At 68.3% G+C, this 56,995-nt stretch carries 49 protein-coding genes and 1 tRNA gene (2 of these 50 cut by a window edge); 31 read left to right on the top strand and 19 right to left on the bottom strand.

Annotated elements, in window-relative coordinates; translation table 11 throughout:
* The 3 genes from B0920_RS17535 to B0920_RS17525 form a co-directional block, all read right to left on the bottom strand.
* Positions 1 to 518, bottom strand: partial view of a type I secretion system permease/ATPase gene (locus B0920_RS17535; protein ID WP_078033939.1) — the 5' end (the start) only. The gene continues 1,282 nt to the left of window position 1, outside the view; only the first 518 of its 1,800 coding nucleotides appear in the window; its start codon is at positions 516 to 518; its stop codon lies off the left edge, out of view.
* Positions 519 to 726: 208 nt separating this feature from the next.
* A complete protein-coding gene (locus B0920_RS17530; protein WP_078033938.1) occupies positions 727 to 2,697 on the bottom strand; it encodes a DUF4214 domain-containing protein in 1,971 nt (656 codons plus the stop codon).
* Between the two features lie 487 nt (positions 2,698 to 3,184).
* Positions 3,185 to 4,468 (bottom strand): FecR domain-containing protein, encoded by a 1,284-nt coding sequence (locus B0920_RS17525; RefSeq protein ID WP_229455700.1) that lies wholly within the window; start codon positions 4,466 to 4,468, stop codon positions 3,185 to 3,187.
* A gap of 306 nt (positions 4,469 to 4,774) precedes the next feature.
* Here B0920_RS17525 and B0920_RS17520 point away from each other — a divergent pair, with 306 nt between their 5' ends.
* The 19 genes from B0920_RS17520 (at position 4,775) to B0920_RS17435 (ending at position 28,229) form a co-directional block, all read left to right on the top strand.
* Positions 4,775 to 6,601: a CHASE2 domain-containing protein gene (locus B0920_RS17520; RefSeq protein WP_078033937.1), complete on the top strand. Its 1,827-nt coding sequence runs from the start codon at positions 4,775 to 4,777 to the stop codon at positions 6,599 to 6,601.
* A complete protein-coding gene (locus tag B0920_RS17515; protein ID WP_078033936.1) occupies positions 6,598 to 7,836 on the top strand; it encodes a lipopolysaccharide assembly protein LapB in 1,239 nt (412 codons plus the stop codon). The genes B0920_RS17520 and B0920_RS17515 overlap by 4 nt, the downstream gene beginning before the upstream one ends.
* A 2-nt stretch (positions 7,837 to 7,838) precedes the next feature.
* On the top strand, positions 7,839 to 8,957 hold the full coding sequence (locus B0920_RS17510) for an acyltransferase (RefSeq protein WP_179119210.1): 1,119 nt from the start codon (positions 7,839 to 7,841) through the stop codon (positions 8,955 to 8,957).
* 122 nt (positions 8,958 to 9,079) lie between these two features.
* Positions 9,080 to 9,415, top strand: a complete 336-nt coding sequence (locus B0920_RS17505; RefSeq protein WP_078033934.1) for a VanZ family protein — start codon at positions 9,080 to 9,082, stop codon at positions 9,413 to 9,415.
* Positions 9,408 to 10,202, top strand: a complete 795-nt coding sequence (locus B0920_RS17500) for a Crp/Fnr family transcriptional regulator (RefSeq protein WP_229455699.1) — start codon at positions 9,408 to 9,410, stop codon at positions 10,200 to 10,202. Before B0920_RS17505 ends, B0920_RS17500 begins: the two co-directional genes overlap by 8 nt.
* A gap of 134 nt (positions 10,203 to 10,336) precedes the next feature.
* Positions 10,337 to 11,233: a hypothetical protein gene (locus B0920_RS26025; protein WP_179119209.1), complete on the top strand. Its 897-nt coding sequence runs from the start codon at positions 10,337 to 10,339 to the stop codon at positions 11,231 to 11,233.
* A gap of 97 nt (positions 11,234 to 11,330) precedes the next feature.
* Positions 11,331 to 11,750 (top strand): type II TA system antitoxin MqsA family protein, encoded by a 420-nt coding sequence (locus B0920_RS26020; protein ID WP_179119208.1) that lies wholly within the window; start codon positions 11,331 to 11,333, stop codon positions 11,748 to 11,750.
* 321 nt (positions 11,751 to 12,071) lie between these two features.
* Positions 12,072 to 12,872: an ABC transporter permease gene (locus B0920_RS17490; protein ID WP_078033931.1), complete on the top strand. Its 801-nt coding sequence runs from the start codon at positions 12,072 to 12,074 to the stop codon at positions 12,870 to 12,872.
* On the top strand, positions 12,872 to 14,104 hold the full coding sequence (locus tag B0920_RS17485) for an ABC transporter ATP-binding protein (protein ID WP_078033930.1): 1,233 nt from the start codon (positions 12,872 to 12,874) through the stop codon (positions 14,102 to 14,104). Before B0920_RS17490 ends, B0920_RS17485 begins: the two co-directional genes overlap by 1 nt.
* Positions 14,101 to 15,414 (top strand): FkbM family methyltransferase, encoded by a 1,314-nt coding sequence (locus B0920_RS17480; protein WP_078033929.1) that lies wholly within the window; start codon positions 14,101 to 14,103, stop codon positions 15,412 to 15,414. Before B0920_RS17485 ends, B0920_RS17480 begins: the two co-directional genes overlap by 4 nt.
* The gene (locus B0920_RS17475) at positions 15,415 to 18,321 is read left to right on the top strand and encodes a glycosyltransferase (protein ID WP_078033928.1); all 2,907 of its coding nucleotides are present in this window, start codon (positions 15,415 to 15,417) and stop codon (positions 18,319 to 18,321) included.
* Positions 18,314 to 19,747 (top strand): UbiA family prenyltransferase, encoded by a 1,434-nt coding sequence (locus B0920_RS17470; RefSeq protein ID WP_179119207.1) that lies wholly within the window; start codon positions 18,314 to 18,316, stop codon positions 19,745 to 19,747. The genes B0920_RS17475 and B0920_RS17470 overlap by 8 nt, the downstream gene beginning before the upstream one ends.
* Positions 19,748 to 19,749: 2 nt before the next feature.
* On the top strand, positions 19,750 to 21,672 hold the full coding sequence (locus B0920_RS17465; protein WP_078033926.1) for a hypothetical protein: 1,923 nt from the start codon (positions 19,750 to 19,752) through the stop codon (positions 21,670 to 21,672).
* Entirely contained in the window at positions 21,669 to 22,697 is a 1,029-nt protein-coding gene (locus tag B0920_RS17460; RefSeq protein WP_078033925.1) for a glycosyltransferase family 2 protein, read from the top strand. The genes B0920_RS17465 and B0920_RS17460 overlap by 4 nt, the downstream gene beginning before the upstream one ends.
* Entirely contained in the window at positions 22,690 to 23,070 is a 381-nt protein-coding gene (locus tag B0920_RS17455) for a GtrA family protein (RefSeq protein ID WP_078033924.1), read from the top strand. The genes B0920_RS17460 and B0920_RS17455 overlap by 8 nt, the downstream gene beginning before the upstream one ends.
* The gene (locus B0920_RS17450) at positions 23,067 to 23,909 is read left to right on the top strand and encodes a GNAT family N-acetyltransferase (RefSeq protein ID WP_078033923.1); all 843 of its coding nucleotides are present in this window, start codon (positions 23,067 to 23,069) and stop codon (positions 23,907 to 23,909) included. Before B0920_RS17455 ends, B0920_RS17450 begins: the two co-directional genes overlap by 4 nt.
* Positions 23,899 to 24,699 carry a PIG-L deacetylase family protein gene (locus tag B0920_RS17445; RefSeq protein WP_078033922.1) on the top strand — a complete coding sequence of 267 codons (801 nt, stop codon included), beginning with the start codon at positions 23,899 to 23,901 and terminating at the stop codon, positions 24,697 to 24,699. The genes B0920_RS17450 and B0920_RS17445 overlap by 11 nt, the downstream gene beginning before the upstream one ends.
* A complete protein-coding gene (locus B0920_RS17440; RefSeq protein WP_078033921.1) occupies positions 24,696 to 26,390 on the top strand; it encodes a hypothetical protein in 1,695 nt (564 codons plus the stop codon). The genes B0920_RS17445 and B0920_RS17440 overlap by 4 nt, the downstream gene beginning before the upstream one ends.
* Positions 26,391 to 26,516: 126 nt before the next feature.
* Positions 26,517 to 28,229, top strand: coding sequence for a histidine kinase famiy protein (locus B0920_RS17435; RefSeq protein WP_078034458.1), 1,713 nt, complete (start codon positions 26,517 to 26,519; stop codon positions 28,227 to 28,229).
* A 46-nt stretch (positions 28,230 to 28,275) separates the two neighbouring features.
* Here the strand turns inward: B0920_RS17435 and B0920_RS17430 are convergent, their stop codons facing one another.
* From B0920_RS17430 to B0920_RS17415, 4 genes are all read right to left on the bottom strand, one after another.
* The gene (locus B0920_RS17430; protein WP_078033920.1) at positions 28,276 to 29,733 is read right to left on the bottom strand and encodes a DEAD/DEAH box helicase; all 1,458 of its coding nucleotides are present in this window, start codon (positions 29,731 to 29,733) and stop codon (positions 28,276 to 28,278) included.
* A gap of 307 nt (positions 29,734 to 30,040) precedes the next feature.
* Positions 30,041 to 30,787, bottom strand: coding sequence for an anti-sigma factor (locus B0920_RS17425; protein WP_078033919.1), 747 nt, complete (start codon positions 30,785 to 30,787; stop codon positions 30,041 to 30,043).
* Positions 30,788 to 30,792: 5 nt separating this feature from the next.
* Complete coding sequence (locus B0920_RS17420) at positions 30,793 to 31,398, bottom strand: LON peptidase substrate-binding domain-containing protein (protein WP_229455698.1); 606 nt, start codon at positions 31,396 to 31,398, stop codon at positions 30,793 to 30,795.
* Between the two features lie 93 nt (positions 31,399 to 31,491).
* On the bottom strand, positions 31,492 to 31,947 hold the full coding sequence (locus B0920_RS17415) for a hypothetical protein (protein WP_078033917.1): 456 nt from the start codon (positions 31,945 to 31,947) through the stop codon (positions 31,492 to 31,494).
* A gap of 198 nt (positions 31,948 to 32,145) precedes the next feature.
* Here B0920_RS17415 and B0920_RS17410 point away from each other — a divergent pair, with 198 nt between their 5' ends.
* Positions 32,146 to 34,458, top strand: a complete 2,313-nt coding sequence (locus B0920_RS17410) for a CHASE domain-containing protein (RefSeq protein ID WP_078034457.1) — start codon at positions 32,146 to 32,148, stop codon at positions 34,456 to 34,458.
* Positions 34,459 to 34,491: 33 nt separating this feature from the next.
* Here B0920_RS17410 and B0920_RS17405 read toward each other — a convergent pair whose 3' ends face one another.
* Complete coding sequence (locus tag B0920_RS17405; protein WP_143745819.1) at positions 34,492 to 35,010, bottom strand: nuclear transport factor 2 family protein; 519 nt, start codon at positions 35,008 to 35,010, stop codon at positions 34,492 to 34,494.
* 477 nt (positions 35,011 to 35,487) lie between these two features.
* Between B0920_RS17405 and B0920_RS17400 the strand changes: the two genes are divergently transcribed.
* The 3 genes from B0920_RS17400 to B0920_RS17390 are packed head-to-tail and all read left to right on the top strand — an operon-like array spanning position 35,488 to position 39,858.
* Entirely contained in the window at positions 35,488 to 37,476 is a 1,989-nt protein-coding gene (locus B0920_RS17400) for a TonB-dependent siderophore receptor (RefSeq protein WP_229455696.1), read from the top strand.
* Between the two features lies 1 nt (position 37,477).
* Positions 37,478 to 37,984: a YfiR family protein gene (locus tag B0920_RS17395; RefSeq protein ID WP_078033916.1), complete on the top strand. Its 507-nt coding sequence runs from the start codon at positions 37,478 to 37,480 to the stop codon at positions 37,982 to 37,984.
* Positions 37,981 to 39,858 (top strand): bifunctional diguanylate cyclase/phosphodiesterase, encoded by a 1,878-nt coding sequence (locus B0920_RS17390; RefSeq protein ID WP_078033915.1) that lies wholly within the window; start codon positions 37,981 to 37,983, stop codon positions 39,856 to 39,858. The genes B0920_RS17395 and B0920_RS17390 overlap by 4 nt, the downstream gene beginning before the upstream one ends.
* Here the strand turns inward: B0920_RS17390 and B0920_RS17385 are convergent.
* The gene (locus B0920_RS17385; protein WP_078034456.1) at positions 39,855 to 41,744 is read right to left on the bottom strand and encodes a diguanylate cyclase domain-containing protein; all 1,890 of its coding nucleotides are present in this window, start codon (positions 41,742 to 41,744) and stop codon (positions 39,855 to 39,857) included. The genes B0920_RS17390 and B0920_RS17385 overlap by 4 nt on opposite strands.
* 269 nt (positions 41,745 to 42,013) lie before the next feature.
* Here B0920_RS17385 and B0920_RS17380 point away from each other — a divergent pair, with 269 nt between their 5' ends.
* The 3 genes from B0920_RS17380 to B0920_RS17370 are packed head-to-tail and all read left to right on the top strand — an operon-like array spanning position 42,014 to position 43,818.
* The gene (locus B0920_RS17380; protein WP_078033914.1) at positions 42,014 to 42,406 is read left to right on the top strand and encodes a YbaN family protein; all 393 of its coding nucleotides are present in this window, start codon (positions 42,014 to 42,016) and stop codon (positions 42,404 to 42,406) included.
* A 55-nt stretch (positions 42,407 to 42,461) separates the two neighbouring features.
* Entirely contained in the window at positions 42,462 to 42,920 is a 459-nt protein-coding gene (locus B0920_RS17375) for an Rrf2 family transcriptional regulator (RefSeq protein ID WP_078033913.1), read from the top strand.
* Positions 42,907 to 43,818, top strand: coding sequence for an NAD(P)/FAD-dependent oxidoreductase (locus tag B0920_RS17370; RefSeq protein WP_078033912.1), 912 nt, complete (start codon positions 42,907 to 42,909; stop codon positions 43,816 to 43,818). Before B0920_RS17375 ends, B0920_RS17370 begins: the two co-directional genes overlap by 14 nt.
* A gap of 2 nt (positions 43,819 to 43,820) precedes the next feature.
* Here the strand turns inward: B0920_RS17370 and B0920_RS17365 are convergent, their stop codons facing one another.
* A complete protein-coding gene (locus tag B0920_RS17365; protein ID WP_143745817.1) occupies positions 43,821 to 44,195 on the bottom strand; it encodes a hypothetical protein in 375 nt (124 codons plus the stop codon).
* Between the two features lie 190 nt (positions 44,196 to 44,385).
* Here B0920_RS17365 and B0920_RS17360 point away from each other — a divergent pair, with 190 nt between their 5' ends.
* Both B0920_RS17360 and B0920_RS17355 read left to right on the top strand, forming a co-directional pair.
* On the top strand, positions 44,386 to 45,228 hold the full coding sequence (locus B0920_RS17360) for an isocitrate lyase/phosphoenolpyruvate mutase family protein (RefSeq protein WP_218669389.1): 843 nt from the start codon (positions 44,386 to 44,388) through the stop codon (positions 45,226 to 45,228).
* A gap of 84 nt (positions 45,229 to 45,312) precedes the next feature.
* Positions 45,313 to 46,284 (top strand): ribonuclease Z, encoded by a 972-nt coding sequence (locus B0920_RS17355; protein ID WP_078033909.1) that lies wholly within the window; start codon positions 45,313 to 45,315, stop codon positions 46,282 to 46,284.
* Between the two features lie 15 nt (positions 46,285 to 46,299).
* Here B0920_RS17355 and B0920_RS17350 read toward each other — a convergent pair whose 3' ends face one another.
* Complete coding sequence (locus tag B0920_RS17350; protein ID WP_078033908.1) at positions 46,300 to 47,031, bottom strand: bifunctional 2-polyprenyl-6-hydroxyphenol methylase/3-demethylubiquinol 3-O-methyltransferase UbiG; 732 nt, start codon at positions 47,029 to 47,031, stop codon at positions 46,300 to 46,302.
* Positions 47,032 to 47,480: 449 nt separating this feature from the next.
* Here B0920_RS17350 and B0920_RS17345 point away from each other — a divergent pair, with 449 nt between their 5' ends.
* The gene (locus B0920_RS17345; protein ID WP_078033907.1) at positions 47,481 to 48,650 is read left to right on the top strand and encodes a hypothetical protein; all 1,170 of its coding nucleotides are present in this window, start codon (positions 47,481 to 47,483) and stop codon (positions 48,648 to 48,650) included.
* Positions 48,651 to 48,722: 72 nt separating this feature from the next.
* Here B0920_RS17345 and B0920_RS17340 read toward each other — a convergent pair whose 3' ends face one another.
* From B0920_RS17340 to B0920_RS17325, 3 genes are all read right to left on the bottom strand, one after another.
* Positions 48,723 to 49,469, bottom strand: a complete 747-nt coding sequence (locus B0920_RS17340) for an SDR family oxidoreductase (RefSeq protein ID WP_078033906.1) — start codon at positions 49,467 to 49,469, stop codon at positions 48,723 to 48,725.
* 418 nt (positions 49,470 to 49,887) lie between these two features.
* Positions 49,888 to 50,856, bottom strand: coding sequence for a quinone oxidoreductase (locus B0920_RS17330; RefSeq protein ID WP_078033904.1), 969 nt, complete (start codon positions 50,854 to 50,856; stop codon positions 49,888 to 49,890).
* 458 nt (positions 50,857 to 51,314) lie between these two features.
* A complete protein-coding gene (locus B0920_RS17325) occupies positions 51,315 to 51,647 on the bottom strand; it encodes an Atu4866 domain-containing protein (RefSeq protein WP_218669388.1) in 333 nt (110 codons plus the stop codon).
* Positions 51,648 to 51,886: 239 nt separating this feature from the next.
* Between B0920_RS17325 and B0920_RS17320 the strand changes: the two genes are divergently transcribed.
* Positions 51,887 to 52,306 (top strand): DoxX family protein, encoded by a 420-nt coding sequence (locus B0920_RS17320; protein WP_078033903.1) that lies wholly within the window; start codon positions 51,887 to 51,889, stop codon positions 52,304 to 52,306.
* 229 nt (positions 52,307 to 52,535) lie between these two features.
* Here B0920_RS17320 and B0920_RS17315 read toward each other — a convergent pair whose 3' ends face one another.
* Genes B0920_RS17315 through B0920_RS17305 form a run of 3 tightly spaced genes read right to left on the bottom strand, consistent with a single transcriptional unit; the run spans position 52,536 to position 55,106 of the window.
* Complete coding sequence (locus B0920_RS17315; protein ID WP_078033902.1) at positions 52,536 to 53,150, bottom strand: TadE/TadG family type IV pilus assembly protein; 615 nt, start codon at positions 53,148 to 53,150, stop codon at positions 52,536 to 52,538.
* Entirely contained in the window at positions 53,137 to 53,616 is a 480-nt protein-coding gene (locus B0920_RS17310) for a TadE/TadG family type IV pilus assembly protein (RefSeq protein ID WP_078033901.1), read from the bottom strand. Before B0920_RS17310 ends, B0920_RS17315 begins: the two co-directional genes overlap by 14 nt.
* Positions 53,613 to 55,106 carry a Tad domain-containing protein gene (locus B0920_RS17305; protein WP_078033900.1) on the bottom strand — a complete coding sequence of 498 codons (1,494 nt, stop codon included), beginning with the start codon at positions 55,104 to 55,106 and terminating at the stop codon, positions 53,613 to 53,615. The genes B0920_RS17310 and B0920_RS17305 overlap by 4 nt, the downstream gene beginning before the upstream one ends.
* 249 nt (positions 55,107 to 55,355) lie before the next feature.
* Here B0920_RS17305 and B0920_RS17300 point away from each other — a divergent pair, with 249 nt between their 5' ends.
* On the top strand, positions 55,356 to 56,021 hold the full coding sequence (locus tag B0920_RS17300) for a hypothetical protein (RefSeq protein ID WP_078033899.1): 666 nt from the start codon (positions 55,356 to 55,358) through the stop codon (positions 56,019 to 56,021).
* A gap of 216 nt (positions 56,022 to 56,237) precedes the next feature.
* On the opposite strand, the gene B0920_RS17295 is transcribed toward B0920_RS17300, so the two are convergent.
* Positions 56,238 to 56,316, bottom strand: a tRNA-Ile gene (locus tag B0920_RS17295).
* Positions 56,317 to 56,415: 99 nt separating this feature from the next.
* A protein-coding gene (gene rpoD, locus B0920_RS17290; protein ID WP_078033898.1) for an RNA polymerase sigma factor RpoD crosses the window boundary here: on the bottom strand, positions 56,416 to 56,995 show its 3' portion. Its footprint extends 1,676 nt past the window's final position; only the last 580 of its 2,256 coding nucleotides appear in the window; its start codon lies off the right edge, out of view; it ends in the stop codon at positions 56,416 to 56,418.

Raw genomic sequence — 56,995 nt, 5'->3', positions numbered from 1 at the left:
GCCAGCACCACCAGGATCACGGTGCCGACCAGGGCCAGCACACCCAGGACCGGCTGGAACAGGAAGATCACCAGCAGGTAGATCGGGAACCAGGGCGCGTCGAAGAAGGCGAACAGCGCGCTGCCGGTGAGGAATTGGCGCACGTTGGTGAGGTCGGACAGGGCCTGGCCGGCGTTGGCGCCCGACTGCTTCAGGTTCTGTTCGAAGGCCGCGGTGTAGACGCGCTTGTTCATCTGCATGTCGAAACGGGCGCCGACGCGCACCAGCACGAAGGAGCGGATCAGCTCCAGGCCGGCCAGCAGCAGATAGGCGCCCAGCATCAGGACGGTCAGCATGACGAGGGTGAGTTCGTTGCGGCTGGCCAGGACGCGGTCATAGACCTGCATCATGTACAGCGAGGGCACGAGCGCCAGCAAGTTGGTGATGGCGCTGAAGACTCCGACCGTGATGAAGGTGCGCTTGAAGATCTGAAGCGCCTGTTCGATTTCGTTCTTCGGTTTGAGGAATTTATTTTTCATGTGGATGTGCGGGTGGCGGCAAAGCCAGGGCGTGCCGCGAAACGCCACCGCCCGCCCAATAGACGGACGCGGCTGTGTATTATGACGGAAAACCCGCGAAATTTGTGATGTGCATCACAAATTTTGCACCCAAGCCACAAAAAAAACCCCACAACCGAAGTTGTGGGGTTTCTGACGAGTGGCCGGCAAGCCGGCCACACACTTCACATTAGCCCAGGGTGATGATGCCGTTGTTGAAGGTCAGGTCGTCAGCGTCGACACCGGTCAGGGTGATCTTGATCTCAGCGTCAGCCGAGTTCGAGCCGAATGCGACGGTTTCGATGGTCACGACGGTGTTGCTGCCCGACTGGACAAAGAACACTTCCAGAGCGGCGTTGTCGCCCTTCTTCAGGTCGCCGGTTTCGTTCAGCTTGAAGCCTTCGCCGATGTACAGCACGTCGTCGCCCGAGCGGCCGAAGCTGGTGATGGTCGAGTTCGCGCCGTCCACCACGAAGATGTCAGCAGCCGAGGTGCCGAAGGCGCTAGCGCCCAGCATCTTCGGAGCAGCGTAGTCGTTGGTCTTGAACTCGTCCTGAGCAGCGGTGATTGCGTCGACCAGCGCTTCTTCCTGGTCAGCCAGGGCTTGCGCTTCTTCCAGGGCTTCGATGGCGTCAGCCAGGGCGTCCACGTCTTCCTGAGCTGCTTCGATCGCATCGTTAGCAGCGGTCACAGCGTCAGCCAGATCGGTGTCGTTGGCGCCCAGGAAGGCGGTGATTTCGGCGCGGAAGTCAACAACTGCGTCTTCAGCGGCCACAGCAGCAGCTTCCAGAGCCAGATCGGTCGGAGCAGCGTCAGCAGCGGCGCGAGCGGTCAGGGCTTCGGCGGTCAGGGCGCTCAGCTCGTCCAGGACTTCGTCGTAGGTCGGCGCGTCTTCGTCTTCCGGCTCGGTCTCGTTGAAGGTGAATGCACCAGCCAGGGTGACCGAGTGATCCAGCAGTTCAACTTGCAGCTGAGCGAACTCTGCCGCTTCAGCAGCAGCTGCGGCGTCAGCCTGAGCAGCCAGCAGTGCGTTGGCAGCGGTGATGACAGCGGCCAGACCGCGGTAGTCAGCGGCATCCACGTCGTCAGCCAGGACCAGTTCGCCGTCATCCATCACGGCAACGACGTCGCCGTCAACCACGATTTCGTAGTCGTCGTCACCGAAGGTGCCATTGAACGACTCGACGTTGTAGCCAGCGAAGGTGGTCAGAGCAGCGTTGTGAGCGATGTCGGCGTCGGTTTCTGCTTCTGCGGCTTCTTCCGATGCTTCGGTTGCCGAGGTGAAGGCAGCGATTGCGTCAGCCAGGCCGTCGACTTCTTCCACGGCTTCCTGTGCGTCAGCCAGCTCGTCCTGCGCATCTTCAACGGCGGTTGCGTAGATCTCTTCCTGCTCTGCCAGCAGAGCAGCTTTCACGCCAGCGTTGGTGGTGGTGCCGTACAGCGGGTCAGCGACCAGGGCTTCCACGTCGTCTTCTGCATCTTCCAGGTTCTGAGCGATGTCGTCAGCGTCGACGTCGTCGTCGCCGTCCACGTCGGTGTCGAATTCGTCGTAGAAGTCAGCCAGGGCTTCCTGTGCAGCGCCCAGAGCAGCCAGGCCGCTTTCCAGGGTGAACGGGGTGCCAGCCTTGATCACGGCAGCGACGCTTGCGTCCAGGGTTGCCGGGACGATAGCAGCGGTTGCCTGAGCAGCGGTCTTGATGGTAGCCAGCAGTTCCTTGGCGGCTTCCTGAGCGGCCGGCAGGTTGTAGCCAGCTTTTTCAGCGTCGGTGTTCAGTGCGTTGGTGAACGCGGTAGCGACGGTCACTTTGCTTTCGAAAGCGACTTTGTCGGTGCCCTGCGCGCCCTTGGCGACTTCGGTGACCATGTTCGAAACGGTCATGGTCTTGTCGTTCAGAGCCTTGACCCAGAATGCCAGACCAGCCGAGTCCGGAGCGTGGCCGAACAGGTTTTGGTAGATCTGGGTGACGACACCAGCGGTGGTCACTTGGTTGTATTCGGTGGTGTACTCGTTCGACTTAGCGAATTCGGCCGAGACAACAGCGGTGTTGCCGCCGTTGGCTTCCAGGACGGTTTCCCAGAAGTCCAGGCCTGCCGGGTCTGCAGGACGGTTGAAGTACGCGACGTACAGTTGTTGAATTGCGTTGTGATACGTAGTTGCCATTTAAAGCTCCTGATTAGATCGATTCGATCAATATTTAAGTCGATTTGCAGCGTCACGAAGTGTTCTGCAGCCCCAACGCTCCGCATCATGACAGAAGGAGTTTCGTGAATATGTGACGGTCATCACATGTTCCAAAAATCTTTCTTTCAGACACCCGGATAATTTGGCGGCCCATTATCAGAGAATCATGTTGCGAACGCAAGAGAGGATATGCTAGCCCATTCACATTCACGATTTCCCTCTGAAATGTCGGGATTTTGTAATCGACATTCGCTAGGGCGCGCTTACAAATTGAAACAAATTCGCCCGGAAAATAGCGTTGTACGCATGCCTCGCTCAAGAATAAAGCCGGGATTCACCCGGCCCGCATATCGTGTGCATGCGAGGTTTTTATCTGTATATTATGCATTAATTAGTAAGCCGCCATTCTTCCAAAAGAAAATGCCCCGCTTTTGCGGGGCATTTTTTTGGCGGTCGCCTGGCGAATTCAATTCCGGATAGGCGACCAGGTAGTGCCGCCGTTGATCCAGCGGCGTTCGTCGATCTGGCCGTCGAATATGTACGACGCGCCGCCGCCCTTGTCGTTGGTCAGCAGGCCCTGGACGTTGACGAAGTTGGCCCGGCCGTCGGCGCGGTCGCCATACAGCGTGCCGTCGGCTCCGACCACACCCTGCCCCGCGAAGCTGAAGCTCTCCTTGCGCGTCGACGCGTCGAAGGAAGTCGTGAAGCTGCGGGTGCCGAAGTCGACGTTCAGTTTGGCATTGCTCAGGGTAGCTGCCGTCGCCGACGAGGTCGTGCCGTAATTCGTGATGACATAGGCCTCGCTGTCGGCCAACGCAAAGCCGACGCTGCCGCGCTCGGGCGTTACATAGGCCTGGCCGGCGGTCCGGAAAATCGCGAAGTTGCCGTTGACCGCCACCAGCTGGTGCTTGGCACGCTCCAGGGTCAGGTTGAAGTCCGGCGCCGGCCCGGTCAGGCGCACCCAGCGGCCCCAGAGGATGCCGGCTTGCTTGACGTCGGGAACCGGGACCGCAGGATCCGGCTTGCCCGGCACTGGCTCTTGCTCCGGCTCATCCGGCACCTGGGTCACGGGCTCGGATGGCCCGGGACCCGAGGGCAAAGGCAGGTTGGTGCCAATATTGATCGCCAGCTGCTCGTTCTTGCGGTTCTCGACCGTCAACTCGACCGGCGTCACGGTTCCCTGGCCGGGCGCACCACTCTGCACCACCGGCGCGCCGGCCGGCGTGGTCTGGCCCGGTATCGCGCCCGTATCGTTGAGCAGCACCGGCGCCTGCGCGCCGCGCTGGATCTGCAACATCTTGCCACGCTGCATGGCCGACAGCTCGCGACTAAACGTGCCCTCGCAGGGACCGCTGCCCTCGGGACGGCAGGAGTCGCTGAACCCGGTCACCACCACGCCGCCCGAAATCACGGACACACGCGAGGTGGTCTGGTCGGTAAACACGGTGAAATCGGTGCCGCGTACTCCGATCGCCGCCACTGGCGTATTGAAGCGGAAGTTCTGGCGCGCGCGCTTGACCGCATCGCCCGATTTGCTGCGAGCCACGCCGCTGATCAGTTCCAGTTTGACGCGGGTGTTCTCGGGATTGCGCTCGTCGACGTGGTAGGCGGCGATGCGCGCCGTGGTATTCGGGCGCAGGATGAAGAGGCCGTTGTCCACGGTTTTCACGTACAGGAAGCCGTCGGCGCCAGTCTGCAGGGTGTCGCCTTCCTGCACGGGCGCGCCTTCGACCGCCTTACGGTCGAGCACCTGTGCGTTTCCCGCAACAAAAATCACCTTGCCGGCTTCCCCCGCATATACGGTTGCCGACAGGCCCAAGCTGACAAGAATGATTAATCGACGCAACATACTTCCTCCTTCACGCGGATTATCCCTCTGAGCGCGTGCAACAAAACGTGATAGCTGTCACATTTTACCCAAAACTCATGGGCTTCTTCAGATATAATTTCCCCGCAGAATTGCCGCCAAGGGCTGTAACCAAGGCTATACTTCCCGTTCACCGTTCAGAGACGTTGTAATTCGACCACACCGAGCGTGTCTGTTTCTCTTCCTTTCATGACGATCCGCTCGTTTCGCGTGCCGCACGGCGTCGTGCAGGCATTGATATCGATCCTCGCCTTTCTCCTGTGCGTCTATTCCCAGACAAGCGCCGGCGCCTGGGCTTTCGGTAACGAGCAGTTACGCGACCTGTTCCTGCGCCTGCAGGTGAGCAGCGCGCCCGAGCCGCGCGTGGTGGTGGTCGACATCGACGAATCGAGCACCGCCCGCCTCGGCCCCTGGCCCTGGCCGCGCACCCGCGTGGCCGACCTGGTCGAGACCCTGCTGGCCGACTATGGCGTGCGCGGGGTCGCGCTCGACATCGTCTTCCCCGACGCTGCCGATCCCGAGGGCGACGCCCGCCTGGCGGCCCTGGCCAGCCACGGCCCGGTGGTGCTGGCCCAGGCCTTCGACTTCCAGGCCGGGCGCGCCAGCGCCTTGCGCCAGGGCGTGCTGGCCACGGGGTCGGCGCAGCCCGCCCCCATGCAGCCGGCCGTGCACGCCACCGGCTACATCGCCAACCACGCCGGCCTGGCGCGCGCGCCGCGGGTCGGCAACATCGGCTTCGTGCCCGACCCGGACGGCGTACTGCGCCGCATCCCGCTGTGGACCGAATTCGAAGGCAAGACCTATCCGGCGCTCGCCCTCGCCCTCGTCAACTGCTGCAGCGGCGCGAGGCCGCTCGCCCCGCTCGACCCCAGCCTGCGGGTCGGCTTCGGGCGCGACTGGCCGGCTTATACCGTGGTGACGGCGGCCGAGGTGCTGGGCCGCGAGTACGTGCGCGACGACCTGGCTGGGCGCCTGGTGGTGATCGGCTCGTCCTCGCTGGGCCAGGGCGACCGCGTCGCCACCCCGCTCGGCAACAGCCGTCCCGGCCTCGGGGTGCAGGCGGCCGTGCTCTCCACCCTGCTCGACCAGCAGCAGGGCAAGGCGCCGGCGCGCTGGCCGGGCGCCGCCCTGGCCCTGGCCTTCTCGGCCGCCTGCGTGCTGTTCGCCACCTTCGCCTTCCCGCGCCTGTCGGCCCTCACCAGCGTCGGCCTGCTGGCCCTGGCATCGGTGGCCTGGGTCGGCTTTGCCGGCGTGGCGGCGGCCCACGATCCCGCCTTCTCGACCACCGGGCCGCTGGCGGCCAACCTGTTCCTGCTGGCCTTCGCCGTCCCCTACCAGTGGTGGGTGTCGCAGCACCGCTCGCGCCACCTGCTCGACACCCTGCGCCAGTACGTGGCGCCGGCGGTGGTGCAGGAGCTGCTGCGCAGCGAACTGGCCGACCCGCTCAAGCCGCGCCAGCTCGACATCACCACCCTGATCGCCGACATGGAAGGCTATACCAGCCAGGTCGAGAACCTGTCGATGGAAGAAGCCGCGCGCCTGACCCAGGACTTCCTCGACTGCCTGACCGGCCCGGTGTTCGCCCATAACGGCACCCTCGACAAGTACACCGGCGACGGCCTGGTCGCCTTCTGGGGGGCGCCGCTGCCGATGAGCGACCATGCCGACCGCGCGCTGGACGCGGCGCGCGAGATCGTGACCCGCGTGGCGCGCCTGAGCGCGCTGCGCGAGCGCGAGGGACGTCCGCGCCTGCGGGTGCGGATCGGGATCGAGAGCGGCCCGGCCATGGCGGGCGATTTCGGCACCAGCTTCCGCAGCGTCTACACGGCGGTGGGCGACAGCGTGAACACCGCGTCGCGCCTGGAACAGGCGGCGCGCGACTTCCCGCACGACGCCATCGTCGGCCAGGGCACGGTCACGCGCGCCACCCGCCACGCCTTCGTGCCGCTGGGCGAGCGGGTCCTGCGTGGCAAGGGCAAGCCCTCGACCCTGTACGCCCTGGCGGAGGCGGCATGATGCGGCGTCTCCTTCCCAGCCTGCTGCGCGCCCTGGCGCCGTGCATCCTGGCCTGCGCGGCCGGCCCGGCGCTGGCCCAGAGCGCCGCCGACGAGGCCCAGGTGCTGTACGAGCGCGCGCTGCAGGCCATCGCCGAAGGCCGCAAGGACGACGCCTCGCGCACCCTGATGGGCGTGATCGAGAAGGAAGCCCTGCACGCCGGCGCCTATCTCGAAGTGGCCCTGATCCAGTGCAGCCTGGGCAAGAGCGACGAGGCCGAGCGCCTGTTCGCCATCGTCGAGACCCGCTTCGATCCGCCGCGCCCTATCCTGGAACTGATCGCCGAGGCGCGCGACACCGGCTGCGACACCTGGCAGCCGGTGAAGTCGACCTCGTTCAGCCTGACGCGCGGGGTGGACAACAACGTCAACCAGGGCGCGCGCAACCCGACCTACATCATCGAACGCGAGGGCGGCCAGGTGGTGCTGCCGCTGCAGGCCGAGTTCCTGCCCCAGCGCGACCACTACACCGCCTTCAACCTCGACCACACGCGCGAGCTCACGCCCAACGGCGTCAGCGGATTCCTGCAGCTGACAGGGCGCCGCAACGATTCGCTGCACCGCTACGACAGCGCCTCGCTGTACGCCGGCGTTGACAGCCCCTACCGCTGGGGCGCCTGGCCGGTGCGCGCCTCGGCGATCCTGGGAGCGACGGTCCTGGACGGCAGGCTGTACCAGCGCCAGCTGCAACTGCAGACGCGCGTCGGCGTGCCGCTGCCGCTGCCGGCCGGGATGGCGCTGAACGTCTCCGGCGCGGTCTCGCGCAGCCAGTACATCGCGCTGACCAATTTCGACTCCACCCTGATGGAGATGACCAGCCTGCTGAGCTACCGCGGCGACAGCCTGTACGCCAGCATGAGCCACGCCTGGATGAGCGACCGCGCGGTGCGCGAGCGCCCGGGGGGCGACCGCCACGGCTACGCCACCACCCTGCTGGCGCGCCGTCCGCTGTGGCGCTTCAGCGCCGAAGTCTCCTTCAGCTACCAGAGCTGGAAGAGCGCCGAGGCCTACGTGCCGGGCCTGATCGAGGCGGTGCGCGACCAGAACACGCGCGTGGTGCGCGCCGCCCTGTCCTATCCGGTCAAGCGCAACCAGTCGCTGCGCCTGGAGGCGCGCGCGGTGCGCAACAGCGAGAACATCTCGATCTTCCAGTACGATAACCGCCAGATCCAGCTCAGCTGGCAGTGGCAACGATGACCATGACGCATCCTTCTTCTTCCCGCACCCTGGGCGAGGCGCTCGGCACCCGCGAGAACGGCTTCAACCTGGTGCGCCTGGTCTGCGCCGCGCTGGTGGTGGTTTATCACGCCTACCCGTTCAGCCGCGCCAATCCCGGGCGCGATCCGGTCACCACCTTGCTGCAGCCGGTGGCCGACCTCGGGGCGCTGGCGGTCGGCGTGTTCTTCCTGATCAGCGGCATGTTCGTCGGCCAGAGCTGGCTGCGCGATCCGCAGCTGGGACGCTTCGCGCTGCGCCGCGTGGCGCGCATCATTCCGGGCCTGTTCGTCTGCCTGCTGCTGACCACGGCGGTGGCGGTGGGCTGGTTCTCGACCGCGGGCTGGGCCGGGCTGCTGGACGCCGCGCCCTGGCGCTACATCTTCGGCAACACGGTCCTGCACGGCCTGCAGTACAACATCCCGCCCGAGGAGCTGCGCATCGCCGGCGTGCTGGGCGGACGCGACCTGAACGGCCCGCTCTGGACCCTGTACTGGGAAGGCCGCATGTACGTGATGCTGGCCCTGGTCGGCATGATGGCGGTGCTGCCGATGCGCCAGTGGCTGGGCGGGGCCGCCCTGTTCCTGCTGCTGGCCGCCAACCTGTTCCCGGAAGTGGCCGCCGGCTACGTCTGGGAAGTGCGCCTGTGGTCGCTGTTCCTGGCCGGCGTGGTGCTGCAGGCCTGGCTGCCGCAAGCCGTGTTCGGGCTGCGCCCCTTCCTCTGCGCCTGCGTCCTGGTGGCCCTGTGCTGGACCCGCTGGGCGGCGCTTGGCGCGAGCGGCTTCACCTGGTTCGGCGTCGTGCTGGCCCTGGCCGCCCTCGCCCTGTGGGTGGGCAGCGCGCGCCTGCCCGCGCTGAGCCACCTGCAGCGCCACGATTACTCGTATGGCGTGTATATCTACCACTGGCCGGTGCTGCTGATACTCAGCGAGCTGATGCCGGGCGCCGGCCCGCTGCGCCTGCTGGCGGCCGGGCTGGCCGTGACGGGCCTGCTGGCGATCGCCAGCTGGCATCTGGTCGAGGCGCCTGCGCTGGAGGCCGTCCGGCGCCGCCTGCAAGCGCGCCATGCGCCGGTCCAGCCCGCCGCCGCGCGGCGCGCGTGAATGCCGACGCGGCAGATGGCGCGGCAAAAATGCCGCATTTCGCAACGAATACGCACGTAGCCGGGCTCGAGCATATACAATCATGCCGGTATGAGTTCGCTTAACTGGATGGTCTGGATCTGATGGGGTGGAACGCGCTGCTGCTGGCGCTGGTGGCCACGGCGATGACGGCGGGCTGCCTGGTCCCGAATCGCTGGCTCCCGCCCTTGCCAAACGACAAATTCATGCACTTCGCCGGCTTCGCCGTGCTGACCGCGCTGGCGCTGCCGCTGGCTGGCGAGCATGGAGGCAAGGCGTGGTGGCTGGCCGGCCTGCTGGCGGGCGGCTGGCTCATCGAGTGCCTGCAGGCCCTGGTGCCCGACCGCCGCTTCTGCTGGCGGGACCTGGCCGCCAATGCCGCCGGCATCGCCTTCACCGCCGTCCTGTTCCATCTGTACGCTTCCTTTTCCTATGCCTGAAGCACGAAACCTGAAACTCGCCGCCACCTCCCCGAGCGGGGACGACCAACTGGACGCCGGGGGCATGAGCATCCCGGTCGACACGCGCCCCGGCCCGGGTCGTCCGCAAGCGCAGATCCACCTGCGCAAGATTCCCCTGCTCGCCGAGCTGAGCGAAGAGGAAATGGCGCTGGTCAAGCAGGAGGTGCGGATCCGCCAGTACGCCAAGCGCGAGATCGTGCTGCAGAAAGGCGGGCATGGCGACGGCCTGCTGTTCCTGCTGTCCGGCCAACTGCAGGTGATCGACGTGACCGAGGACGGACGTGCGATCGGACTGCGGATGCTGGCGCCCGGCGACTTCTTCGGCGAGATCGCCCTGATCAACAATTCGACGCGCTCGGCCTCGGTGGTGGCGCTGAGCTCGGTGGTGGTGGCCTTCCTGCCGGCCAACACCGCGCTGCACCTGTTCTCGCATTCGCCCTCGGTGGCCAAGCAGATGCTGCGCCACCTGGCGCAGAAGATCCAGCGCGACTCCGAATTCCGCGCCCTGCTCAGCATTAACAACACGGCCAAGCGCATCTATACCTATCTGGCGCTGATGCAGAAGAAGGGCCAGACCCAACCGGGCGAGCCGGCGGTAGTGGAAGACCTGCCGACCCACCAGGACATCGCCAACATGATCAACACCAGCCGCGAGACCGTCACCCGGGCCCTGGCCGCGCTGGCCCAGCAGGGCATCGTCCAGAAGGACGCCCACCGCCTCATCATCGTCAAGCCGGACGCGCTGCAGAAGCTGGTGCAGGGCTGAGCTCGGTAAAACTACCCTTAGTCACAAATTTTCATTTACCTCTCGCGAATTGTGTATTATTCAATTGCCAATTAGGCAATTAATTACACTAGGGAGGTACTGTGCGGACAAGAATCCACCAAGCTGCGGGCCTGTTGACAGCCCTGTCTCTCTGCGGCTGCGTCACTGTCGAGGTTTTTGACCAGGAGAAGCCGGCGAATACGGCCTCGCCAAACGGGCAACTGACGGGCATTCCTTTCTTTGAAAAGGAACTCGTCAACTACCACGAAACGAAACGCGCAGTCACCGATTGGCAGATCCAGGTCACGGTGTTCGAGGAGGGCAACGAGAAACCGCTCCTCGTCCTGCCAAGCCGCGGTCCGGCCTTGTTCGTCTGCGTTCCACCTGCCGAAGTACGCAGGGCTGCGAACCAGATCGTCGAGAACGCGGGGTGGAGTTCGCCCGACGAAGCGAGAACCGCAGTGGAACGTCAGCTCGCTGAACTAGGCAAGCATTCGATGCCGGACAACCCGCATTGCGAAGAAGTGCTGAGCAACCAGACCAAGCATGAGGTTCGTCCCGGGAGAAAGCTGTATGTGCGCAACGTCGCACCGCTGTTCGGCTCGGCCAGCGCCGACTTCGGCTTTGCTGCGGACGGTACGCTGACCAGCGCGTCCAGTTCGGCACAACCCATCGCGGAAGGGTCGAACGTCTCGAACCTGATTCCCATGAAAGAATTTTTTACGAAGCAGTGGGCTTTGTCCTCACCAGGCGCCAAAGCCTTGAACGGAGGGACGCCACCACCCGTCACCAGGCGCTACGAGGTCGCGGTCGCGGTGCAACCCGTGATTACCGTGTACACCCTGCGCAGGAACATTCCCGCTACGGGGTCATGGAGCTTCGATCCTATCCCGCGCGCCGATGCCACGAAGGCCGGGCCGTCCGCGGAACTGGTATCGGTCGAGCGCTTGTCGGACGGCGGCGGCAAGGCGAATCCGAAGGCCTACCAGATCCAGGGCGCCATCGTTCCACCGGACGCCGGACAGAAGTAGGCCGGGACACGCACGGCTCGGCGCACGCGCGAGTCGTGCCCGGGTTTTTCGCATGCGCTGGCATAATCGGCGCACGCGAAAACCGGGAGAGAGAACCATGAAGTGCCCCCATTGCGACGACGGCCACCTGGTCTACGACATCCGCAGCATCCCCTATACCTACAAGGGCAAGACCACCCTGATCCATGACGTGGTGGGGGATTACTGCAAGTCGTGCAAGGAGATCATCCATATCCGCGAGCATGGGCACGAGTTCCACGAGCACGTGCGCGGCTTTCGCGACAAGGTCGATGCCGATGCGCGGCTGCGGGCACGGCTGCGCAAGATCCGCACCGGGCTGGGGCTGAGCCGGAGCGAAGCCGGCAGCCTGCTGGGCGGCGGGGCGCAGGCCTTCGCGGGCTATGAAAGCGGGGAGGCGGAGGTGCCGGAGGCGCTCGTTAACCTGTTGCTGCTGCTGGAGCGGCGGCCGGAGCTGATCGCGGACGTGCGGGAGTTGGGGGCCGATACCAAGCGGTAGGGGTTTGCGAAGAACTTGGGTCCCCGCCTTCGCGGGGACGACGTTCAGAGGGACGTAGCCGAAGTCGGACAATCGCTATACCGAGCTCTGTAAACAACGTCGTCCCCGGCCTCGGCGGCCCCCTTGGCGGGGACCCAAGTTTGCCAGCATTCCACCAGCGCACATCTCTCCCCGCCCCGACAAAACGTTACAATTGAACAAAGTGTTGCCATATCGGTAGAGTATAATTTCCGGCTCACCGGTTCCCGACACTATGACAACGTTCCCGACGCGACGCCTCGCGCCGCATTTCTGCGCGGCAAAACCCGCTTCGTCCACATCATGATTTCGCCCCTGATGCTGCGAGGCCTGTGGGCCTACCGCGGTTTCGTGCTGGGCAGCGTCAAACGCGAATTCCAGTCGAAATACGCCAACGCCATGCTCGGCGCGGTCTGGTCCGTGCTCAGCCCCCTCGCCATGATCCTCGTGTACACGGTGATCTTCGCCGAGGTCATGCGCGCGCGCCTGCCGGGCAGCGATTCCAGCCTCGCCTATTCCATCTACCTCTGCGCCGGCATCCTGACCTGGGGCCTGTTCGCCGAGATCGTGGCGCGTGGCCAGAACATGTTCGTCGAGCAGGCCAACCTGCTCAAGAAGATCAGCTTCCCGCGCATCTGCCTGCCGGTGATCGCGGTGCTCAGCGCCCTGGTCAACTTCGGCATCATCTTCGGCCTGTTCACCCTGTTCCTGATCGCCTCCGGCAACTTCCCCGGCCTGGTCTTCCTGGCCATCGTGCCGGTGCTGCTGGTGCAGGTGCTGCTGGCGATCGGCCTCGGCATGGTGGTGGGCGTGCTCAACGTCTTCTTCCGCGACGTCGGCCAGTTCGTGACCATCGCCATGCAGTTCTGGTTCTGGCTCACGCCCATCGTCTACCCGGCCTCGATCCTGCCGGCCCAGGCCCGTCCGCTGATGGAAAACAATCCGATGGCGGCCCTGGTGCAGGCCTACCAGGCCATCCTGGTCAAGGGCGAACTGCCCGACTGGCGCAGCCTGCTGCCTGCGACCGTGATCGCGCTGCTGCTGTGCGTGCTCGGCCTGCGCCTGTTCCGCAAACGCTCCGGCGAAATGGTGGACGAACTCTGATGGGCGCGATTTCCGTACAAGGCCTGGGCAAGGCCTATAAGCTCTACCCGACGCGCTGGTCGCGCCTGGCCGAATGGATGCTGCCCTTCCTCGGCCAGCGCCACAGCCTAAAGTGGGTGCTGCGCGACATCAGCTTCCAGGTGGCCCCCGGCGAAGCCGTGGGCTTGATCGGCATCAACGGCGCGGGCAAGAGCACCCTGCTCAAGCTGATCACCGGCACCACCCAGCCCACCACCGGTCAGGTCTGGATGGAGGGCCGGGTTGCCGCCCTGCTCGAACTGGGCATGGGTTTCCACCCCGATTTCACCGGCCGCCAGAACGCCTACATGGCCGGCCAGCTGCTGGGCATGACGGTGGACGAGATCACCGCCCTGATGCCGGAGATCGAAGCCTTCGCCGAGATCGGCGACTACATGGACCAGCCGGTGCGCGTGTACTCGAGTGGCATGCAGATGCGGGTCGCGTTCTCGGTCGCCACCGCGCGCCGCCCCGACATCCTGATCGTCGACGAGGCCCTGTCGGTGGGCGACGCCTACTTCCAGCACAAGAGCTTCGAGCGCATCCGCCAGTTCCGCAAGGCCGGCACCACCCTGCTGCTGGTTTCGCACGACAAGCAGGCGATCCAGTCGGTGTGCGACCGCGCCATCCTGCTCGACGGCGGGCGCCTGGCCATGGAAGGCAAGCCGGAAGCGATCATGGACTACTACAACGCCCTGATCGCCGAGCGCGAGAACGAGAAAGGCGCCACCGTGCGCCAGGCCGAAGCCGAAGGCGGCAAGACCCAGACCGTGTCCGGCACCGGCGAAGCCAGCGTGGCCGACATCGCCCTGCTCGACGCCGACGGCAACCGGGTCGAGGTGGTCGACGTCGGCAGCCCGGTCACGCTCGAGGTGCGGGTCGATGTCAAGGCTCCGATCCCGCGCATGGTGCTGGGCTACATGATCAAGGACCGCCTGGGCCAGCCGATGTACGGCACCAACACCCACCTCAAGGACCTGCCGCTCGAGAACGTCGCGCCCGGCGAGCAGGTCGTGTACCGCTTCGCCTTCCCGATGAACCTGGGGCCGGGCAGCTACTCGGTCGCCACCGCCATCGTCAGCACCGACACCCACCTCGTGAACAACTACGAATGGCGCGACCTGGCGCTGGTGTTCACCGTGATGAACATGCGCCGCCCCCACTTCGAAGGCTCGGCCTGGCTCGACCCGGCCGTCCACATCCAACGCACATGAATTTCATCTCCTACGCCCAGAACTTCGAGGACGTGCTGCTGTGGCGCGCCCTCGGCCACGTCGGGAACGGCTTCTACATCGACGTCGGCGCCAACGACCCGGTCGAGCATTCGGTCACCAAGGCCTTCTACGACGCCGGCTGGCGCGGCATCAGCATCGAGCCGTTGCCCGCCTTCCACCAGGCCTTCCTGGAGCAGCGCCCGCGCGACGTCAACCTGGCGATCGCCGCCGGCGCCGAGGACGGCGAACTGACCCTGTACGACGTGCCGGCCGTGCGCGGCTGGGCCTCGCCCGATGCCGCGGTGGCCGAGCTGCACCGCAGCGAAGGCCATACGGTGGCCGAGCTCAAGGTGCCGGTGCGCACCCTGAACACGGTCTGCGAAGAACACGTGCAGGGCGAAATCCACTTCCTCAAGATCGACGTCGAAGGCTTCGAGGGCGAAGTGCTGCGCGGGCTGGACCTGCGCCGCTGGCGCCCCTGGATCCTGGTCATCGAAGCGACCCTGCCGAACAGCCGCGAGACCGTGCACGAGCGCTGGGAGCACCTGGTCACGCCGCATGGCTACCGCTTCGCCTGGTTCGACGGCCTGAACCGCTACTACGTGGCCGAGGAGCACCCGGAACTGCTGGCCAGCCTGCAGGTGCAGCCGAACGTGTTCGACGCCTTCATCTCGCACCACCTGGACAAGGCCTGGAGCGGCCTGCGCGAGCAGGGCGAGGCCTTGGCCGCGCTCGACCAGCGCGCGCGCGCCACCATCGCCGCCGAGCAGCAACGGGCCGCCCGCGCCGAGCGCCTGGCCCAGGACACCGCCGACGAGCTCGAGGCGACCCGCGCCCGCCTGGAAGACGAGCTCCGTCAGCGCGAAGAGCAGATCGCCGCGCTCGACGAGCGCCTGCTGGCCACCCAGGAGAGCGCGCGCCAGCTGTCGGACTGGGCGCGCGGCATCGAACAGCAACTGCTGGCGACCCTGTCCAGCAGCTCGTGGAAGATCACCGCCCCGCTGCGCCTGGCCGGAGGCGCGCTGCACGCCCTGCGCCGCCCGCACCTGGCGCGCCGCGTGGTCAACCGCCTGACCGCCAACGAGCGCCTGCGCCGCCTGCTGATCCCGGTGCTGCGCCGCTATCCAGCGCTGGGCCAGCGCGTCAGCAGCAAGCTGGCCGCCATCAAGCTCGACGTGCCGCAGCAGGCGCCGGCCGGCGTCGAAGTGCCCGAGCACCTGAAGGGCTTGCCGGTCTCGGTGCGCCGGGTGCTGGCCGATCTCGAACGCGCGCGCGGCGCCGGCGCCGCAGAACAACAGGCAGGACAATAAATGCGCATCGTCATCGACTTTCTGAACGACCCGCAGCCGGCCGCGGCCCGCCTCGCGCTGGCGCGCGGCCTGCTGGGCCTGGCCCGCGAGGCCGGGGCCGAGATCTGGCTGGCCACGCCGGCCCATGAACCGGGCGCCACCGACCGCCTGCGCCTGGCCTTCGACGGCCTGGTGGCGCGCGAACGCGTGCGCCCCTTCCTGCTGCCGCGCCAGGACGCACTGCGCGCACCCGTGCACGCGCGCGCCCTCGCCGGCATGGCGCCGGACGTGGTGCTGGCGCCGCCCGGCGCGAGCCACGACGGCGCCGCCTTCCTGACCGTTGCGCTGGACGGGGCCGATCCGGCCGCCCTGTGGGTGCGGGTCCAGGCCACCGCCGCCGAGAAGACTCCGGCCGCCCGCGAGAGCGCGCGCAAACCGCGCCTGGCCTACGTCTCGCCGCTGCCGCCCGAGAAATCCGGCATCGCCGACTACAGCGCCGAGCTGGTCCCCGAGCTGGCCGCCTTCTACGACATCGAACTGGTGGTCGAGCAGGACGACATCACGGACGCCCGCATCAGCCGCTTCCCGCGCCGCGACGCCCAATGGCTGCGCGAGCACGCCCACGAGATGGACCGGGTGCTCTACCACGTCGGCAATTCGCCGGCCCACCGCCACATGTTCGAGCTGATCCGCGAAGTGCCGGGCGTGGTGGTGCTGCACGACTTCTATCTCGCCAACGTGATCGATTACCTCGACCACCAGCGCTACCTGCCGCAGGGCTTCCTGCGCAACCTCTACGAGTCGCACGGCTACACCGGCCTGCAGCGCCTCGCCGCCGAGGGCCGCAACGCCAGCGTCTGGGCCATGCCGCTCAACCGCGGCGTGCTCGAGCACGCGACCGGCATCATCGTCCACTCCGACTACCCGCGCCGCCTGGCCGAGGAGTGGTACGGTCCGGGCGCGGCCGACGCCTGGCAAACCATTCCCCTCCTGCGCGGCAAGCCGGAGGGTGCCGCCTCGCCCCAGGCCCGCGCCGCCGCGCGCGCGCGCCTCAAGTTCGGCGCCGACGACTTCGTGGTGTGCAGCTTCGGCCTGCTCGGGCCGACCAAGCTGAACGAAGAGCTGCTGGACGCCTTCCTGGCCTCGCCCCTGGCCCAGGACCCGCGCTGCAGCCTGGTGTTCGTGGGCGAGAACGAAGGCGGCCAGTACGGCGCCGCCATGACGCGCAAGATCAAGGCCAGCGGCTGCGCCGAGCGGATCCGCATCACCGGCTTCGTGGACGCCGCCACCTACGCCGACTACCTGGCCGGCTGCGACAGCGCCGTGCAGCTGCGCGGCGCCTCGCGCGGCGAGACCTCGGCCGCGGTGCTCGACTGCCTGCTGTACGGCGTGCCGACCATCGTCAACGCCCACGGTTCCAGCGCCTCGATCGACGACAGCCTGCTGCTCAAGCTGCCCGACCGCTTCGCCAGCGGCGAACTGGCCGAGGCCCTCGGCCGCCTGCGCGGCGACAGCGTGCTGCGCGAAGGCCTGGCCCAGCGCGCCCTGGCCCACATGGAAAGCGAGCACGCCCCGGCGCGCGCCGGCCGCCTGTGCCGCGAGGCCATCGAGCACTTCTACATGCGCGGCCCCCAGGCCGGCTATCCGGAGCTGGTGCGCGCCGTCGCGCCGCGCTGCGCTCCCGACGAGCTGCCGGCGCTGGCCGAGGCGATCGCCTTCAACCGCGCCCCCGCCCTGCCCCAGCGCCAGCTGCTGGTGGACGTTTCCGCCCTGGTCCAGACTGACCTCAAGACCGGCATCCAGCGCGTGGTGCGCAGCGTCCTGCTGTCGCTGATCGCCCATCCACCGCAAGGCTTCCGGGTCGAGCCGGTGTTCGGCACCGGCGGCAACCGCCCCTTCCACTACGCGCGCGGCTTCGGCCTGAAGACCGTGGGCGTGAGCGGCCTGGACCTGGAAGACGCCCCGGTCGAAATGCGCCCGGGCGACCTGTTCTTCGGCCTCGACCTGTTCCTGAGCGGGATCCACCAGAACGAGCAGATGCTGCTCGCGCTGCGCGACCGCGGCGTGCAGGTCCACTTCTGCATGTACGACCTGCTGCCTGTGCTGCGCCCCGACGTCTTCCCCTTCGGGACCGAGGAAGGCTTTGCCGACTTCCTGCGCACCGTGCACCGCGTGGCCGACGGCGTGGTCTGCATCTCGCGCGCGGTGGCCGACGAGTTCGCGGCCTGGGTCGCGCGCCAGGGCTTGCAGCGCACGGTGCCGCTGCAGCTGGGCTGGTTCCACCTGGGCGCCGACATCGACGCCAGCGCGCCCAGCAAGGGCTTGCCGCCGGACGCCCCGGCGGTCCTGGCCGCCCTCGGCGAGCGTCCCAGCTTCCTGATGGTGGGCACGGTGGAGCCGCGCAAGGGCCATGCCCAGGCGCTGGCGGCCTTCGAGCTGCTGTGGGAGCGCGGGGTGGACGTCAACCTGGTGGTGGTCGGCAAGCAGGGCTGGATGGTCGAGAAGACTGCCGAGCGCATGGCGAACCATCCGGAGAAGGGCAAGCGCCTGTTCTGGCTGGCCGGCATCTCGGACGAGATGCTGCTCAAGCTCTACGGCAGCGCCTCGGCCCTGCTGGCCCCCTCCGAAGGCGAAGGCTTCGGCCTGCCGCTGATCGAGGCGGCCCAGCACGGCATTCCGATCCTGGCGCGCAGCCTGCCCGTGTTCCGCGAGGTGGCGGGCGAGCACGCCACCTATTTCGACGGCCTGGCGCCCCAGGACCTGGCGGCGGCGGTCACCGACTGGCTGGACCTGCACCGCGCCGGCAAGGCGCCGGGCTCGGCCGGCATGCCCTGGCTGACCTGGAACGACAGCGCGCGCCAGGTGGTCGACGCACTGGTGCGCGGCCGCTGGTACAAGACGCTGCATGAAGGAGAACGCGATGCGTGAACGACAAGCCATGGCCGGCGGCGCGCTGCGCCCGCTGGTCGTCGACCTGGACGGCACCCTGATCCATTCCGATCTGCTGTGGGAATCGATCGTGCTGTTCCTGAAGAAGAACATCCTGCGCGCCTGGATCCTGCCGTTCTGGCTGTTCCTGGGCAAGGCCGGCTTCAAGGAGCGCATCGCGCGCGAAGTCGAGCTCGACCCGGCCGCCCTGCCCTACGACAAGCACGTGCTGGCCCTGATCGAGGCCGAGAAGGCGTCGGGCCGCACGGTGGTGCTGGCCACCGGCTCGCAGCGCCGCTTCGCCGAGGCCATCGTCGCCCACCTGGGGCTGTTCGACCAGGTGCTGGCCACCGAGGACAAGGTCAACCTGACCTCGCACAACAAGGCGCGCGAACTGTGCGCCCTGTTCGGCGAGCGCGGCTACGACTACATCGGCAATTCGCGCGCCGACCTTGCCGTCTGGCTGAGCTGCGAGAACCCGATGTCGGTCACCCGCAAGCCCTTCCGCCTGGCCGACGGCCGCGAGACCAGCCATTCGGGCAGCGTGCGCGGCGGCGCGGCCAAGGCCCTGCTCAAGGCCATGCGCCCGCGCCAGTGGCTGAAAAACATGCTGGTCTTCCTGCCCATGCTGGCCGGCCACGCCTTCGACCTGTTCACCCTGCAGGCCTCGCTGGTGGCCTTTGTGGCCTTCTCGCTGTGCGCTTCCAGCGCCTACCTGCTGAACGACGCCCTGGACGCCCAGGACGACCGCGTGCACCCGACCAAGCACAAGCGCCCGATCGCTTCCGGCGCCCTGCCCCTGCCGCTGGCGCTGATGAGCAGCCCGCTGCTGGCCTTCGCCGCCATCGCCCTGTGCGCCTGGTACAACCCGCTGCTGCTGGTGGTGGTCGCGGTGTACTTCGTCTCCACCGTGGCCTATTCGGTCTACCTCAAGCGCCTGCTGATGGTGGACATCGTCACCCTGGCCCTGCTGTACAGCCTGCGCGTGCTGGGCGGCAGCGCCGCGACCGGGATCGCGCCCTCGTTCTGGCTGCTGGCCTTCTCCTTCTTCATCTTCCTCAGCCTGGCCCTGCTCAAGCGCCACAGCGAGCTGTTCAACCTGCACCGCCAGGGCAAGGAAAAGACCCGCGGACGCGGCTACACCACGGCCGACAAGACCCCGATCGGCATCATGGGCATCAATACCGCCTTCGTCTCGGTGCTGATCTTCATGCTCTACTTTAATTCGGAGAACGTGCTGAACCTCTACCGCACTCCCGAATGGCTGGCCGGCATCCTGCCGCTGCTGGTGTTCTGGCTGGGCCGCCTGTGGGTGCTGTCCTTCCGCGGCCAGGTCAACGAAGACCCGGTGCTCTACGTCAGCAAGGACAAGGTCAGCCTGCTCGTCATCGCGCTCTGCCTGGGCCTGGGCGCCCTGGCCGCCTGAGCATGCGGGCCGCCCACCACGCCGCGCCGCACTGGCGCTTCCCCCTGTTGCTGGCGCTGGCGCTGGTGCTGCTGGCCGCGCTCGCCCCCACCGCCTACCGCGGCGACGCGGTCGAGTACACGGTGGACACGGTGGCCATCGCCAGCCATGCCAGCCCGGACGTGCGGCTGGAGGACATCGCGCGCACCCGCCCGCTGCTCGAGGGCGCCTTCAAGGAGCCCTTCGACCAGCTCGAACGCGGCATGCGGGCGGGCGAGCGGGACCTGTACGCGGCCTTCGCGCGCGGCCGCGGCGACAAGGTCTATCCGGTCCACTTCTTCGGCTACCCGCTGATGGCGGCCCTGCCCTTCAAGCTGCTCGACACGCTCGGCCTGCCGCCCTTCCGCGCCTTCGTGGTGGTCAACCTGGCCGCCGTCTTCGTGCTCGGCCTGGCGCTGCGCCGCTTCTTCGGCGACGAGCGCCGCGCCTGGGGCGGCCTGGCCCTGTTCATGCTGTGCGGCGGCGTCCTGTATTTCCGCTGGAGCAGCCCGGAATGCGTGAGCGCGGCCCTGCTGCTGGCCGGCCTGCTGCGCTACACCAGCGGCGCGCCGGTCTCGGGCGCGCTGCTAGCCGGCGTGTCCAGCCTGCAGAACCCGACCATCGTGTTCTTCTTCGGCTTCGCGCCCCTGATCAAGCTGGCCATGGACTACCGGCCCGGCCAGACCCTGGCGGCGGCCCTGCGCGCCCAGCTCGGGCGCCGCAGCCTGCTCGGCCTGGCGCTGGGGGTGGCCGTGTTCGCGCTGCCGGTGCTGTTCAACCTCTACCAGTACGGGGTGCCGAACCTGATCGCCCGGCGCTTCTCCGATCCGAACCTGGTCGGCTCCGAACGCTTGCTCTCCTTCTTCTTCGACCTCAACCAGGGCATGCTGATCGGCCTGCCCGGTTTGCTGGCCGCCCTGCTGCTGGCCGGGCGCGCGCTCGGCGCCCACGGCCTGCGCGTGCTGGCGGCCTGCGCCCTGTTCACCCTGGCGCTGGCGCTGCCGGCGCTGTCGATCCTGAACTGGAACTCGGACGCGGCCGGCATGATGCGCTACGTGTTCTGGGCCTCGATGCCGCTGGTGTTCGCCCTGCTCGAGCTGCTGCGCCGCCATCCTGGCGTCAAGCGCCTGGCGGTCGGGGTGGCCGTGGTACAGCTGCTGGCCACCGCGCACGCGGCCAGCTATCCCTATGTGAACTTCAGCCCGCTGGCGCGCCAGTTGCTGGCCCACGTCCCCGGCATCTACCATCCCGAGCCTGAGATCTTCGCCGAACGGGCCGGCGTGCACGACAACTACCTGCGCGCCGACCAGGTCTACGCCTGGCGCGCCGGCGGCCAGGTGGTGAAGGCCCTGGTCCACGAAGGCAACCCGGCAGCCCAGGAAAGCCTGTGCGGCGGCGGCGCCACCCTCGCTCCCGGCCTTGCGTCCACGCCCGCCACGCGCGGCTGGCGCTACGTCGACGGCCCGATCCGCTGCCAGGCAGGCGCGCTGGCGCAGCGCCGCTTCGGTCCGGAGGACGTGGGGGCCGGCAAGCTCGAACTGCTGGCCGGCTGGAGCGATCCGGAATTCAACGGCCCGGGCTGGGACGGCATCTGGTCCACGGGCGCGCGCTCGCGCCTGCGCCTGCAGGTCGGGGGCCTGGCGCCGGGCGCGATCGTGATCCGCGGCCGCTACCTGGACGCGCCCGGCCGCACCCGGGTGTTCGCCAATGGCGCCGACCTCGGCTGGCACGCACTCGACCGCGCCACGGCCCTGCCCCTGCCGCAAGGGCCGGTCGCACCCGGCCAGCCGCTGGTCATCGAGTTCGAGCATGAGCGCACCCGCTCGCCCAGCCCGGGCGATCCGCGCCAGCTCGCCTTTTTCCTGCAAGACATCAGCGTTCGCGCAGCAGCGCCCAGCACACCATGAATAGCACCGAACACTTCCACCAGCCCGCGCTGCGGCGCGCCTCCGATCTTCCCCCCGCGGTCGCGGTGGTGATCCCGAGCTACCGGGTCACCCGCCACATCCTCGAGGTCATCGAAGGCATCGGTCCCGAGGTCACCCGGATCTACGTGGTCGACGACAAATGCCCGGACGGCAGCGGCGCCTTCGTGCGCGCCCACTGCGCCGACCCGCGGGTGCGGGTGCTGGAACACGCCGAGAACCAGGGCGTGGGCGGCGCGGTCATGACCGGCTACCGGGCGGCGATCGCCGACGGGGCCGAGGTCATCGTCAAGATCGACGGCGACGGCCAGATGGACGCCTCCCTGCTGCCGGCCTTCATCGCGCCGATCCTGGCCGGCCAGGCCGACTACACCAAGGGCAACCGCTTCTTCGACCTGGAACGGATCCGCGCCATGCCGCCCATGCGCCTGTTCGGCAATGCCGCGCTGTCGCTGATGACCAAGCTCTCTTCCGGCTACTGGAACCTGTTCGATCCGACCAACGGCTATACCGCCATCCATGCGGACGCCGCGCGCTACCTGCCCTTCGACAAGATCAGCCGGCGCTACTTCTTCGAGACCGACATGCTGTTCCGCCTGAATACCCTGGGCGCGGTGGTGGCCGACGTGCCGATGCACGCCAAGTATGGCGACGAGGTCAGCAACCTCAAGATCTCGAAGGTGGTCACCGAGTTCGCGCTCAAGCACGTGCGCAATTTCGGCAAGCGCCTGTTCTACAACTACTACCTGCGCAACATGTCGCTGGCCTCCCTGGAGCTGCCGCTGGGCCTGCTGCTAACCGGCTTCGGCGCCCTCTACGGCCTGCACCACTGGATCGAAGGGGCCCGCGCCGGCGTCGCCACCCCGGCCGGCACGGTCATGCTGGCGGCGCTGCCGGTGATCATGGGCGTGCAACTGATCCTGGCCTTCCTCGCCTACGACATCGCGATGGTGCCGACCCGGCCCCTGCACAAGAAACTGCTGCCGCAGTTGCACCCGCATGGCTGATTCCCGTCCCGACTGGCAGCGCTTCGCGGTGTTCGTGGCCGGCGGCGGCCTGTCCGCCCTGGTCGACATCGGCCTGATGCAACTGCTGCTGGGCGCCGGCGCGCACTACGGCGCGGCGGCCAGCGCCGGCTTCGGCGCCGGCCTGATGGTGAACTACCTGTTCCACAGCAAGCTCACCTTCGGCGCGCGCTCCAACGTCCAGGTGGTCGCGCGCTACCTGTGCGTGACCGGCTTGAACTACCTGCTGACCCTCGCCTGCGTCGCGGCCGGCGCCGCCCTGCTGGCCAGCCCCCTGGCCGGCAAGCTGGTGTCGCTGCCCCTGGTTGCCGTCAATGGCTATTTGCTGAGCAAACACTGGATCTTCAAACCATGAATTTTCTCCCTGTCCAGCACGACCCCGCCACCCTCGCCCGCTACGGCGAACTGTTCGCCGCCTGCTTCCCCGGCGTGCACAAGTTCACGCCCGCTTACCTGGACTGGCTTTACCTCGCCAACCCGGACGGCAAGGCGGTCGGCTACGACGCCTGGGACGGCGAGCGCCTGGCGGCCCACTACGTGTGTGTGCCGGCCCGGGTCTGGGTCGAGGGCCGCGAGTCGCTGGTGCTGCTCTCGCTGAACACCGCCACCCATCCCGACTACCAGGGCAAGGGCTTGTTCACCAAGCTCGCGGCCATGACCTACGAGGCCGGGGCCGCGGCCGGCTTCGCCGGCGTCTACGGCGTCGCCAATGCCAACAGCACCCCGGGCTTCATCCGCAAGCTGGGCTTCCAGCTGGTGCGGCCGCTGGAAGCGCGCGTCGGCCTGGGCGGCCTGCGCCACCGCGCGCCGCCCGCGCCGCACACCCTGTCCTTCGGCCGCAGCTGGAACGCCGAGGCGCTGGCCTGGCGCTGCGCCAACCCGCACAACCCGGTCTGGCGCCGCCCCGGAGGACGCTTCTACGCGGCGGCCGCGGGCCTGCGCCTGCCGGCCTACGCCGAGCTGCCCGACGACCCGGCGCCGGCCGGCGTGGAAGCCGGCCCCGGCCTGTCGCCGCTGCGCCTGTTCATCGGCCTCGCGCCGGACGCCGCCAGCCGCTACTGGAACTACGCCAGCATCCCGATGTCGCTGCGTCCCTCGCCGCTCAACCTGATCTGGCGCGCCTTCGGCGAGGGTCCGTCCCGGCTGGACGCGGCGCGCATCCAGTTCAGCTTCCTCGACTTCGATGCCTACTGAACGCTGCGCGGTCTTCCTGTTCGCGCACCAGGACGACGAGTTCGGCGTGCTGCAGCGCATCCGCAACTACCGGCGGCGCGGCCTGCGCGTGGCCTGCGCTTACCTGACCGACGGCCAGACCGCACAGGCCAGCGCCGCCGTGCGCAATGCCGAATCGCTGGCGGTGCTGGCCGGGCTCGGGGTCGGTCCGGCCGACGTCGCCTTCGCCGGCCAGGCCTGCGGGATCGGCGACGCCCGCCTGCCGCTGCACCTGGACGCCGCCGCCGCCTGGCTGCGGGCCTGGCTGGACGGGCTCGGCGAGATCGAAGCGCTCTACCTGCCGGCCTGGGAGGGCGGGCACCACGACCACGACGCCCTGCATGCGCTCGGCGTGCGCATCGCCGCCGCGCGCGGCCTGCTGGGACGGGCGCGCCAGTTCCCGCTCTACCAGGCGGCGGGCCTGCCCGGCCCCCTGTTCCGGGTCCTCGCGCCCCTGCCCGAAAACGGCCCGGCAGAGGCCCTGCGCCTGCCCTGGGGCGACCGCCTGCGCAACCTGCGCTGCTGCCTGTCCTATCCTTCGCAGCGCGTCACCTGGCTGGGCCTTTTCCCCTTCGTCCTGCTGCACACCCTGGCCAGGGGCGTCGAGCGCGTGCAGGCGGTCGACCCGGCCCGCCTCGCCGAGCGCCCCCACGCCGGCCCGCTGTACTACGAAAAACGCCAGTTCTTCACCTGGGAGCGCCTGCGCGCACTGCTCGATTCCTGGCACGCCGCGTGGCCAGCCTCCCCTGCCGACAAGGAAAGCCGCCCGTGAACATCGCTCCCGCCGCCGGTCCGCGCCGGCATGCTCCCCTGATCGCCTTCCTGGCCGTGCTGGCCGGCGTGGTCCTGTTCCTCTACCAGCGCAACCACGGCCTGATGCCCTCGGTGTTCGCCGACGAGTGGTACTACAGCCGCATGTCGCGCCTGGCGCCGCACGCCGAAGCCCTGGTGCCCTCCTACCTCTACATCTGGCTGTTCGGGGCCAGCAAGGCCTGCGGCGCCGGCTTCCTCGAATGCGTCCGCGCCGGCAACCTGCTGTTCCTGGCGGGCGCCACGCCCTTCGTCTACCTGACCGCGCGGCGCTACGCCTCCGCCCCCTGGGCCGGCGCCCTGGCCCTGTTCTCCCTGCTGTCGCCGCTGAACCTGTACAGCGCCTACTTCATGCCGGAGACCACCTATTACTTCGGCTTCTGCGTGCTGAGCTGGGTCGCGCTGACCCGCGGCGGCTGGCACTGGGCGGCCCAGGGCGCCCTGGCGGGCCTCGTGGTCGGCCTGATGAGCCTGGTAAAGGTGCATGCGCTCTTCCTGCTGCCCGGGGTCTGCCTGTTCCTGGCCTACTGCGCCTTCCAGCGCGGCGGACGCTGGCTGCTGCCCGCCGCCGGCGCCATGCTGGTGACGGCGGGCGCCGCCCTGGGCGCCAAGTTCGGCCTCGGCTACCTGCTGGTGGATCAGGCCGGCCTGTCGCTGTGGGGCCCGTTCTACGGCCGCGCCGCCACCACCGCCACCACCTCGATGCTGGACCAGGTCCTGCCGGCGCTGACCAGCGCCAAGGGCCACCTGATCGTGCTCGCCCTGCTGTTCGCGCTGCCGCTGGCCGTGCTGGGCCACCTGCTGTGCACCCGCGTGCTGCGCCGCGCCGACGATCCGCTCGGCCAGCTGGCCCTGTACACCCTGCTGACCCTGGGCGCGGCGGCCGCCGTGACCATCATGTACACCGCCTCGCTGGCGATGTTCGGCGTGGAAGAGCTGATGCGCCTGCACCTGCGCTACTACAGCTTCGGCTTCCCGCTGCTGTGGACCGTGGCCGCCGCCGCGGCCGCCGCCGACCAGCGCGCGCCGGTGCTGCGCTGGATCCTGGCGCTCGGCCTGTGCGCGGTCCTGCACCAGCTCTGGACCGACCTGCCGCTGTACCGCCTGCTGATGGTCGACGGCCCCGACATCGCCGGCATCGACCTGGCCCACCCGGGCACCATGGCCCTGGTCGTGCTGCAGGCCGCCCTGCTGCTGGGCTGGGCCGCCGGCGTGCGCGCTGCCCCGCTGCTGTTCGTGTTCGTCGCCCTGCCCGCCTCGCTGGCCGCCGGCCAGTCGAGCATCGGGCTCGAGCTGGCCAAGATGCGCACCCCGGCCCCGGGCGACCTGGCCGGCCCGGCGGTACGCCAGCACGTGCCCGCGGCCGAGCTGCCCAAGCTCACCATTGCCGGCGACAATCCCCAGGTGCTGATGCGCGCCCAGTTCGCGATCGACCACCCGGATACCCAGATCCTGCAACTGCCGCCGGGCGGCGCGCCCCTGACGCGGGAACAGTTGCCGAAAGACCTGTCGTGGATGCTGATGCTGGGGCCGAACCATTTGCCGCCCGAGCTCGAGCTGGTGACCAACGGCCCGGGCTACCGCCTGGTCCGGCTGGCGGCGCCGGGCGGCGCCAGCGCCGTGGCAGCCGCTCCGGCCCGCTCTCCGCACTGAACGGCCGCGCCCGCCCCGCCTTTGTGTGTGCCCGCGTACGGAGCGCGGGACGCGGAACCGGTATAGTCCGCCCAAAGACAGGAGCACATGGCCCGCGACGCCATGTTCCAAGGCGGAGATCAGTCGATGGTGATAGGACCGGAAAAGGACGAAGCGCTCGACAAGGAGCTCGACGTGCAGGGCGGCGGCCAGAGCGTGGGCGTGCCGGCCGACGGCGATATCGAGGGCAATGCCGTCCATCCCCTCGGCAATCCCGGCATCAAGCACTGGCAGGCCAGCTACATCGACCACGGCGGCCTCGACGAGCGCGGCAACATCTTCTTCGCCGCGGTCGAGATGACCCGCATGCCGATGGTGGTCACCGATCCGCGCCAGCACGACAACCCGATCGTGTTCGCCAACAATGCCTTCACCGACCTGACCGGCTACCAGAACGAGGAGATCGTCGGCCGCAACTGCCGCTTCCTGCAAGGACCGGACACCGATCCCGCCACCGTGCGCGAAGTCCGCAAGGCGATCCAGGAAGAGCGCGCGGTCGCGGTCGACATCCTGAACTACAAGGCCGACGGCACGCCCTTCTGGAACGCCCTCTTCATCGGGCCGATCTTCGACCAGGAAGGCAGGCTGATGCACTTCTTCGCCTCGCAGATGGACATCACCGAGCGGCGCAGCACGATGGAGTCCTACCTGCAGGCCCAGAAGATGGAAGCCATCGGCCAGCTCTCGGCCGGCATGGCCCACGACTTCAACAACCTGCTGCAGGTTATCAACGGCAACCTCGAGGTGGCCGGGCTGGCCGCCGGCGGCAACGCGAAGGTGCTGGAACCGATCCGGCGCGCCCAGCGCGCCACCATGCAGGCCGGGAAGCTGACCCAGCAACTGCTCACCTTCGCGCGCAAGCAGCGCCTGGAGCCGCGCCGGGTGAGCCTGAACGCGCTGGTGGTCGAGTTCTCGGACATGCTGGTGCGCACCCTGGGCGACAAGCTCGAGCTGCGCCTGGACCTGCGCCCCGGCCTGCCGCTGTGCACGGTCGACCCGACCTATCTCGAGATGGCGCTGCTGAACGTGGTGATGAACGCGCGCGACGCCATGCCGGGCGGCGGCCGGGTCACGGTCGGCACCGCCGTGCTCTCGCCCGAGCGGCGCCAGCTGCTCAAGCTGCCCGGGGGCGAGCCCGAGGGCGGGTACGTGTGCATCTGCGTGCTGGACGAAGGCGAAGGCATGAGCGAAGAGGTGCGCCGGCGCGCCACCGAGCCCTTCTTCACCACCAAGGGGCCGGGCACCGGCCTGGGCCTGGCGATGGTGCACGGCTTCGTGCAGCAGTCGCGCGGCAAGCTCGACATCGAGAGCGAGCCGGGCCGGGGCACCCAGGTGCGCATGGTGTTCCCGGTGAGCGAGCAGGTCGCCGCCAGCAACGACATGGACGGCGGCGACCAGGCGCGCGAGGCGGATGCCAACGAAGGCAGCCGCATCCTGGTGGTCGAGGACAACGAGGACGTGCGCGAGCTGGCCGAGACCATGCTGCAGATGGAGGGCTACCGGGTGCTGTCGGCGCCGAGCGGCGAGCGGGCCCTCGACCTGCTGCAAGGCGGGGCGGAGGTGGACCTGCTGTTCACCGACGTGATCATGCCGGGCGGGATGAACGGGCTGCAGCTGATCGAGAAGGCGCGGGTGCTGAGGCCCGCGTTGCCGGTGCTGGTGACCACCGGCTACATGGACGAACTGCCGGGACGCGGCGGGCGGGCCGGGAAGGATGAAGGGCTGGACGTGCTGGCCAAGCCCTACCAGCACCAGGAGCTGCTGGAGCGGATCCGGGCGGCGCTCAAGCGCGCCGCCTGATCGCGCCGCCGGCGCCGGCCGGCGCCAGCGGCATCCCTACAGGGTTTTACTGCTTGGGCACGCCGCCCAGCAGGAAGGCCAGCTTCTGCTTGGCCGGCTTGGACTGGGCCACCGGCGCCTGGGCGGCGTCCTTGCGCGGCGCGGCCGCGGGCTCGTAGGGCTTGAGGAACCACGGATCCACCTTCTCGCGGCGCGGCGCCGGACCGGCGCCGGAACGCGGCGGGCGCGCCCCGCCCGGCACGGCGCCCGGCGTGTACTCGTCGCCGCGGCGGCCGCGGCGCTCGCTGCCGTAGGCGTCGCGCGCACGCGCGGTGGGCGCCACGAAGCCTTCCAGCGCGCCCTTCGGCACCGACTGCTTGATCAGCTTCTCGATGTCGCTCAGCAGGCGCTCGTCCTTGTCCGAATACACCGAGATCGCGTCGCCGGAAGCGCCAGCGCGGCCGGTGCGGCCGATGCGGTGTACGTAGTCCTCGGCGTTGTAGGGCAGGTCGAAGTTGATCACGCAAGGCAGGTCGGAGATGTCGAGGCCGCGCGCGGCGACGTCGGTCGCCACCAGCACCTCGACCTCGCCCTTCTTGAAGGCGTCCAGGGCGGCCATGCGCTCCTGCTGGGTCTTGTCGCCATGGATGGCCGAGGCCTTGATGCCCTTCTGCTCCAGGTGGCGCGACAGGCGCGAGGCGCCGATCTTGGTGTTCGAGAACACGATCACCTGCTTGAGCTCGCGCTGGCGGATGATGTGCTCGACCACGTCGCGCTTGTGCTCTTCCTCGACCTTGTAGACCACCTGGGTGACCTTGTCGGCGGTGGCGTTGCTGCGCGCCACCTCGATCGTCACCGGCTCGGTCAGGAAGGTGTTGGCCAGCTTCTTGATCTCGGGCGAGAAGGTGGCCGAGAACATCAGGTTCTGGCGCTTCTTGGGCAGCAGGTTGATGATGCGCTGCAGGTCGGGCAGGAAGCCCATGTCGAGCATGCGGTCGGCTTCGTCCATCACCAGCATCTGCACCTGGGCCAGGCTGATGTTCTTCTGCTCGACGTGGTCGAGCAGGCGGCCCGGGGTGGCGATCACGACCTCGACGCCGCGGCGCAGGATCTCGGTCTGCGGCTTCATGTCCATGCCGCCGAACACCACGGTCGAACGCAGCGGGGTGTGCCTGGCGTAGGCGGCGACGTTGTCGGCCACCTGCACCGCCAGCTCGCGGGTCGGGGTCAGCACCAGGGCGCGCACCGGATGGCGCGCCGGGGACATGCTGCTGTTAGCGTGCGGCATCAGGAGCTGGAGGATGGGCAGGGAGAAGCCGGCGGTCTTGCCGGTGCCGGTCTGGGCCGCGCCCATGACGTCGCGCCCCTTGAGCACGACGGGAATCGCCTGGGCCTGGATCGGGGTCGGGTGCACATAGCCCTGGTCCGAGAGCGCGCGCAGGATCTCCGGCGCCAGGCCGAAGTCGGCGAAGCGCACGCTCGGCGCCGCGCCCGCGGTATCGGTATTGTTCGGTGTATCAGACATAGTTATTGGGCATTCATTGTTTAGGCTCTACGGCCCGGCTGGCGACAGCCGCGCGCGATGCAAAGCTCCGGGTGGGGAAACGGCGGCGGCCGGGCAAGCTTCCCTGGCAGCCCGCCGCTGGCGCAGGTCCGGGCGTTGCCGGCCGTTGGGGCCGCAAACGCTGCCGGTACGCGGACGTAGAGGCACTTTTAGCGGGTGACACGATACCTGAAATCGGCACCCCTGTATATGCTGTCCTGTTTTCTGAACAGTTTGTTAACGGAAATGGATTTGCCGGACAGCGCGGCGCCCGAGGCAGCTTATGCACTCAGGGTTTCCAGCCGCGCTGCTGGGCGGCGCGTTCGGCCACCGGATCGAGGGTGGCGCCGGCGCTGCGCTCCTCGATGGCGTCGAGCACGGCCTGGGGCAGCACGCTGCCGTCGAGGTAGGCGGCGCCCGGCTGGCCCTGGGCCAGCACCGGAATGGTCCAGCGTCCGCGGCTGCGGCAGGCCAGGCCGGCGGTGGTGTCGAGCACGAAGCTGCGGCAATAGGCGCCGTCCTTGGCCACGAAGGTGACGCCGATGCGCACCCCGCCGTCGGCCGGCCCGGGACTGGCCAGCTGTTCGCTCAGGGCCGTCAGGAGCTTGCCGCGCGCCACCAGGGCGCCGTCGCGCTCGACCAGGGTGACCATGCCGGGGTCGCTGCCCAGGCTGCGCCAGCCGAGGGCGCCGGCCAGCGCGCCCACGGCCAGGGCGCCGGCCAGCGCCGCCCAGTGGCGCGCGCCCCAACGCAGGTCCGGCTGCGGCCGCGGGGGCGGCGGGCCGGCCCGGCCCGGACGCAGGGCGTCGAGGTGGACCACCTTGGCGCCGCCCGGGGGCGGCTGGCGCTGGGGCTGGCTGGAGCCGTCGTGGCCGTTGGCCGAGACGCTCACCATGCGGCTGCGGCGCGCGCGGTGCTGGGCGATGCGCGCGGCCAGCACGGGGTCGGCCCGCATCGCCCGTTCGACCGCCGCGCGCGCCGGTTCGGCGAGTTCACCGTTGATGTAGGCGGTCAGGAGGTCGTCCGAGAATTTCATGCCGGCTAGGAAGTGATCAGGCCGTGTTCGTCGAGCACGTCGTGCAGCAGCTCGAGGCGGATCACGGGGTTGTCGAGCATGAGCATCCGGTGCTTCTGCTGGTTCGGCAAAGGCAGCAGTTCGCACCAGCGGTTCGCCACCCAGCCGCAGTCCTCGAGGCGGAACGGCGGCTGCACCGGCCAGCGGTGCTGGGGCACGTCGTGCAGCGAGGCCAGCACCCGGTCGAGGGCGTCGGCCGCGCCCTGCAGCTCGGAGGGCACGCGCACGCTCTGGTCGTCCTCGACCAGCTCGGCCTCGGCCATCCACAGGCCGTTCAGGCGCTGCTCGGCGGTGACGATGTTGAAGCGGGAGCCGCCGCGGCACAGCACCTGCAGCAGGCCCGGCGTGGTGGCGGTGGTTTCGGTCACCGAAGCGATGGTGCCGGCGGCGACGAAGCGCTCCTGTTCCGCTCCCGGCTGGCGCACCTCGTGGCCCGAGGTCAGCAGCACCACCCCGAACGGCGTCTCCTCGAGCAGGCAGCGGCTGATCATGTCGAGGTAGCGCACCTCGAACACCTGCAGCGGCAGCACCCCGTCCGGAAACAGCACCGTACTGAGCGGGAACAGTGGCATGGAAATCGTCGACATGGCTCCCATGATGACAGAATCGCAGCCGAAACGGGAGCACGATTGCAGGGATTCCGCAAGCCTCCGCCAAGAGGCGGATCAGGGTTCCGGCGGCTTCAAGGGCAGGTAGCGCAGGGCCTGGACCAGGGCGCCCAGGCGCCAGCGCAGCCGCTCCCAGCCGGGCCCGGGCGCGGCCACCACCGAGAGCACCACCCGGCCGCCCTCCACCGCCGGGCAGGCATAGACGAACTCGCCCTCGTCCTCGAGCGCGAGCCGGAATTCGCCGCCCGGGGCGACGTCGACCGGACCGAAGACCAGGGGCGCCGTGTCGCGGTTGCGCAGCAGCAGCACGTCCTGCACGCCGAGGGTCAGGCGGATCGCGGCCGGCAGCCTCAGCCCGCCCGGGTGCAGGTGGGCGCCGCGCGGCACCTCGAACACCAGGGCGTGGCTGCCGCCCCCCAGCGGGGCCAGCGCGCCCCAGGCCAGGGCCAGCAGCAGGCCGGCGCCGAGCAGGGACAGCGGCCAGTGGCGGCGCAGCGCCGGCGCCAGGCTCATGCCGGCCTCCGCGCCTTAGGTGTATCGGTTCTGTCTCGATTTAAACGTTGCATATGAGAAAAATTACGCCATAATGAATCCTTGCCCGATGCGTCAAGAACGTGCGCCCGGCCGGGACAAGGATGCGTATGCTACCCAAACTTGCGCGTTTCCGAAAAATTCATCCGCCACGGGTGCCGCCCGTGCGTGCACGACGACATGCTGCTTACCGAACCCGATGAAGCGCCGCGCGCATTGCGCGGCCGGCTGCCCTTGCCGGGCTCCGGCCACGCGCCCCTGCTCCTGGCGATGATCGTGTTCCTGGTCACCCTGGTGGCCACCTACAGCGCCTGGGACAGCGCGCGCCGCAGCGCCGCCGAACAGTTGCGCGAGAGCTTCGACTACCGCACCCGCGACATGGCCTACAGCATCGCGCGCCGCCTGGCCGTGTACGAACAGGTGCTGCGCGGCGCGCGCGGCTACCTGCGCGGCTCGGTCGAGGTGAGCCGCGCCGAGTTCGCCGAGTACTACCGGGTGCTGAGCCTGGACCAGGCCTTCCCCGGCCTGGAGGCGATCGGGATCGCCAGCTTCCTTCCTCCCGGCCGGGTCAAGGCCCACGAGGCGCAGGTGCGCGCCGAAGGCTTTCCCGACTACCGGGTGCGGCCCGACGAGCCGCGCCAGACCTGGACCGCGATCTCCCACATCGAACCCTTCGCCGGGCGCAACCTGCGCGCCTTCGGCTACGACATGTACAGCGAACCGGTACGGCGCGCCGCGATGGAAGCCGCGCGCGACAGCGGGCGCGCCGCCATGAGCGGCAAGGTGGTGCTGGTGCAGGAAGGCAGCGAAGGCACCCAGTCCGGCTTCCTGATGTACCTGCCGGTCTACCGCGCCAGCCTGCCCGCGGCCAGCGTGCAAGAGCGGCGCGCGGCCCTGGCGGGCTGGGTCTACGCGCCCTTCCGCATGAACGACCTGATGCGCGGCGTGGGCGGCATCGCCGCCGGCCAGCTCGACGTCGAGATCTACGACGGCGCGCAGCGCACTCCCGAAGCCCTGCTGTACCGCTCACCCGGGCAACTGGCCTCCCCCGCCCGCTTCGAGACCGTGACGCCGCTGCAGATCGCCGGCCGCACCTGGACCGTGGGGATGCGGCCGGGCGCGGCGCTTGAGGCCAGCCTGGACACCACCCGCCCGCTGCTGATCGCCGTCACCGGCATCGGCCTCGGTTTCCTGCTGGCGCTGGTGGTCTGGCTGCTGGCCACCGAGCGCCGCCGCGCCCTGCAGCTGGCCCAGGCCATGACGCGCGAGCTGCGCGTCTCGCACGACCGCGCGGCGGCCGAGCGCGAACGCATCCGCGTGATCCTGGAAAACGCCTACGACGGCTTCGTGGCGGTCGACACGGCCGGCCGCATCACCGACTGGAACGCCAAGGCCACGCGCATCTTCGGCCTGGAGGCGGACGAGGCGGTGGGCCGTCCCGTGGAACACCTGCTGCCGGAGGATAAGCGCAACAAGTTCCGCCAGGGCTTCGCGACGTTCAAGGACACCGGCTTCTGCCCGCTGATCGGGGCGCCGGTCGAGACCGAGGTGCAGCATGCGAGCGGCCGCCGCGTGCCGGTCGAGCTGGCGGTCGCGATGCTGCCGACCGATGCCGGCTCGGGCGCGACCATGTTCGTGCGCGACATTACCGCGCGGCGCGAGGCCGAGGCGCGCGAAGAGCAACGCCAGCAGGGCCTGGACGAGGCCCGCCGGGCGCTGGCGCGCGCGCAGAAGCTGGAGGCGGTGGGCAAGCTGACCGGCGGCGTGGCCCACGACTTCAACAACATCCTGCACATCATCAGCGCCAACGTGCAGCTGATGCTTCGCGCCGACGGCCCGATCAACCGCAAGCGCCTGCACAGCATCCTCGACGCGGTCGAACGCGGCTCGAAGCTGGCCGGCCAGCTGCTGGCCTTCGCGCGCCGCCAGCCGCTGCACCCGACCGTGGTCGACATCGGCCAGCTGCTCGAGCGCATGGATTCGCTGCTGCTGCGCGCCGCCGGCGACAGCGTCACGGTGGAACGCAGCGCGCCGCCGCAACTGTGGCCGACCCTGGTGGATCCGAACCAGCTCGAGAACGTCCTGCTCAACCTGGTGATCAACGCGCGCGACGCGATGGAGGGCGCGGGCACGGTGCGCCTGGCGCTGGAGAACGTGACGGTGGACCCATCCGGCCTGGCGGGCGACCCCGAGCTGGCGCCGGGCGACTACGTGGCGATGGCGGTGCAGGACAGCGGCCACGGCATGCCGCCGGAAGTGATGGAGCGCGCCTTCGAACCCTTCTTCACCACCAAGCCCGAGGGCAAGGGCACCGGGCTGGGGCTGTCGATGGCGCACGGCTTCGTGCGCCAGAGCGGTGGGCATATCCGGCTGGCGAGCGCCCCGGGAAAGGGGACGACCGTGACCATCTACCTGCCGCGCTACGTGGCGCCGCCGGCGCGCCTGGAGGCGCAGCCGACGGACTCCGACGCGGACGCGGGCGCGCAGGCCTAGGAGCCAGCGCGGCAGGACCTCCGTCCGCCGCTCCTAGGCCCCGGGCGCGGGCACCCGCCGCAGCACCTCGTCATACGCCGGCAGGTCGAGCCAGGCCGACACCTCCACCGCCTTGCCCCCGCGCAGCCGGAAGATCCACACGTAGCTGTTGGCATACGGCTGCCCATCCCCGGCCACGCCACGCCCGTCCCACTGCGCCACCACGGTCTCGCCTTCCGCCCACATCCGCCAGCTGACCGGCCTGACCGGTTCGGCCATGCGCTGGGCGAAGGGCCGCACCGCCCGCTCGAGGAAGTCGCGCTTGCCGCGATACACCCCGGCCGAGGGCCCGCTGCCCTTGATGGTCCAGACCACGTCGTCGGCCAGCACCTCGTCGAAGAAGCCCTTGCCGCCGGCCGCCCACTGCGCGAAGGCGCGCTCCAGGAAGCGGCGCTTGTCTTCCTGCGCCTGGCCCTGGGCCAGGCCGGCGAGCGGCGCCAGCGCGGCGCCGGCCAGCATGCCGAGGGCGGCGCGGCGGCCCAGGCCGCGGTGCTCGTCCTTGTCACGGTTCATGTCGTCCCCTCCGGTTGATGAAGAACATGACGGAGATTGTCGCGCGCAGGGATGCCATGGGCCAGCCCCGATCCTGCGGATTGCTTGCCCGATCCTCCAATCCTCCTCCGTTCTCCCACGCCGCAGCGGCCTCTCACCCGCGCCTGGCAGGATGCCCACCGCCGCGTTGATCCCTTCGGCGCCGCGCTTGCCGGCCTCGACAGCGCGCCGCAAGAGGCCGCCGCTGTGCATGCCGTTCGCGCGCATGCTTCGCCCCCAGGCCGGCGGCTTCAGGCTGCGCGCGGAAATCACCCCTCCAAAAGTGTTGTTTTCCGCTAACACCGAAGCAGGAAAGCATTTTTGGTAGTTTCCCTCTGGTATTATCAAATGACACCAAGAAATGTCACAGATTTTCCCCAAGATGGGGCGGCTGTGGGTCAAAACCGTGCTCGTCACTGAAGTATGCGCTCACTGCTCAATCATTCTCGCACCAACCGGGTGCGCCACACTGTCAAACCCCTGCTGGCCCTTGCACTCCTGTGGAGCGCCGCGCCGGCCCGTGCCACCACGCCTGACCTGGCCCAGGTTCCGCTGGAAGCCCTGATGGGCATGAAGATGGTCAAGGCCGCGTCGAAGTTCGAGCAGCTGATCAGCGAAGCACCGGCCGCGGCCGTGGTCCTGAGCTCGAACGACATCCGCGCCCACGGCTGGCGCACCCTGGCCGACGCCCTGGCCAGCCTGCCCGGCCTGTTCGCCACCGAGGATCGCAATTACAGCTACCTCGGCGCGCGCGGCTTCCTGCGACCGGGCGACTACAACAGCCGTTTCCTCCTGATGATCGACGGCGTGCGCACCAACGACGCCGTCTATGACCAGGCCATGATCGGCAACGAGGGCATGGTCGACATGGACCTGGTGCAGCGCATCGAGTTCATTCCGGGCGCCGGCTCGGCGGTGTACGGCTCCAGCGCCCTGTTCGGCGTGATCAACGTGGTGACCCGCGACGGCAATGCGCTGGCGGGCACGCGGGTGGCGCTCGGGGCCGGCAGCGCCGGCGAACGGCGCGTCCGCGCCAGCTACGGCTGGCATGGCCAGCACGGCGGCGACCTGCTGATGTCGGCCAGCGTGCTCACCCGCGACGGCGAGAGCCTGTACTACCCCGAGTTCGACACCCCGGAGCAGAACCACGGCCGGGTGGCGGGGCGCGACGGCGAGCAGGCGCGCCAGTTCCTGTTCAAGGCCAGCTACGGCGGCTGGACCGTGTCGGCCAACCACGTGCACCGCACCAAGATGCTGCCCACCGCCTCCTACGAAACGGCCTTCGGCGCGCCGAACCGGACCATGGATGCGCACGGCGTGCTCCAGCTGGGCTATGCGCGCAACCTGGCGCAGGGCGTGAACCTTGCCGCCCAGGGGCTGTGGGGGCGTGCGGATTACCTCGGCCACTACTACTACGCCACCGGTCCCGAAGGCGAGGTCGCCCCCAACGTCGACGGTGGCAAGGGCCGCTGGGCCGGCCTGAACCTGCACGCCACCATCACCCGCTTCGCGGGCCACAAGATCGTGCTGGGCGCGGATTTCCAGCACGACACCCGGCGCGACCAGTTCAATTTCGACAGCGCGCCCTACGCGGTCCTGATGGACACGCGCCACCCGGCGAACCGGCGCGGCCTGTTCGTCGAGGACGAGATGCGCCTGGGCGAACAGGTGCTGCTCAACGCCAGCCTGCGGCGCGACCGCCACGGCACCGGCGCGCGCAGCACCAGCCCGCGCGTGGCCCTGCTCTACCGCTTCTCGCCCGGCAACACGGCCAAGCTGATCTACGGCCGCGCCTTCCGCGTGCCCAACGCCTACGAGATGTACTACGAGGTGATCTCAGAAGACGGCGGCCAGCTGGCCAATACGGCGCTGGCGCCCGAGCGCATCAGCACCCTGGAGGCGGTGCTCGAGCACGCCTTCGGCGCCAGCGGCCACGCGCGCCTGTCGCTGTTCTCCTACCGCATGCGCGACCTGATCTCGCAGGAGGCGGACGCCGACAGCGGCATGCTGGTGTTCCGCAACATCGACCGCGCCAGCGCGCGCGGACTCGAAGCCTCGCTGGAACAGGTGTACGCCAGCACCGCGCGCCTGCGCGCCAGCTACACCTGGCAGCGCGCCGAGGACGGCCACGGCCAGCTGCTGGGCGCCTCGCCGCGCCACATGGCCAAGTTCAACGGCGTGCTGCCTCTGGCGCCGCTGCGCGCGCGCCTGGGCGCCGAACTGCACTGCCTGTCCTCGCGCCTGACCGAGCGCAGCCGGGTGGGCGGCTACTGCGTGAGCAACCTGACGCTGTCGAGTTCGCGGCTGATGCCGGGCGCCGACCTGTCCCTGAGCGTCTACAACCTGGCAGACCGCCGCTACGCCGATCCGGCCGGCCCGGCCTTCGTGCAGGAAGCGCTGGCGCGCCAGGGCCGCAGCGTATTCGCCAAGCTGGCGTTCGGGTTCTGAGATGCGCGCCGGGCTCGCACGCGTCCTGGGCGGCAGCGCCGTGTTCGGCACGCTGCTGCTGGCGGCGCCTGCGCCGGCCCAGGTGCGCGACGTCGAGATGAAGGCGGCCTATATCTACAATTTCGTCCAGTTCACCAGCTGGCCCTCCGAGCGCGAACGCGAACGCGAACGCGAGACGCTGGCCGTGTGCGCAGAGCGCGCCAGCGTGCTGTGGCCGGCACTGCACGCCTACAACGGTCGCCAGGTGGGCGGCCGCGCCTGGCGATTGCTCGACAGCGCCACCCACCCGAAGGGCGCCGGCTGCGACCTGCTGGTGCTGGGCCGAACGGCCGAAGCCCAGGCCGCCCCAGGCCTGCTGGTGGTGCGCGACGGCGCCGGCGCCGGCGCCGCGATCAACCTGGTCGACGACGACGAGCAGCTGCGTTTCGACGTCGACACCCGCGAGGCGGCGCGCGCCGGCCTGCGCCTGAGCTCCAAGCTGCTGCGCCTTGCAAGGAACGTGTTATGAATCCCTCCGCACTTCCCCCGATGCCGGGACGCCAGCCGCGCATGGCGCGCATGCTGGGCGCGGGCCAGTTGCTCGCCGCCGTGGCCGGCCTGTTCGTGGCCGGCGGCATCCTGCTGGGCTACCAGTTCGTCACCTTGCGCCAGGGCCTGCAGGCCGACCTCGAGATCCACGCCAGGGTGCTGGGCGAGAACGTCGCGGCCTCGCTGATGTTCGGCGACCGGGACGCGGCCAACGACGTCCTGCATGCCTTCCTGGCCGACCCGGCCCTGGTCGAGGCGGTGGTGTTCGACACGCGGGGAAGGGAATTCGCGGCCTTCCGGCGCGACGCCGGCGCGCCCGGCGCCCTGGCCCGCCTGGCGCCGCGCTGGTTCGGCAGGGCCGGCTTCGAGGGCCCGGTGGTCTACCGTGGCCGCACGCTCGGGCGCATGCGGCTGCACGCCCATACCGACGAAATCGGCACCGCGCTGCGCAACTACGCCCTGCTGTTCGCGCTGGCCTCGGCCGGGGCGCTCACCGCCAGCGCCCTGCTGTCGCGCCGCAGCCGCGCGCGGGTGGCGCAAGCCGAGGCCGAACTGGCCTACCTCGCCTACACCGACCCGGTGACCGGGCTGCCCAACCGGCGCGGCGGGCAGGAGGAACTGGACGCCGCGCTGGCGCAGGCGAGCGCGGGCGGCGAACGGGTCGGCCTGGTGCTGATCGACCTCGACAACTTCAAGATGATCAACGACAGCGCCGGCCACGCGGCCGGCGACCGGCTGCTGCACGAGGTCGGCGCGCGCCTGCGCGCGGTGGCGCGCGACAGCGACCTGGTGGGACGTTTCGGCGGCGACGAATTCCTGGTGATCGCGCGCCCGCTGGCGTCCGGCGAGCAGTTGGCGGAACTGGCCACGCGCCTGATGGAGGCGCTGCGCCGCCCGGTGCAGCTGGACGGGCTGGAAGCCACGGTGACGGCCAGCGCCGGCACCTGCGTCTACCCGGACGACGCCGCCAGTTCGGGCGAATTGATGCGCAACGCGGACGCCGCGCTGTACCACGCCAAGGGCGGCGGACGCAACCGGGTCGGCGAATTCCGGCCGGCCATGATGCACGCCACCCAGCGCCGCGCCCAGCTCGAGCGCGACCTGCGGCGCGCCCTCGAGACCGAAGGCCTGGCGGTGTTCTACCAGCCGCAGTTCGACTGCGCCAGCGAGCGCCTGGTCGGAGTCGAGGCGCTGCTGCGCTGGATGCATCCGGAGCACGGCTTCGTCGGCCCCGACGAATTCATCCCGATCGCCGAGGAGTGCGGGCTGATCGTCGAGATCGGCCAGTGGGTGCTGGAGCGCGCCTGCCTGGACGCCATGGCGCTCGGACGCCGCAGCGGCGCGCCGCTGCACGTGGCGGTGAACGTCTCGGCGCGCCAGTTCCGCGAGAAGGACTTCGTGCGCAACGTCGAACAGATCCTGGCGCGCACCGGCCTGCCGCCGGGACGGCTGGAGCTCGAGCTCACCGAGAGCATGCTGATGCAGGACCGCGCCGCCGCCATCGACTTCATGCACGCGGTGCGCGCGCTCGGGGTGCGGCTGTCGATCGACGATTTCGGCACCGGCTATTCCTCGCTGTCCTACCTGCAGTCCTTCCCGATCAACCAGCTCAAGATCGACCGCAGTTTCGTGCGGCCGCTGCCCGACGGCGGGCAGATGCTGGCGAGCGCGGTGATCGGCCTGGCGCACGACTTCGGGCTGACCGTGGTGGCCGAAGGGGTGGAGGAACGCGCGCAGCTCGACTGGCTGCAGCGGGCCGGCTGCGATTACGCGCAGGGCTATCTGCTGGGCAGGCCGGTGCCCTTGTCGGCCCTGCAGGCGCAACTGCTCGAGAACTGCCCGGCCAACTCCTAGTCGACCTTGGTCCGGTAGCTGCCCGACACCCGGTTGCGCCCGTGCGCCTTGGCGTCGTACATCGCCAGGTCCGCGCAGCGCATCAGGGCCTCGCCATCGCCGCCGCAGTCCGGATACAGCGCGTAGCCGAGGCTGCCGGAAATGTGCAGCACCCTTTCCCCATCCTCGAAAGGCTCGTTCAGGCGCGCCAGGATGTTGGTCGCCACCAGGCCGGCGTCTTCCGGCGCCTCGCAGCGCGGCAGCAGCACCACGAACTCGTCCCCGCCGACCCGCGCCAGGGTGTCGGACTCGCGCAGCGCCGCGCGCACGCGCTGGGCCACCATGCGCAGCAGGCGGTCGCCCACGGCGTGGCCATAGGTGTCGTTCACCGGCTTGAACTTGTCGAGGTCGAAGTACACCACGCCGACCTTGTGGCCGTCGCGGTCGGCCGCCAGGATCGCCTGGCGCAGGCGGTCGCCGAACAGCACCCGGTTGGGCAGGCCGGTGAGCGCGTCGTGGTGGGCCATGCGGAACATGCGCGCCTCTTCGAGCTTGCGCGCGTCGATGTTGGAGAAGGTGCCGACCATGCGCAGCGGCTCGCCGTCCTCGCCGCGCTCGGTCACGGTGCCGCGCGCGTCGATCCAGCTCCAGTCGCCGTTGCGCAGGCGGATCCGGTGCTCGGCCGCGTAATCGTGGGCGCGGCCCTCGAAATGCTCGCGCAGGGCCTTGCGCACCCCGGGCAGGTCGTCCGGATGGACGATTTCTTCCAGCGCCTTGCCGTACCAGGAGATCACCGAGCGCTCGGCGTCCAGGATCAGCTGGGCGCGCGGCGACAGCGTGGCCAGGCCGGTGCGCAGGTCGCAGTCCCAGACCCCGTCGCCGGCCGCGTTCAGCGCCAGCTTCCAGCGCGCCTCAGCCGCCGCCAGAGCCTTGTGGGCGCGCCGCTGGCGGTCGGCGGCGCCGATCGCGGCCCAGCCCAGCACGGCCAGCACCAGCGACACCAGGGCCCCGGTCCAGTCGAGCAGGGAGCGCTGCTGTCCGCTGCGCGCCTCGGCGTCGCCCACCGACTCGGCCACCGCCAGCGTCAGCCCGTATTCCGGCAGGCGGCGCCAGGCATGGTCGCGCTCGATGCCGTCCAGGCGGCCGGGAATGCGGAAGTGGCCGCTGTAGGGCGCGCCCGGTTCGTTGTAGGGCATGGCGTGCAGCACCCGCCCCATGTCGTGGTTGCCGCCCATGCGCGTGCTGCGGCCGATCAGGGCGCCGTCCTCGTGCACCAGGCTGATCGCGGCATGCGGGCCGAGGTCGATGTCGTCGTAGAAACGCAGGAAGTAGTTCGGCGCCACCGAAGCCACGATCACGCCGCGCAGCACCCCTTTGGCGTCGCGCACCGGACGGGTGAACAGCACGGTCCACTTGCCGGTGATGCGGCAGCGCGTCGGACGGCTGACGATCAGGCGGTCGCCTTCGCTCGCCAGGTGGGCGGCGATCGGTTCCAGGTCGCCCATCTTGAGGTGCCTGGGCGCCGGGCCGGCATTGGTATAGATCAGGCGGCCCTCGGCGTCGACCACGCTGATGTGCATCGGCACCCGGCTGTCCAGGTGGCGCGCGTGGTCGGCCACGGTGGCGGCGAAACCGTCCGGGTCGCGCAGCCAGGTGCCGCGCAGCTGGACCAGGGAGAGGTCGAGGATGCCGATCGTGGCGCGCACTTCCTCGGCGAAGGCGCGCGCCAGGTTGGCGCGGTTGGCGCTGGCGGCGGCGTTGGAGAGTTCGGCGATGCGCCCCTGCTCGACCGCCACCAGGCCCCATACCACCGGCAGCACCAGCGCCAGGTAGATGGCGAGATGGCGCAGCACGCGGCCGCGCAGAAAGCTGCGCAGCAAGGGTCGGGAAGACAGGGAGGCAAGCATGGCCATGGATCAGGCGCGCCTGGCGGGGCCAGGTCCAAGTCGAATCAGCGGGCGGAGGCAGCCGGGCGTTCTTTGCGTGGTCCGCTACTGTCGAGTCAACGCGCCCGTCGTGGAGCTGTCATTATACTGAACTTGCCAACAAGAATTTAATGTTGCAATGCATAATTGTCAGATGCGGCGTCCACGCAACAGCGGAAGCTTGGTCAACAGCGGGACAGGGATGGGAGAAATGTTCCTTTCCCCGGCGTCCGGAATGCTAGAGTAAAAGCATGCGACTGTTCTTCAATATCGCCGGCGCGGCGGCCCTGCTGCTCGGGATCCTCGGCATCTTCCTGCCCTTGCTGCCGACCACGCCCTTCCTGCTGCTGGCCTCGGCCTGCTTCGCGCGCGGTTCGACGCGCCTGCACGGCTGGCTGCTGTCGCACCGCGTGTTCGGCGAATACCTGCGCAACTTCGAAGCCGGGCGCGGCATCCCGCTGAAGGCCAAGGTCGTGGCCACCGTCATGCTCTGGGCCTCGCTGCTGGGCGCGCTGGGCAAGCTCGAGCACCCGGCCCTGCAGGGCCTGGTCCTGCTGACCGGGATCTGCGTCAGCACCTATCTGTGGCGCTACCTGCCCACCCTGCGCACCCGCGCGCCCGACCAGGCGCCACCCCTGCCCTGAGGATTTTTCGGCCGCGAGCGCGCTATCGCGCCGGTTTTGTAATATTATTAGTTACATGAAACGCGACAGCAAACTCTCTTCGGTGCTGCACGTGCTGCTGCACCTGGCGCAGGGCCAGCGCCCCCTGACCTCGGACGAGATGGCGGGCTACCTCGGCACCAACCCGGTGCTGGTGCGGCGCGTGCTGGCCGGCCTGCGCGAGCGCGGCTACATCAGCTCGGAACGCGGCCACGGCGGCGGCTGGACCCTGACCTGCGACCTGGCCAAGGTGACCCTGGGCGACGTCTACGAGGCGGTGGGTTCCCCTCCCTTCTTCGCCATGGGCAACCGCAACGAACAGAGCGCATGCCTGGTCGAGCAGGTGGTCAATGCCTCGCTGGCCGAGGCCTTCGAGGACGCCGAGGCGCTGCTGGTGCGCCGGCTCGGCAGCGTCACCCTGGCCGACCTGTCGCGCGACTTCAACCGGCTCTACGAGCAGCACCCGCACAGGAGGTCCGCGCATGAACACACCTGACTTCGAGGTCATCGTCGTCGGCGGCAGCTACGCCGGCCTGTCCGCCGCCCTGCAGCTGGCGCGCGCCCGCCGCCAGGTGCTGGTGGTCGACGCCGGCCTGCGCCGCAACCGCTATGCCGAGCACTCGCACGGCTTCCTCGGCCGCGACGGCGCGCCGGCGGCCGCGATCGCGGCCGAGGGCCGGCGCGAACTCGGCGCCTATCCCACGGTGCGCTGGCACGAGGGCAGCGCGCTCGAGGCGCGCGCCGAGGGCGAGGGTTTCGTGGTGACGCTCGACGACGGCCGGGCGCCTCGGGCGCGGCGCCTGGTGCTGGCCACCGGCGTCACGGACGAGCTGCCGGCGCTCGAGGGCCTGGCCGAGCGCTGGGGCAAGAGCGTGTTCCACTGCCCCTATTGCCACGGCTACGAGCTGAACGGCGGGGAGATCGGCGTGCTGGCGCGCGACGCCCTCTCCTACCACCAGGCCATGCTGCTGCCGGACTGGGGACGGGTGAGCCTGTTCACCAACGGCGCCTGGGACCCGGACGCGGCCCAGCGCGCCGACCTGCAGGCGCGCGGCGTGCGCATCGAGACCACCCCGGTGCTGCGCATCGAGGAGCGTGCCACGGTGGCGCTCGCCGACGGCAGGCATATCCGCCTGGACGGCCTGTTCACCTTCGGCAAGGTGCGCATGAGCAGCCCGCTCGCCGGCCAGCTAGGATGCGCCTTCACCGACACCCCGCTGGGCGGCGTGCTGCGGGTCGACGATGGCAAGCAGACCTCGGTGCCCGGCGTGTTCGCCGCGGGCGACGCCACCCGCGGCATGGGCAACGTCGCCATGGCCGTGGCCGACGGCGCGATGGCCGGCGTGGGCGCGCACCGCTCGCTGGTGTTCGCGGGCGCCAGCGCGCCGCACTGAGCTCAGCAGCCGGGCGCCAGGCGCCCGTCTTCGTCGGCCGGGTAGTGGACCACGATGCGGCCGTTCCGACCCCGGTATTCGACGGTCACCGCGCCGCCGGGCGAGGCAAGCCGGTCGGGCGCGACCTGCTCCAGCGGAACCAGCTTCGATTTGCCGAAATCGGCCCACAGGCGGTCGTCCTGCTCGACCAGGTCGAGGCGGCGCCCGTTGGAGAGCCGGTAGACGCCCTCGAGCTCCTCGATCAGTTGCGGACTGGTCGCCGTGGCGGCCTTAGCCGGCGCGGCCGGCATGGCGGCGCGCTGCGGGCAAGTCGCGGCGCCCGCCAACAAGGGGCATGACAGTGCCGCCAGGGCGGCGATGCTGGCCAAGCTAGGCATATGTCCTCCTTCATGCTCACGGGCCTGGCCGTCCCGATGGCGGCCTACCCGTTTCTTGTGACAGCGGCGGGCGGGCCGAGTGCGCGGCAATATCAGGCTGCGAATTTCACATTGAGCATGCTCAAACCGACGCGCAATCGTCTTCCGTCCAGCCGTCTCCTTGGTCCGGGCTCAGCCGTGGCATCATGTCATGACAACAATCGAGGAGATCGCGATGTCCGCCTGTTTCGACCAACAATTCCAGGCCCTGCACGAGAACGGCCTGCTGCTGCTCGCCAACTGCTGGGATCCCGGCAGCGCCCGGGTCGCGGCGCTGGCCGGCGCGCCGGCCCTGGCCACCAGCAGCGCCGCCGTGGCCTGGTCCCTGGGCTACCCGGACGGCGGCAAACTGCCGCCCCACCTGCTGGTCGACACCGCCGCGCGCATCTGCGCGCGCAACCACCTGCCGCTGACGGTGGACATCGAAGACGGCTACAGCGAGGACCCTGCCGAAGCCGCCCGCCTGGCCGACGAGCTGATGGTGGCGGGCGTGGTCGGGGTCAACATCGAAGACGGCGGCGCGCCGGCCGACTTGCTGTGCGAGAAGATCGTGGCGCTGCGCAAGGCGGCGCGCGAGCGCAGCGTGGCGCTGTTCATCAACGCCCGCTGCGACGTCTACCTGCGCGGCCTGGCGCCGGAAGGCGAGCGGGTGGCCGAGGTGCTGGCGCGCGCCGCCCGCTACCGCGACGCCGGCGCCAGCGGCCTGTTCGTGCCCGGCCTGACGAATCCGGACGAGATCGCCGCCGTCGCGCGCGGCGCCGGGATGCCGCTCAACCTGATGGCCCTGCCCGGGCTGCCGCCGCTGGAGGAATTGCGCGCGCTCGGCGTGCGCCGCCTGAGCGCCGGTTCGGCCCTGGCCGAGGGCGTGTTCGGCCTGCTGAAGGCTGGCGCCGCCCACTTCATGGCCACCGGCCGGCTCGACGCGCCGGCGGGGGGTGCGGCGGGCTATGGCGAGATCAACGGCTGGATGCAAGACCCCGACGACGCCGACTGACGCGGCCGGCGCGGCTCCATGCAGGCCGCCGCGCGGGCCACGCTTCCGCGATAATCGCCCTCATCCCCTCGACCAAGGACGGCGATGGAACTTTTGTTTCTTGGCACCTCTTCCGGCACACCGACCCGGCGCCGCAACATGACGGCGCTGGCGATCCGCGCGCGCGGCGCGCGCCACTGGGCGCTGGTGGACTGCGCGGAAGGCACCCAGCACCGGCTGCTGCGCGCCCCGCTGTCGCTGATGCACCTGCGGGCCGTCTTCATCACCCACCTGCACGGTGATCACTGCTATGGCCTGCCGGGCCTGCTGGCCAGCGCGGGCATGCTCAACCGCACCGAACCGCTGTTGCTGATCGGCCCGGCGCCGCTGCGCACGATGATCGGATGCATCATGGAAACCAGCCAGCTGCGCCTGCCTTATCCGCTCGGTTTCCTGCTGCCCGAGGAGGCCGGCCTGGCCGAGATCCTGCCCGAGTTCTCGGTGACCGCCACGCCCCTGTCGCACCGCCTGCCTTCCTGGGCCTACAGCTTCACCGAGGCCAGGATCGAGCGCAAGCTCGACACCGCCAGGCTGAAGGCCGACGCCATTCCGTCCTCGCCCCTGTGGCGCGAGCTCCAGCAGGGCCGCGACGTGGTCCTGCCCGACGGCCGCCCGCTCCTGGCCGAAGACTACCTGCAGCCGCCGCGCCGCCGCCGCCGCGTGGTGGTCGCGGGCGACAACGACAGCCCGGAGCTGCTGGCCGACGCCGCGCTGGAAGCCGACGTGCTGGTGCACGAAGCGACCTATACCGAAGCGATATTGCAGAAGGTGGGGCCGGGGCCGCAGCACAGCTCGGCGCTGCGGGTCGCGCGCTTCGCGGCCAGCGCGCGGGTGCGCAACCTGGTGCTGACCCACTTCAGCCCGCGTTACCAAGAAGGTCCTGGGGCCGAGCCCTTGTCGGATATCGCGGACGAAGCGCGCTCGGCCTATGCCGGCCCCCTGTTCCTGGCGAGCGACTACGACCATTACCTGCTCGACCGCGAGGGAGGACTGGCGCTTGCCGCGCCGCCGGCCTGAGCCGGCTTGCCGGCCTTATTTTTGCAGCACGACGATGCCGGCCTGGTGCTTGGAGAACAGCACCGTCGCCAGGCCGGCCAAGGTGCGCATGCCGGGAATGCGCAGCAGCTTGCCGACCAGGTTGCCGGCCTGCTTGCGGTAGAGCGCGATGTAGAGGTAATAGGCGTGCGGGTGCACGCTGAACTTCCGAAAACCCACCTTCTTGCCGGCGCGGATGATCTTGGCCGGATGCATGTCGCGCTCGGTGGTGCCGAACTCCGCCATGACGGCGGCCGAACGGCGCTCGTGGCCCAGGCCCGGTTCGGAGGTGATGCAGATGCCGCCGGGTTTCAGCGCGCGCCAGGCGCTTTGCAGGGCTCCCACTTCGTCCACCGCGTGGTGCAGGCAGTCGAAGAACACGACCACGTCGAATTCCTCCTTGAACGCGAGCGACTCGTAATCGCCGACCACGAAATCGAGATTGGCCAGGCCTTCCTTGCGCTTGAGCTCGCGGCCCGCATCGATCGCTTCCGCCACCAGGTCGGTGCCGACCACATCGTAGCCGCGCTTGGCAAACAGCACGCTGGTCCAGCCGGTGCCGCAGCCCATGTCGAGCAGGCGTCCGCCTTCCGGCATCAGGCCGAGCATGGCCCCGAGTTCCATCAGGTAGAGACCGCAATGCGCGTCGGACCAGGGCTTGTGGGTGGCGTGCTGCATGCCCGCCTCGCCGATCTTCTTGAAATAGTCGTACTCGCCTTGGGTTGCCATGGGTCTCGTATGTGGAGGGGGAAAGCCGCGATTTTAGCTGATCGAATCGCAACCTCCTGGAAACGATTCAGGACCCGCTTTTTTCGCTCCAGTAAGGACGGCTGCCGGTACTGATCGAATCGGCCTGTGACGCCGGTTTGGCCCCGCGCCCCATTGTGCGAGGCCAAACCCACGCCAGCTCGACGGCGTACCTTGATGGCTGCCGCGTCCGGGACGCAGGCAAGGTCGGCGTTGCCGCGCCAGGAAATCGATCCGAACGCAAGGGCTGGCGTACCGATGGGCCGGCGCTCTGGACACCGCAACCGAACGCAGGAAGGTCTACGGCAACGGCGGCCGGGACCTCGGACGTCCTCGCGTTCGCAGCAACGCGCCGTGCGAGCGCGCCCCTGACCGGCGCGATCCGACGGGCCTGCTGCGCAGGCCCGCCGCCATCAACCTCTGGAGGATGTATGCAAGCGAAACAAGGTGTTTCCCTGTTCCTGCTGGCCTTCGGGCTGGGCCTGGGCTGGTGCCAGTCCGTTTCGGCCGCCCATCCGGAATACCGCGTGACGGTGGTGGGGCCGCCCGGCAGCCAGCCGGCCGACATCAATTACGCTGGCGTAGTGGTTGGCAACTTCCCGACCGGCATCAACAGCAGCCGGGCCTTCATCAACCGGGGCAAGGGCATGGTGATCCTCAATTCCCTGTGCAGCCGGTCGTGCAATGTGCGGGCCATCAACGACAAGGGCGTGGTGCTCGGTAACTGGGCTTCGGCCAGTGGCCAGAACCGCGGCTTCCTCTACTACCACGGCAAGCAGCGCGACATCGGCACCATCCTCGGCCGGCGCTCTTCATTCAGCGACATCAACAATGCCGGCTACATCGTGGGGTCGGCGGAAGCGCCGGATTTCTCGAACCGCGGCTACCTGCGCGCGCCGGACGGCAAGTTGAAGGACATCGGCACGCTGCCGACCGAGAGCCCGTCCGCCACGCCCAGGGCCCTCAACAACCGCAACCAGATCACCGGGGCCTCGGGACCGCTGCTGTTTCCGGATCCGCCCTTCCGCGCCTTCCTCTGGACCAAGGGCCTGATGCGCGACCTGGGGGACTTCGGCTTCACGCCCAATGAAGGACTGGCGATCAACGATCGCGGCCAGGTGACCGGCAGCGCCGCCCTCCCCTTCGGCTTTCGCAACCAGACCGCCTTCCTGTACAGCAAAGGACGGCTGATCAAGATCGATACACGGCCGGACAACGTAGACCAGTTCGTGTCGGGAGAAGGGATCAACATCCACGGGCATGTGGTGGGAAGCAGCGACCACCTGGGCGGCTACATTTATCGCGGCAGGAAGATGGAGGCGCTGAATGCGCTGATCGATCCGAAGTCGGGCTGGGATGTGCGCTTCCCGCGTGCGATCAACGACAAGGGGCAGATCGCGGCGGCGGCTTACCGCGGCGGGCAGTCGTATGCGGTGCGCCTGGACCTGATCCGTCCGCATTTCCTGAGCGCGCCGCGGGACGAGGCCGACGAATCGGCGCCGCTGGTGACCGAGCCGCAGTCGCCGGAAGCGGCGGCGGAGGAGGAGAAAGCCGAGGCGCGTGCCCAGGCGCTGGAGACGGTCATACCGGTGCTGCAGTAAATCCGGCAGCGACGCGCGCCGCTTGAGGTCGGGCGCGCGTCCTGCCGCTTGCCGGCTGACCGGCTGGCGGACTTACCAGGCCTGGTTGGTCGGCATGATGAACAGCTCGGCGATGTCCACGTGCTGCGGCGCCTGCAGTGCGTAGACCACGGCGTCGCCGATGTCCTCGGACTTCAGGAAGGTCATCTGGTCCTTCAGGCCTTCCATCTGGGCGCGATAGCCCTGGTCCGACACGTGCTCGAACAGTTCGCTTTCCACCGCGCCCGGCTGCAGGCTGGTGACGCGGATGTTATGGGGCGCGCCCACTTCCATGCGCAGGGTGTCGGTGAAGGCAGCCACCGCATGCTTGGTCGCGCAGTACACGCCCAGGCCCTGGACGGTCTTGCGGCCGGCGATCGAGGAGGTGGTGATGATGTGGCCGGATTTCTTTGCCGTCAGGATCGGCAGGGCCGCCGCGACGGTGTTCAGCACACCCTTGATGTTCACGTCGACCATCTGGTTCCATTCATCGGTTTTGAGGCTGACGATGTCCGAGGCCGGCATCAGGCCCGCGTTGGCGAACACGATGTCGAGCGTGCCGTAGCGGTCGACCAGCGCCGCCACCCCGGCGTGCACCGCGCCCGGATTGGTGACGTCCATCTCGATCGCGAAGGCCTCGCCGCCGCCGGCGCGGATTTCCTCCGTCAGGGCGTCCAGCCGGTCGAGCCGGCGCGCGGCCACACCGACCTTGACGCCTGCCTGGGCCAGTTTCTTTGCGGTGGCGGCGCCGATGCCGCTCGAGGCGCCCGTCACGAGCGCGATTTTTCCTTTGAGTTCCATGATCCACTCCTTTTCAGCTGTTTGAAAAAAGCGCTTCGCAGTGTTGAAGCACGGGACCATGATCGGAGAACGCGCTCCTCGGCGCTTTCGGCGCCTTGCCGCGGCTGTCGGGATTTTGCTATCGCGTGTCCTTCGGGTGGATGCGCGGCGCTGTCGATCCTTGCCGGGCGTGAGGCCGGTGCGTGGAGGAAAACCTGCCAGGCTCGGATGCAGGTGGCCGATACGGCGATAGTCGAGTGCACTCACCTCGTCGCTATCGAAGTCCGCAAGATGGGAGTGGACCGGGGAGGCGCGAGCGCCGCCTGGTCCATCATGCCGAGGACGGTAAGTTCTTGGGGGACGGCGACCGTCGACATGGGTGGCCACCTGCGCAAGTGGCACCACCGCATGGCTTGATTGCCGTCCGCAGCTTCCCTTCTCAGGGCAGCAGGATTGCCGCGCCGCTGAGGCGTCGCGCGGCGATGTCCTCGTGCGCCTGCACCGCATCCTGCAGGCGGTAGCGGGTCGGCAGGATCTCGCCGAACACGCCGTCCTTCATTGCCGCGAAGAGGGCCTCGCTGGCACGCTCCAGTTCCTGCCGCTCGCCCACGTACTGGCCGGTGCTGGGCTGGACGTAGCGGATGCCGCGTGCCGCGAGCGCCGCCTGGTCCACCACCGGATTGCCAGACGCGTTGCCGACGTGAATCAGGTGACCGCCGTCGCGCAGCGCCAGCACGGATTGCGCGAAGGTCGCCTGTCCCACCAGTTCGTAGACGACATCGACGCCGCGACCATTGGTAAGCGTGCGCACCTGCTCTGCCAGTCGGGGTTCGCCGGCGTCCAGCACGTGGTCGACGCCCCAGGAGCGGACCAGCGCGAGCTTGTCGGCGCTGCCCGCCGTGGCGATCACGGTCGCGCCGAGCGCCTTGGCCCAGCGCGCCACCATCGAGCCGACGCCGCCGGCCGCGGCATGCACCAGCACCGTCTCGCCGGGCTGCAGGCGGTGCGCGCCGAACAACATCATCCAGGCGGTCAGGCCCTTGGTAAAGGCGGCGGCGGCCGTGTCGGACGCCACCTCGTCCGGCAGCTTGACCAGTTGCCGGGCGTCGATCAGGCGTTCGGTCGCATAGGCGCCGAAGGAGAAGAAATAGGCCGCGCGGTCTCCCGGCCGGACCGTGGTCACGCCCTCGCCGACGGCGACCACCACGCCTGCCGCCTCGACGCCCATGGCCAGGGGCAGCGGCACCTTGAAGGCGCCCGAGCGGAACAGGGTGTCGACGAAGTTCACGCCGATCGCCTCGTGACGCAGATGGACCTGGCCGGGGCCGGGACGACCGATCGCGGGCGCGGCCTCCAGGCGCATGACGGAAGGCTGGCCGGTTTCGGTGATGCGGATGTGCTGGTTCATGGTGGACTCCTGTGCAGTGGTGGTTGAGTGAGTCCATGGTAGATAGTTCTTCCACACGGATAAATCGCACTCTGGAGTACCCACTATTCCCGTACGGGTGATAATCTGGTCGCATAGCTGTCCTGCTTGGCAAAAAAAGGGCAGCGCTATGGATTACCCGAGCGCGGTGGCGCCTTTGTGTGCACGCCGACCTGCGCCTCGCTGGCGCCCGTCATGGAGGATATTTGTGTCATAAACACGCCCCCATCATTACCGGAAGGCACGTGGACAGCGGCGCCCTGGTGCAGGCGCTGGGCGACTGGCAGGCGCCGGCGCTTCCCATCCATATCGTGTATCCAGCCGACCACCACCTGATCGGCCGCGCGCGCGGGCTCGTCGACTGGATGTGGGGGCTGTTCCGGCACTGCCCCGACACGCTTCCGCCCGGGCCGGCCGGAGCCCTTCCTGCCTCGCTTGCCTTAGCGCTTGGTGGTTGGCGGCGCGGACTCGCGGTACAGCACCATCCCGGCGTGGTACAGCACGCCGTCGCGGAAATCGCCGTCCGCCGTAAAACCGGTGTCGTCGACGTACTCGATATGGTCGCCCTTGATCCAATAGCGCCCCTGGTAGGCGCTGCGACGCTTGCCGCGCGCCTCGTCGTAGCGGCCGTTGGGCAGCAATTCGTGGCGGATGTAGCCGTCCGCCGTGACCCACATGCCGACGTAGGGGTGGCTGGCGGTCTCCTGGCGGGCGTCGCTCGCCGTCGCGACGGCGGTAGCGGTGACGATGGCTGCTGCGATTGCATGACGCATGGTGGCCTCCTGATGTGAAATCGAAAGCCTCATGCTAAATCCCGGCCATTCAAGGGCCAATGCCGATTGCTCGGCGAGGATTGCCTGATCCTCTAAGGCCAGTGCTAGCGGCCTCATGCATCGACAATTTAGATACGTCTCATCCAAACATATAGGCTAGTGGGATGGGTAAAGTAGGCCTAAGATTCCTCCCATGCCGCCGATCGACGGCCAACCACACAAGCGAGAAAGGATTCACCATGAACACCAATAACAACACCGCGCTCCTGTCCGCCGCCGGCCGTATCCTGCTGGCCGCGATCTTCATCATCAGCGGGCTCGGCAAGCTCGCCGCGCCCGCCGGCACCATTGGCTATATCGCCTCGGCCGGCCTGCCCTTCGCTACATTGGCCTTCGGTATCGCTGTCGCGGTCGAGCTCGGAGGCGGCCTGCTGCTGGTGCTGGGCGTGAAGACGCGCTGGGTGGCGGCGGTCCTGGCCGTGTTCTCCATCGTCACCGGACTGGCCTTCCACAATGCGATCGGTGACCAGAACCAGTTCATCCACCTGATGAAGAACCTGGCGATGGCGGGCGGCCTGCTGCAGGTAGCCGCCTTCGGCGCCGGCGCCTTCAGCATCGATGCCCGCACGGGCCGCGCGGCAGTGCGCCAGGCTTCCTAAATCGCCGCGCAAGGTACAGGCCGTGCACGCCGCGAGGCTGCACGGCCTTTTCACGTTGATGGAGGTGTTGCCGGTTAACTCATCGCTCGCCTTGCGTCCGTATTCGTGCGCGTGGATGAGGATATTGCTGCCCTTGTTCTTCTCGAACGCTTCCTGGGCGGTGTCGGTGTGCCGGCTGCGGGCTTGCCCGGCACGATCCACTCCATGGACACACCTTTGCTTCCACGGCCTATTCACATGGCAAGGAGCCGAAGGTCCTGCCCAGGGTCTGGGCCGGAACGATCGTCGTGGACTGGGGCAGTTGCAGTCCAGATAGATCAACCAGTGGCACCATTGTCCGATAGGGAACCGCGCTGCAGGTCGTGCCGCCTCCCGGCTGGCAGATCCGTACGCGGACCAGGCGGATGCAGCTGGAATCGTAGGGATTGGCAAGGCAATTGAGGTAGTTCCGCGCTGGACAGGAAGGCATGGGCGAAGCCGGCTGCATCGCGAGTGCACCCGTATCCGGGTCCTGGGCAAGCGACAGGTATTCGATCTTCAAGTGCTGTGGAGTGACCGGGTCACCCAGGATGAGGTTGCCGCTACTGTTGGAAAAGATGGCAGTGGCACGTATCCGGTCGATCGAAGCCTGGTCGAACCCGGAATTCGCGGCCTCGGCGGCGGCACGCCTGGTCACCTCCTGGAGCGTGTTGAAAAGATAGACTGCGCGCGCCACCTCGATCACGACGAATACCAGCGAGAAGAACACGATGGCGACCAAGGCGAACTCTACCGCGCCGACGCCACGCTGACGCGTGCGCAGGACGTGGATGCGGCGCACCGGCTTGTCCTTATCGTCCGACATAGGGCATCTGCGAAAAGACGATGATATTGATGCTTTCGTTCCCCATGAAGTCGAAGAAGAAGGGCTGGGGAACGGTCATGCTGGTCATGGCCTGGACGGCAACCGGCGTATTGGTCGTATTGCACCGCGCATACAGCACGAAGGACGAGTTGCCGATCGGATATCCACACTCGATCGAGGATTCCAAGGTCGCTCCCAGGCGAAAATCCGCCGTCTCGTGGAACTGGATGTCGCGTGCCAACTCCTCCGCAGCCTTGTTCTTGATTTCAGCAAGCGGCGCGGCCGACATGTACAGGGCGGCATCGTGGACGGATTTTTGCACGGCGGTGTAGTACCAGAAAAAATTCCCGAACACGAACACCAGGACGAACAGCGGAAGCAGGACGAAGGTGATGCATACCGCGGCTTCGACGGCGACCGCCCCTTCCTGCGGACCCGGCATGGCGTATCGACGAGCTGTCTTCATTTGAAAAGCCTCACTTGGCCGGCGAGCGAATCTTGCGGAGCCAGTCCGGCAAACTCCGCATGCAGGTCGGTCTCCGTGGCCGGCACGGTCATGAAGAACCTGGCAATGCCCAGCACCTCGGCCGTGGTGGGCGAGCCGGGCGCAACCGGGCAACGGAGCAAGGGCACGTTGAGTACGCGACGATTGGCCACACCCGCGAGGCCAACCGGCGCCTCTACCTTCTCGAGATAGGGTGTGGACGGATAGGTCTGCCCTGCCTTAACCTGTTGCGCGCCCGGGGTGTACAGCGCCGGCCAGTTCGAGGTGCTGAACTTTGTATATCCACTGGCGGGTTCCGGCGCGCCTTCGACGTACTTCGAGTCCTTTACGACTGCCTTGGCGTATATCCACAGTGGACCGTACATTCCCCCTGTAGTGGATCCCGGAATCACATTCGACGGCAAATCCGCGATCGTCAGCAGCTTGTTGCCGCTCGTCCTGGTCTCCGCCGACTGGCCTGTCGGCGGCTTGGCCATCCATGGGAATTCGGTGGAGAAATCAAACCGCTTGACGTTCGTGTCCGGTGGCGCCGTGCTCGCATCGCAGGGCGCAGTGTATTGGCCGAATCGCGAGTTGAGCTGCTGGTACAGGCCCCCCAGCGGAAAATCGGGTTCGACCGTGATATTGCCCCCTGCCAGGCTGGGAACGGCAAGGGTGCCGGTACAGGCGAAAGGGCGAACCACATCCAGCCGGTCCATGACAGGAACGCCGGCAGTACCGGGCACCGCCACTGGGTTGACCAGGTAGTTCGCGCCTTTCGAGGTCCCGTTTGGGTTGAGCTTCATGAGGTTGTAGCTGATGCCACGCCGGAAACCGTACTGCACCAGTTCGGTACCACGGGCCTCTCCCGCGGAGGCGGACATCGCGCAGATCGCAAGTGGCGTGACGTCGATCGATACGCGTCCGGCCGTCGCTACGCTCGCGAGATGCGAACTCGGTCCGATGGAGGGAAGCATCGCCATGAAGACCATGGGCACGTCGCCATGCTGGACAGCGAGCTTGCGGGTGTCCACCCGGGCGAAGAACATGGTCAAGGCCCTTGTCGGCTGCGCGGCCGATCCGGCGTCGAACCATGTACTGCCACCGGGCGCCGCGCCGAACGAGAGCGCATCCTCCGACCATTCGACACTGGCATTGTTGTAGTTGTAGAACATGTTCATCGCCGCCCGACCAGCGGCGGCACGGGCACGGTTGACGCCGGCGGCCGACCCATCGAGCTCCTTCGCCGCCGCGAGGGCGATGACATCGGCCAGATTTTGCAGCTCGACCTTCCGGTTGTACATCCTGCCCAAGTCAATGGCCATGCCACAGAGAGAGAGGATGACCACGACAAGCACAACCGTCATAACCGCGAAAGCGCCACCTTGGCGCCGCAGCGGGGGCGCAATTGCGCCGGACCGCCCGTTCGGAACAGGGCATGGTGCGGCGAATTGGTTGTCTGGCCCTCGCATGGCTTCATCCAGTATCAGAAGTGTTTCCGCTTGCCTTTAGAAATCTTACGAGCAGCAATCTGGAAAAGCTTGACCTCGGACAACTGGGAGAAGTTTGCAGCGTACGAACTGCACGGTTACAGAAACTTGATAGCAATCAATTTCATGATTGCATGCCGCTCGCACACTGCAGCTTGTCCCGCCAAGCCATCGGTACGGGGCCGAGCTTGCAGGCAGCCGCCGATAGCCACGCCTTACCAGGAGACTCGAATGGCCTCCCCTGACGCCAAGTCCCGCAGTTTTTCCGTGAACAGTCTTTTTCCTACCTTCGTCTTGGCGATATTCGGGTGGGGCATGGTCCATGTCTGGGGATTGCGCGCCGGAGCTGGAGTGACATTCCATGCCTTCTTCGCGATACCATGCTGCGTCCTGGCCGGGCTCGTGATATACCGCTACAAGCACCACTGGCCCGTCCCTTCGAGCCGGCAGGGAGAAACGCTGGCCGGGAAATCCAGGACGCGCCTACGCGATGTGACATCCATCCTCGTTCCCGTGGGGATCGGGCTGGCACTAGCCCTCGTGGTCAGCATGGATTCGCTGTTTGGTTTGGCGCTGCTTTCCATTGGACTGAACTGCGTGCCTTGGACCAAGCTGCCGATCTGTCGCGATCATTTTTTCGGAGCAGTCTTCTTGGTCGAGGCTTCCGCTGTACTAGGGATGGCTTCGCCAAGCGGCCCCGCGCTATCGCTGTTTCACCTTGCAGCTGCGTCACTTGTCCTGGTCGTCGCAACTGCCGCCATGATGGCGATCGTTCTCATCAACGGCGATAGGCTCGACAGGATGCCTTTGGAAGCTTACCCGGTGGATGCGATCGACCTGTCCGCCCCGCGCCCGGCCGTGCAGGAGGCGAGCGACAAACGACTACCCGTGCAATAGCAGTGCATCCCCCCTATGTGACTTGCAAGAAATGGATGTTTAAATCGGCAGAGATGCTAAGGCGATACGCCCATTTGGCGCCGGCACAGATGGCAAGGAACGCGGCGGTGATCGATGCCCTGCTCCACGACACGATTGCGTCACAGCGTCGTCTGCAAGGCTAACGAAATAGGGGCTACGGGACATCGTAACCCCTTGATTCGGCAGTATGAATATTGGTAGGCCTCCCCGGAGTCGAACCGGGCACCAACGGATTATGAGTCCGCTGCTCTAACCAGGCATGAGCTAGAGGCCCGGAAATCTTGACGTGGGAGTAAAAACTCGCCACCTGCCCATCGTTGCCGATGAGCGAAGTGGCGAGAGCATATTGCTTTTAGAGCAGGTCCGTCAAGCCTTAGCTGCTGCCTTCGAGGAAGCTCTTGAGCTTGTCCGACCGCGACGGGTGACGAAGCTTGCGCAGCGCCTTCGCCTCGATCTGGCGAATCCGCTCGCGGGTCACGTCGAACTGCTTGCCCACCTCTTCCAGCGTGTGATCGGTCGACATCTCGATACCGAAGCGCATGCGCAGCACCTTGGCTTCACGCGGGGTCAGCGAATCCAGCACGTCCTTCACCACACCGCGCATCGAGGCATGCAGGGCCGCATCCGAGGGCGCCAGCGTGTTGTTGTCCTCGATGAAGTCGCCCAGATGCGAATCGTCGTCGTCACCGATCGGCGTTTCCATCGAGATCGGCTCCTTCGCGATCTTCATGATCTTCCGGATTTTGTCTTCCGGCATCTCCATCTTGATCGCGAGGGTTGCCGGATCCGGCTCGGCGCCCGTCTCCTGCAGGATCTGGCGCGAGATCCGGTTCATCTTGTTGATCGTTTCGATCATGTGCACCGGAATACGGATCGTGCGCGCCTGGTCCGCGATCGAGCGGGTGATGGCCTGACGGATCCACCACGTCGCATAGGTCGAGAACTTGTAGCCG

Source organism: Massilia sp. KIM, from assembly GCF_002007115.1.
Classification (GTDB): Bacteria; Pseudomonadota; Gammaproteobacteria; order Burkholderiales; family Burkholderiaceae_D; genus Telluria.
Note: the sequence above shows the minus strand (reverse complement) of the source record. Positions and strands in the feature narration are given on the sequence as shown.

Coding starts and splice junctions, on each gene's coding strand:
- B0920_RS17370 (WP_078033912.1), top strand. CDS start 42,907: ATGAACACACCTGACTTCGAGGTCATCGTCGTCGGCGGCAGCTACGCC.
- B0920_RS17380 (WP_078033914.1), top strand. CDS start 42,014: ATGCGACTGTTCTTCAATATCGCCGGCGCGGCGGCCCTGCTGCTCGGG.
- B0920_RS17355 (WP_078033909.1), top strand. CDS start 45,313: ATGGAACTTTTGTTTCTTGGCACCTCTTCCGGCACACCGACCCGGCGC.
- B0920_RS26020 (WP_179119208.1), top strand. CDS start 11,331: ATGAAGTGCCCCCATTGCGACGACGGCCACCTGGTCTACGACATCCGC.
- B0920_RS17330 (WP_078033904.1), bottom strand. CDS start 50,856: ATGAACCAGCACATCCGCATCACCGAAACCGGCCAGCCTTCCGTCATG.
- B0920_RS17405 (WP_143745819.1), bottom strand. CDS start 35,010: ATGAACCGTGACAAGGACGAGCACCGCGGCCTGGGCCGCCGCGCCGCC.
- B0920_RS17420 (WP_229455698.1), bottom strand. CDS start 31,398: ATGCCACTGTTCCCGCTCAGTACGGTGCTGTTTCCGGACGGGGTGCTG.
- B0920_RS17470 (WP_179119207.1), top strand. CDS start 18,314: ATGCGTGAACGACAAGCCATGGCCGGCGGCGCGCTGCGCCCGCTGGTC.
- B0920_RS17435 (WP_078034458.1), top strand. CDS start 26,517: ATGGTGATAGGACCGGAAAAGGACGAAGCGCTCGACAAGGAGCTCGAC.
- B0920_RS17320 (WP_078033903.1), top strand. CDS start 51,887: ATGAACACCAATAACAACACCGCGCTCCTGTCCGCCGCCGGCCGTATC.
- B0920_RS17430 (WP_078033920.1), bottom strand. CDS start 29,733: ATGTCTGATACACCGAACAATACCGATACCGCGGGCGCGGCGCCGAGC.
- B0920_RS17475 (WP_078033928.1), top strand. CDS start 15,415: ATGCGCATCGTCATCGACTTTCTGAACGACCCGCAGCCGGCCGCGGCC.
- B0920_RS17385 (WP_078034456.1), bottom strand. CDS start 41,744: ATGCTTGCCTCCCTGTCTTCCCGACCCTTGCTGCGCAGCTTTCTGCGC.
- B0920_RS17310 (WP_078033901.1), bottom strand. CDS start 53,616: ATGAAGACAGCTCGTCGATACGCCATGCCGGGTCCGCAGGAAGGGGCG.
- B0920_RS17325 (WP_218669388.1), bottom strand. CDS start 51,647: ATGCGTCATGCAATCGCAGCAGCCATCGTCACCGCTACCGCCGTCGCG.
- B0920_RS17520 (WP_078033937.1), top strand. CDS start 4,775: ATGACGATCCGCTCGTTTCGCGTGCCGCACGGCGTCGTGCAGGCATTG.
- B0920_RS17350 (WP_078033908.1), bottom strand. CDS start 47,031: ATGGCAACCCAAGGCGAGTACGACTATTTCAAGAAGATCGGCGAGGCG.
- B0920_RS17505 (WP_078033934.1), top strand. CDS start 9,080: ATGGGGTGGAACGCGCTGCTGCTGGCGCTGGTGGCCACGGCGATGACG.
- B0920_RS17515 (WP_078033936.1), top strand. CDS start 6,598: ATGATGCGGCGTCTCCTTCCCAGCCTGCTGCGCGCCCTGGCGCCGTGC.
- B0920_RS17390 (WP_078033915.1), top strand. CDS start 37,981: ATGAATCCCTCCGCACTTCCCCCGATGCCGGGACGCCAGCCGCGCATG.
- B0920_RS17365 (WP_143745817.1), bottom strand. CDS start 44,195: ATGCCTAGCTTGGCCAGCATCGCCGCCCTGGCGGCACTGTCATGCCCC.
- B0920_RS17340 (WP_078033906.1), bottom strand. CDS start 49,469: ATGGAACTCAAAGGAAAAATCGCGCTCGTGACGGGCGCCTCGAGCGGC.
- B0920_RS17510 (WP_179119210.1), top strand. CDS start 7,839: ATGACGCATCCTTCTTCTTCCCGCACCCTGGGCGAGGCGCTCGGCACC.
- B0920_RS17460 (WP_078033925.1), top strand. CDS start 21,669: ATGAATAGCACCGAACACTTCCACCAGCCCGCGCTGCGGCGCGCCTCC.
- B0920_RS17485 (WP_078033930.1), top strand. CDS start 12,872: ATGGGCGCGATTTCCGTACAAGGCCTGGGCAAGGCCTATAAGCTCTAC.
- B0920_RS17480 (WP_078033929.1), top strand. CDS start 14,101: ATGAATTTCATCTCCTACGCCCAGAACTTCGAGGACGTGCTGCTGTGG.
- B0920_RS17345 (WP_078033907.1), top strand. CDS start 47,481: ATGCAAGCGAAACAAGGTGTTTCCCTGTTCCTGCTGGCCTTCGGGCTG.
- B0920_RS17410 (WP_078034457.1), top strand. CDS start 32,146: ATGCTGCTTACCGAACCCGATGAAGCGCCGCGCGCATTGCGCGGCCGG.
- B0920_RS17530 (WP_078033938.1), bottom strand. CDS start 2,697: ATGGCAACTACGTATCACAACGCAATTCAACAACTGTACGTCGCGTAC.
- B0920_RS17395 (WP_078033916.1), top strand. CDS start 37,478: ATGCGCGCCGGGCTCGCACGCGTCCTGGGCGGCAGCGCCGTGTTCGGC.
- B0920_RS17450 (WP_078033923.1), top strand. CDS start 23,067: ATGAATTTTCTCCCTGTCCAGCACGACCCCGCCACCCTCGCCCGCTAC.
- B0920_RS17415 (WP_078033917.1), bottom strand. CDS start 31,947: ATGAGCCTGGCGCCGGCGCTGCGCCGCCACTGGCCGCTGTCCCTGCTC.
- B0920_RS17490 (WP_078033931.1), top strand. CDS start 12,072: ATGATTTCGCCCCTGATGCTGCGAGGCCTGTGGGCCTACCGCGGTTTC.
- B0920_RS17300 (WP_078033899.1), top strand. CDS start 55,356: ATGGCCTCCCCTGACGCCAAGTCCCGCAGTTTTTCCGTGAACAGTCTT.
- B0920_RS17455 (WP_078033924.1), top strand. CDS start 22,690: ATGGCTGATTCCCGTCCCGACTGGCAGCGCTTCGCGGTGTTCGTGGCC.
- B0920_RS17465 (WP_078033926.1), top strand. CDS start 19,750: ATGCGGGCCGCCCACCACGCCGCGCCGCACTGGCGCTTCCCCCTGTTG.
- B0920_RS17425 (WP_078033919.1), bottom strand. CDS start 30,787: ATGAAATTCTCGGACGACCTCCTGACCGCCTACATCAACGGTGAACTC.
- B0920_RS17500 (WP_229455699.1), top strand. CDS start 9,408: ATGCCTGAAGCACGAAACCTGAAACTCGCCGCCACCTCCCCGAGCGGG.
- B0920_RS17375 (WP_078033913.1), top strand. CDS start 42,462: ATGAAACGCGACAGCAAACTCTCTTCGGTGCTGCACGTGCTGCTGCAC.
- B0920_RS17315 (WP_078033902.1), bottom strand. CDS start 53,150: ATGTCGGACGATAAGGACAAGCCGGTGCGCCGCATCCACGTCCTGCGC.
- B0920_RS17445 (WP_078033922.1), top strand. CDS start 23,899: ATGCCTACTGAACGCTGCGCGGTCTTCCTGTTCGCGCACCAGGACGAC.
- B0920_RS17360 (WP_218669389.1), top strand. CDS start 44,386: ATGACAACAATCGAGGAGATCGCGATGTCCGCCTGTTTCGACCAACAA.
- B0920_RS17305 (WP_078033900.1), bottom strand. CDS start 55,106: ATGCGAGGGCCAGACAACCAATTCGCCGCACCATGCCCTGTTCCGAAC.